The organism is Ferrimicrobium sp. (assembly GCA_022690815.1).
Classification (GTDB): domain Bacteria; phylum Actinomycetota; class Acidimicrobiia; order Acidimicrobiales; family Acidimicrobiaceae; genus Ferrimicrobium.
The window spans coordinates 1-43,190 of sequence record JALCZJ010000023.1; the positions used below are offsets into that span (position 1 = coordinate 1).

General features: G+C 57.6%; 36 protein-coding genes and 1 riboswitch. Of the genes, 6 read left to right on the plus strand and 30 right to left on the minus strand.

The genetic code is table 11. The features are described from left to right. Positions 1–296 precede the first annotated feature (296 nt). The 16 genes from aroE to MP439_07950 all read right to left on the minus strand — a co-directional run bounded on the left by aroE (position 297) and on the right by MP439_07950 (position 17,815). Positions 297–1,145 carry a shikimate dehydrogenase gene (gene aroE, locus MP439_07875; GenBank protein MCI2975979.1) on the minus strand — a complete coding sequence of 283 codons (849 nt, stop codon included), beginning with the start codon at positions 1,143–1,145 and terminating at the stop codon, positions 297–299. Next, the gene (gene mltG / locus MP439_07880; GenBank protein ID MCI2975980.1) at positions 1,142–2,146 is read right to left on the minus strand and encodes an endolytic transglycosylase MltG; all 1,005 of its coding nucleotides are present in this window, start codon (positions 2,144–2,146) and stop codon (positions 1,142–1,144) included. Before mltG ends, aroE begins: the two co-directional genes overlap by 4 nt. Next, the gene (ruvX, locus tag MP439_07885; protein MCI2975981.1) at positions 2,139–2,543 is read right to left on the minus strand and encodes a Holliday junction resolvase RuvX; all 405 of its coding nucleotides are present in this window, start codon (positions 2,541–2,543) and stop codon (positions 2,139–2,141) included. The genes mltG and ruvX overlap by 8 nt, the downstream gene beginning before the upstream one ends. Beyond that, a complete protein-coding gene (gene alaS, locus MP439_07890) occupies positions 2,540–5,107 on the minus strand; it encodes an alanine--tRNA ligase (GenBank protein ID MCI2975982.1) in 2,568 nt (855 codons plus the stop codon). Before alaS ends, ruvX begins: the two co-directional genes overlap by 4 nt. Continuing rightward, a complete protein-coding gene (locus MP439_07895; GenBank protein ID MCI2975983.1) occupies positions 5,094–5,336 on the minus strand; it encodes a hypothetical protein in 243 nt (80 codons plus the stop codon). Before MP439_07895 ends, alaS begins: the two co-directional genes overlap by 14 nt. Further along, a complete protein-coding gene (locus MP439_07900; protein ID MCI2975984.1) occupies positions 5,336–5,566 on the minus strand; it encodes a hypothetical protein in 231 nt (76 codons plus the stop codon). Before MP439_07900 ends, MP439_07895 begins: the two co-directional genes overlap by 1 nt. A gap of 525 nt (positions 5,567–6,091) precedes the next feature. After that, positions 6,092–8,305, minus strand: a complete 2,214-nt coding sequence (locus MP439_07905; protein ID MCI2975985.1) for a bifunctional (p)ppGpp synthetase/guanosine-3',5'-bis(diphosphate) 3'-pyrophosphohydrolase — start codon at positions 8,303–8,305, stop codon at positions 6,092–6,094. 10 nt (positions 8,306–8,315) lie between these two features. After that, a complete protein-coding gene (gene secF / locus MP439_07910) occupies positions 8,316–9,440 on the minus strand; it encodes a protein translocase subunit SecF (GenBank protein ID MCI2975986.1) in 1,125 nt (374 codons plus the stop codon). Positions 9,441–9,445: 5 nt separating this feature from the next. Further along, positions 9,446–10,945 (minus strand): protein translocase subunit SecD, encoded by a 1,500-nt coding sequence (gene secD, locus MP439_07915; GenBank protein ID MCI2975987.1) that lies wholly within the window; start codon positions 10,943–10,945, stop codon positions 9,446–9,448. Between the two features lie 61 nt (positions 10,946–11,006). After that, positions 11,007–12,131: a tRNA guanosine(34) transglycosylase Tgt gene (gene tgt / locus MP439_07920; GenBank protein ID MCI2975988.1), complete on the minus strand. Its 1,125-nt coding sequence runs from the start codon at positions 12,129–12,131 to the stop codon at positions 11,007–11,009. Next, the gene (queA, locus tag MP439_07925) at positions 12,128–13,210 is read right to left on the minus strand and encodes a tRNA preQ1(34) S-adenosylmethionine ribosyltransferase-isomerase QueA (GenBank protein MCI2975989.1); all 1,083 of its coding nucleotides are present in this window, start codon (positions 13,208–13,210) and stop codon (positions 12,128–12,130) included. Before queA ends, tgt begins: the two co-directional genes overlap by 4 nt. A gap of 91 nt (positions 13,211–13,301) precedes the next feature. Next, positions 13,302–13,850 carry a hypothetical protein gene (locus tag MP439_07930; protein MCI2975990.1) on the minus strand — a complete coding sequence of 183 codons (549 nt, stop codon included), beginning with the start codon at positions 13,848–13,850 and terminating at the stop codon, positions 13,302–13,304. A gap of 21 nt (positions 13,851–13,871) precedes the next feature. Beyond that, positions 13,872–14,963, minus strand: a complete 1,092-nt coding sequence (locus MP439_07935; protein MCI2975991.1) for an ABC transporter ATP-binding protein — start codon at positions 14,961–14,963, stop codon at positions 13,872–13,874. Then, positions 14,950–15,783, minus strand: coding sequence for an ABC transporter permease subunit (locus MP439_07940; protein MCI2975992.1), 834 nt, complete (start codon positions 15,781–15,783; stop codon positions 14,950–14,952). The genes MP439_07935 and MP439_07940 overlap by 14 nt, the downstream gene beginning before the upstream one ends. After that, positions 15,771–16,676, minus strand: a complete 906-nt coding sequence (locus MP439_07945) for an ABC transporter permease subunit (protein ID MCI2975993.1) — start codon at positions 16,674–16,676, stop codon at positions 15,771–15,773. Before MP439_07945 ends, MP439_07940 begins: the two co-directional genes overlap by 13 nt. Next, positions 16,676–17,815 (minus strand): ABC transporter substrate-binding protein, encoded by a 1,140-nt coding sequence (locus MP439_07950; GenBank protein MCI2975994.1) that lies wholly within the window; start codon positions 17,813–17,815, stop codon positions 16,676–16,678. Before MP439_07950 ends, MP439_07945 begins: the two co-directional genes overlap by 1 nt. Positions 17,816–17,918: 103 nt before the next feature. Here MP439_07950 and MP439_07955 point away from each other — a divergent pair, with 103 nt between their 5' ends. Both MP439_07955 and MP439_07960 read left to right on the plus strand, forming a co-directional pair. Then, positions 17,919–19,085 (plus strand): FAD-dependent oxidoreductase, encoded by a 1,167-nt coding sequence (locus tag MP439_07955; GenBank protein MCI2975995.1) that lies wholly within the window; start codon positions 17,919–17,921, stop codon positions 19,083–19,085. Beyond that, positions 19,082–19,765 (plus strand): HAD hydrolase-like protein, encoded by a 684-nt coding sequence (locus MP439_07960; GenBank protein MCI2975996.1) that lies wholly within the window; start codon positions 19,082–19,084, stop codon positions 19,763–19,765. The genes MP439_07955 and MP439_07960 overlap by 4 nt, the downstream gene beginning before the upstream one ends. Before the next feature lie 297 nt (positions 19,766–20,062). Here the strand turns inward: MP439_07960 and MP439_07965 are convergent, their stop codons facing one another. Together MP439_07965 and MP439_07970 are read right to left on the minus strand one after the other, a co-directional pair. After that, positions 20,063–21,556, minus strand: coding sequence for a CoA-acylating methylmalonate-semialdehyde dehydrogenase (locus MP439_07965; protein ID MCI2975997.1), 1,494 nt, complete (start codon positions 21,554–21,556; stop codon positions 20,063–20,065). After that, on the minus strand, positions 21,556–22,839 hold the full coding sequence (locus tag MP439_07970) for an aspartate aminotransferase family protein (protein MCI2975998.1): 1,284 nt from the start codon (positions 22,837–22,839) through the stop codon (positions 21,556–21,558). Before MP439_07970 ends, MP439_07965 begins: the two co-directional genes overlap by 1 nt. 112 nt (positions 22,840–22,951) lie before the next feature. Between MP439_07970 and MP439_07975 the strand changes: the two genes are divergently transcribed. Further along, positions 22,952–24,334, plus strand: a complete 1,383-nt coding sequence (locus tag MP439_07975; protein ID MCI2975999.1) for an aminotransferase class I/II-fold pyridoxal phosphate-dependent enzyme — start codon at positions 22,952–22,954, stop codon at positions 24,332–24,334. A 353-nt stretch (positions 24,335–24,687) separates the two neighbouring features. Here MP439_07975 and MP439_07980 read toward each other — a convergent pair whose 3' ends face one another. Next, positions 24,688–24,897: a hypothetical protein gene (locus MP439_07980; GenBank protein MCI2976000.1), complete on the minus strand. Its 210-nt coding sequence runs from the start codon at positions 24,895–24,897 to the stop codon at positions 24,688–24,690. A 160-nt stretch (positions 24,898–25,057) separates the two neighbouring features. After that, the gene (locus tag MP439_07985; GenBank protein ID MCI2976001.1) at positions 25,058–25,537 is read right to left on the minus strand and encodes a DUF805 domain-containing protein; all 480 of its coding nucleotides are present in this window, start codon (positions 25,535–25,537) and stop codon (positions 25,058–25,060) included. Between the two features lie 236 nt (positions 25,538–25,773). Between MP439_07985 and MP439_07990 the strand changes: the two genes are divergently transcribed. After that, positions 25,774–27,906, plus strand: a complete 2,133-nt coding sequence (locus MP439_07990) for an FUSC family protein (protein ID MCI2976002.1) — start codon at positions 25,774–25,776, stop codon at positions 27,904–27,906. 519 nt (positions 27,907–28,425) lie between these two features. Here MP439_07990 and MP439_07995 read toward each other — a convergent pair. The 10 genes from MP439_07995 to MP439_08040 form a co-directional block, all read right to left on the minus strand. Further along, positions 28,426–29,625: a hypothetical protein gene (locus MP439_07995; protein MCI2976003.1), complete on the minus strand. Its 1,200-nt coding sequence runs from the start codon at positions 29,623–29,625 to the stop codon at positions 28,426–28,428. Continuing rightward, entirely contained in the window at positions 29,622–30,155 is a 534-nt protein-coding gene (locus MP439_08000; GenBank protein ID MCI2976004.1) for an RNA polymerase sigma factor, read from the minus strand. The genes MP439_07995 and MP439_08000 overlap by 4 nt, the downstream gene beginning before the upstream one ends. Positions 30,156–30,299: 144 nt before the next feature. Then, positions 30,300–32,210 (minus strand): ABC transporter substrate-binding protein, encoded by a 1,911-nt coding sequence (locus tag MP439_08005; protein MCI2976005.1) that lies wholly within the window; start codon positions 32,208–32,210, stop codon positions 30,300–30,302. Continuing rightward, a riboswitch (TPP riboswitch) is annotated at positions 32,202–32,297 on the minus strand. Its footprint overlaps the gene before it by 9 nt. Before the next feature lie 193 nt (positions 32,298–32,490). Next, positions 32,491–32,796, minus strand: a complete 306-nt coding sequence (locus MP439_08010) for an Lsr2 family protein (protein MCI2976006.1) — start codon at positions 32,794–32,796, stop codon at positions 32,491–32,493. A gap of 24 nt (positions 32,797–32,820) precedes the next feature. Continuing rightward, the gene (locus tag MP439_08015) at positions 32,821–33,483 is read right to left on the minus strand and encodes a hypothetical protein (protein MCI2976007.1); all 663 of its coding nucleotides are present in this window, start codon (positions 33,481–33,483) and stop codon (positions 32,821–32,823) included. A 393-nt stretch (positions 33,484–33,876) separates the two neighbouring features. Beyond that, positions 33,877–34,107 carry a hypothetical protein gene (locus MP439_08020; protein ID MCI2976008.1) on the minus strand — a complete coding sequence of 77 codons (231 nt, stop codon included), beginning with the start codon at positions 34,105–34,107 and terminating at the stop codon, positions 33,877–33,879. Between the two features lie 1,154 nt (positions 34,108–35,261). After that, positions 35,262–35,870: a class I SAM-dependent methyltransferase gene (locus tag MP439_08025; GenBank protein ID MCI2976009.1), complete on the minus strand. Its 609-nt coding sequence runs from the start codon at positions 35,868–35,870 to the stop codon at positions 35,262–35,264. 1,323 nt (positions 35,871–37,193) lie between these two features. Next, positions 37,194–38,117: an NADP-dependent oxidoreductase gene (locus MP439_08030; GenBank protein ID MCI2976010.1), complete on the minus strand. Its 924-nt coding sequence runs from the start codon at positions 38,115–38,117 to the stop codon at positions 37,194–37,196. Positions 38,118–38,573: 456 nt separating this feature from the next. Next, the gene (locus MP439_08035) at positions 38,574–40,535 is read right to left on the minus strand and encodes an acetate--CoA ligase (protein MCI2976011.1); all 1,962 of its coding nucleotides are present in this window, start codon (positions 40,533–40,535) and stop codon (positions 38,574–38,576) included. 142 nt (positions 40,536–40,677) lie between these two features. Continuing rightward, on the minus strand, positions 40,678–41,004 hold the full coding sequence (locus MP439_08040) for a rhodanese-like domain-containing protein (GenBank protein ID MCI2976012.1): 327 nt from the start codon (positions 41,002–41,004) through the stop codon (positions 40,678–40,680). Positions 41,005–41,633: 629 nt separating this feature from the next. Between MP439_08040 and MP439_08045 the strand changes: the two genes are divergently transcribed. Together MP439_08045 and MP439_08050 are read left to right on the plus strand one after the other, a co-directional pair. Further along, positions 41,634–41,945, plus strand: coding sequence for a hypothetical protein (locus MP439_08045; protein ID MCI2976013.1), 312 nt, complete (start codon positions 41,634–41,636; stop codon positions 41,943–41,945). Next, positions 41,926–43,113 carry a transposase gene (locus MP439_08050; GenBank protein MCI2976014.1) on the plus strand — a complete coding sequence of 396 codons (1,188 nt, stop codon included), beginning with the start codon at positions 41,926–41,928 and terminating at the stop codon, positions 43,111–43,113. Before MP439_08045 ends, MP439_08050 begins: the two co-directional genes overlap by 20 nt. Positions 43,114–43,190 lie beyond the last annotated feature (77 nt).

Sequence of the window (43,190 nt, forward strand, 5' to 3'; positions counted from 1 at the left end):
TTGGGACTGAGGCACCGTTGCAATCAAACGGGCCGCGGAAGCTAGAAAACAGAGTGAGCCAGAGGACGGTTGCAGCGTGACCGAGACTAGCTTAGAAAGCCTCCACCTTCAGGTGGGGGTAGTTCACCTTAAAGAGGATGCGTGGGCAATTCGGCTCTTGGTGAACGCTGCCGTCACCTTGCTAGACGAAGAAGGGTTCATCACCCCCGAGTCTCCGCCACCCCAGATCCCAATGAAACCCCACCATTATCATCCTCGGGACCAACGACCCCTCACACAGAAGGGTCAACGTTTGATCAAGGTCGTGGAGCCAGTGCCTCCATCAGCCGATCAAGCCCGGGCATCGCGCCAAAGAAGTATCCAAAGGCCAACCGAGCCTGCGCCACGAGCATTGACAGGCCATTGAACGCGGGCACAGCGAGGCTGTTAGCCACCTTTAACAGGGGTGTGGCTGCCGGATCGTAAACCATGTCATAGACACATCCGATCGAGCCAAGCGCGGTGAGATCGATGGGAACCTCCGCCTCACTGGTGGTACCGCGCATCCCGGCGGTGGTGGCGTTGATCACGAGGTCAACCCGCAAGTTGTCGGCGCTGGGTATCGGAGTCGCATTCTGATTGAACCACGCGCAGAGCGATGTCGCCGACTCCAAGCGACGGCTCATCACCAACACCTCGTTGACCCTCGCTTGGATCATCGCCCAAGTCGCCGCTCTTGCAGCACCGCCAGCACCGAGGATCAGCACCTTGGCTCCGGCCAACTCGAGGCCACAAACGTCTGTTAGTGCCGTAACCAAACCAGCGGCATCGGTGTTGTGTCCGATCCGTTGTCCGTGATCAAAGACGACCGTATTGACCGCACCGATGTGGCGCACATCGTCATCTTCGATATCCAGTAGTGCTCTGGCAGCTACCTTCAGAGGCGCTGTCAGATTAGCACCACGAAAGCCAAGCGAGCTCAGCGAAGTGAACGCGGTTTCGAGCTGGTCCACATTCGTCTCAAAGGACAGATAGTGACCCGACAGACGAAGCGCTCTAAGTCCAGCCTCGTGGATCATTGGCGAACGGCTATGCGCTATCGGGGCACCGAGGACACAAGCCAACGGAACCTGTGGCATGATTTGGGCCTCGGTGTCACGGTTCATTGCTCTCCGTAACGATTGATCGCTGCTTGCTGGGCTGCAAAGGTCTGAAAAAATGACAGATGTTTGTGACCCCGCAGGAGAACAAAGTAGAGCCAGGTACCGGGCGTGGCGTGTAGGACCGCCTGGATACCGGCTGAATCGACTGAGCCAATCGGGCCTGGCGGCAGCCCGAGATGGACGTAGGTGTTGTAGGCAGAGGGGTCCTTGAGCTGGGCTCCGGTGATCGGATTCGTGTAGTTGGAGCTAGCAAATCTGACGGTAGAGTCCATCTGAAGTGGCATGTTAGCAGCGAGTCTATTCAAGATCACCCTGGCTACCTTGGAGTATCCTGCAGGCGTGTTTGCCTCACGCTCGGCGATCGAGGCGGCGATGATGACCTGATAGCTGGTAAGGGAGTGATAGTTTGCACCAGGGACCAGCCCGTCGCGTTCGAAGGCCTGCGTCGACCTATCCAGCATCTGTTGAATCAACTCGGACGCCGTCCCGAGAGGATCAACGAAGTACGTATCCGGATAGAGCAACCCCTCAAGGCTGTCTCCCCCGACGAGATACGGCGAACGGAAGGAGCTGGGGTCGCTCGCTTCAGTGAGAAAGCTCCGCTCTGAAAGGCTTGCGCTTGGCATCGTCTTGAGCTGACGTGCGATCGCGTCGATGGTCATCCCTGGGAGTACCGTCAACTTGACTGACGACGGCCCACCCGTCAACAGACCGAGAGTCTCGGCGTACCCCTCATTGGTGCGCAAGAAATATACACCAGAATCAATGGTACCAACGCCCTTAAACTCGGCATACGCCTTGAAGAGCAGTGGGGCACGCACCACGCTGGCCGAAGCCAACTGGTCGAAGATGGCATTGACGGACTCCCCTGGTGTGACCACTACCGCAACCGAGCGCCCCGTTGGACCAGGCCGTGACTCAAGATCGTAAGCAATGCCACCACCGATTATCACCAAGATCATCAGCGCGACGACCCCAACGATCAGCCAGCGCCACTTAATCATCAACAGCCCGATCGAGGTATCGCTGAAGGATGTCGGCTGCCGCTAGGTCGTCGATCCTTCCTCGTTGCCGACGCATCGATACCCCAGCAGCGCTCAACGACCGCTCCGCCGCGCGGCTCGAAAACCGCTCATCCATCTCGACCACCGGCACCTTGATGGCCGCGGTGACCTCGGCGATGAAGGTGCGCGCCATGGTGGTAGACGCAGTCATCGATCCGCTCAGTGCGAAAGGAACTCCAACGACCATCAACTCGACGCCATAGTGATCTACTGCGGCACGAATCGCCTCGACCCACCCGTCGCTGCGCTCGATAACCGAGAGTGGGAGGGCAGAAGTGCCGACGCTGATGGCCAGTCCAATCCTGCGCTCACCCGGATCGCAGCCGAGAACCCTCATAACGTCGTGATGAGGCCGGCACGTAGTGCGTCAAGGGCACCGTCGAGCTCTGCGATGTCTCGCCCACCAGAGAGCGCCAACTCTCGTTGTGGCCCAACCCGACCACCGACGGCTTTCGCTACCGGTTCGAGGATCTCGTTCGCCCCACGAAGCTCGGGATTGGTGACAGCGGCCGCAAGAGCGACCTTCTGATCGGTGACACTGGCGAGCACCACACCCTCGAGACCCTTGCGTTGGCGCAGCTGAGTGACCACATAGCGAAGGTCTTGCGCGTTGAGGCCATCGACACGCTCAACAATCCAGGGAGTATCATGGCCTTGACCAAGCTCGCGTGCGAGGGTGCGTAACGACTCTTGGCGTAGGCTCGACAGTTGGGCCTCCAGCGACCTGTTCTTCTCAAGAAGGGCCGTGAGCCTTTCAACGAGCAGATCCCGACCACCGGGTAGGACGCGCTCCATGGCGTCAAGCTGGCGCTCTAGACCGTGCACAGCACCAAGGGCCCCGAGTTGGGTCACGGCCTCGATTCTCCTGGTGTTGGCGCCGATTGACCCTTCGGCGACGATTTTAAAGAGCCCAATCTCGCCTAATGAGTGCACATGCGTCCCCCCACACAGTTCGACTGACTGTGGGCCGGCGTGGACGACACGAACGACATCTTGATACTGGTCGCCAAAAAAGGCGATCGCACCCTCCTCAAGGGCGGCGTTCTTGTCCTTTATCTCCGTCACGACGTGCTCGGCGGTAATCACCTGACCCATGACCATCTCCTCGATACGCTCGATCTCGCTCTTCGTGAGTGGCGCCCAGTGGGTGAAGTCAAAGCGCAAGCGATCAGGTGCTACCAGTGAACCCTGTTGGGCAACGTGATCACCAAGGACGCGACGCAACGCCCACTGCAACAGGTGGGTGGCGCTATGGTTGGCACGAAGTTTTGCCCGTCGCTCGGCATCAACTGAGAGCTCAACACTCGCTCCGACCTCAGCCTCGCCCTCTTCAAGCTCGATCCAGTGTCTGATCACCCCTTGAACCGGCTGGTCGGTATCGAGTACTCGTGCTCGGAAACTCTCACCAATGACAACACCGGTGTCGCCAACCTGACCACCACCTTCTGGATAGAATGGCGTTCGATCGACATAGAGCACCATTCGATCACCTTCTTGACCGACAAACTGGATCTCACCCGTGCTTTGGTCGGTATCATAACCGAGGAACTCGGTCTTCCCAAAGGTCTCAAGTACCCACAGTGCCCCATCGGCCTGTTCAATAACACCATCGCCACCCAGACCAGCCTGACGAGAGCGACTGCGCTGCTCAGCCATCGCCTGATGGAAGCCCTCGAGATCGACCCCGACGCCGCGATCGAGGGCGATCTCGGTCGTCAACTCAATGGGGACACCAAAGGTGTCATGGAGGCGGAAGGCGACCTCACCGGTGACCGAACCACCTTCGATGGCCGCATCCAGGACTGGGGCGCCAATGGTCAACGTCTGGTGGAAACGAGCCTCTTCCCGGGTTGCGAGCTCCATAACACGGTCTTGGCGCTCACGTAACTCTGGATAGGCCTCCCCCATCGTCGCAACGACGCCCAAGAGCAGCGGCTCGACTACTCGCGTGTGTGCGCCAAGGAGCTGGGCACGAAGAATCAACCGTCGAATAATCCGTCGCAACACGTACCCGCGCCCCTCGTTGGTTGGAACAACGCCATCGGCCAACAGGAAGGTCATCGCCCTGGCATGGTCGGCCATGATACGCAGTCCGACGTCGTCATGATGATCAGTACCATACCTCTTGCCTGTCAACGACTGTGCCTCCTCAAGAATTGGGAAGACCAGGTCGGTCTCGAAAACCGACGGACGACCTTGCAGGATCGGTACTATGCGCTCCAGACCCGCTCCGGTATCGATGCAGGGTTTAGGCAGTGGAACAAGATCCCCACTGTCTTGCTGATCGAACTGCATAAAAACGAGGTTCCAGATCTCTAGAAATCGCTCATCCGACCCAAAGGCAGGACCGCCATCGTCACCATAGCTAGCGCCCTTGTCGTAATAGATCTCCGAGCACGGACCACACGGACCGGTGTCACCCATCTGCCACCAGTTATCTTCCTCTAGGCGCTGGATCCTCTTCGGCGCGACCCCAACAACATCGCGCCAAATCTCGGCCGCCTGATCGTCGCTGGTATGCACGGTGATCCAGAGTCGGTCGGGCTCAAGACCGAGAACCGAGGTCACGAGCTCCCAAGCATAGGGAATCGCCTGCTCCTTGAAGTAATCACCGAAGGAGAAGTTACCGAGCATCTCAAAGAATGTGAGGTGGCGAAGCGTCTGCCCGATCTGATCGAGATCGTTGTGCTTTCCGCCAGCTCGCATGCACTTCTGGATACTCGTTGCTCGCGCAAAGGGCGCTGGCTCCTCACCGAGGAAATATCGCTTGAATGGAACCATCCCGGCGACCGTGAACAGGACGGTTTTGTCGAAGGGAATGAGACTTGCCGAGGGTACGGAAGTATGGTCACGCTTAACAAAAAACTCGCGGAACGACCGCCTCAACTCATTGGAATCCATTGATCTCCTTCGCATGTCCCTCAACAACCTGTCCTGGGGGTGTGTCGTTTCGATAGGCGGCAACCGCCTCACGGAGCGCGACCTTCACATCACCACGCATCCTCTTCACCGAACGTTTAGCGCTTGCCTCAAGTGGACGCTCCAGTATCGGGCGGAGCGCCATCGCTACCCTCCGCGTACCAACGACTCCTACGCCTATCCCGAGCAAAAACCACCTGCCCCGATGCATCAACTGATACCCTCCCTACGATCATGGAAAACCCTACGACCGCGTCGAACGGCCAAGCGTAGCCTACCCACCGATACGAAAGGGTATCCAACGGTGTTGAGAACAGTCTTAGTCATCCGGTCAATCGCTTGGACATCGGTCGCTCGTTCTTCGAGGAGTTCTCGCGTCTCGCTCGCCGTCGAAGTCGCCTCATGGGCAACGGTCGTCGCATACCGAATCAGTTCAATCATCTCGTGGCGCCACTGACTAGCAAACTCATCCATCTGCGCCCTGAGAGTCCGCACTTGCGCTAGCACAATGAGACTCACGATTAATAGGACGAGTGAAGCGATGGATGCAATCAGGGATACCAACTCGCGACCTCCTGGGCGAACTTTGGGCCCAGTCTATCGACCCAAAAAGGCCAACTGACCCCAGCCATGGCTGCGCAACCAGAACACATCCGCTAAAGCTTAAAGTGATGCAGCGTAAGCATCCGATTCATCAGGACCCACCAGCGTTATCCAATGGAGGCGTTCTCCAAACCACTACCTTGAGCGATGACTCAACCTTGCAGACCGTGGTGTGATGTGGATGGTGTGCTGGTACCAATGGTGTCGAGAACTCAACATGATTTATGATCTTTACGCCAACGGCTCGCCTGCCTCATGTCACCGGTGCCCAGCCACTGAGTTCCGACTCACTGAGTTCCGACTCACTGAGTTCCGGCTGATTGTGTGCAGCGCTCACCGTGCTCGAAATTCCCATGCCCGAAGCTAGCTACGCTCACGGCTCGCCACAGCTCCACCGCCGTCTGCGACCGCCTCATTGTTGTCGCGTCGCGACGCGCCAGGCAACATGCGATAGGCATTGAACACTCCGTCAAGTTGTCGAATGGCGCCGAGCACCGACGATAGGTGCCCTGGGTCGACCAGTTCGAATTCAAACCGCATGCGAGAGACATGGTCACCCCTGGTTCGCGAGGAGCTCATGGTGATATTGACGTGGTGTTCGCTGAGCACCTTGGAGACATCAGCCAGCAACCGAGCGCGGTCAAGAGCCAAGACCTCGATCGCCATCTGGTAGGTCGATCCGCCTTCATGAGCCCACTCAACCTCGACTCGTCGCTCCCCTGCTCGCTTGAGCAGATCGAGCACGTTGGGACAGTCAGCCCGATGAATCCCGACACCACGGCCTTGGGTGATGAACCCTACAATCTCGTCACCCGGGATCGGGTTGCAACAGCGCGAAATCCGTACCAGCACATCCTCCATCCCCTCAACGAAGACCATTGGGCCCTTGGACATGCGGCGTGAGCGCTGGTGTGAGACCGTCGGAGCGTACCCTTCGGTCTCAAGTTCGTTGCGTTGGAGACGTTGGGCGATCGCGCGCGCCGAAACATGCCCCTCACCGACGGCGACCAAGAGGCCTTCGCCGTCATGGAGTCCGTTCATCTTCGCAAGTTTGGCGAGGCCTGCCTGGGAAAGATGGGTGTTGACCGCAAGACCTTCGCGTCGAAGTGCCTTGGTCAACTCATCGCGGCCGATCTCGATCGACTCCTCACGTCGCTCCCGAGAGAACCACTGCCGAATTTTCGCCTTCGCACGGGGCGTCACCACGATCGAGAGCCAATCCCTCGAAGGTGCCGCCGTCGGGGACCGCGACGACACGATCTCTACCGTGTCCCCGGAGCGCAGTACCGACTCGAGCGGTACGAGACGACCATTGACCTTGGCGCCGATACAACGGTGCCCAACCTCGGTGTGAATGGAGTAGGCAAAATCCAACGGTGTAGCACCAACGGGCAGCGTGACGACTTTGCCCTTCGGGGTGAAGACGTAGACCTCGTCCATCTCAAGATCTGACTTGAGATGCTCGAGGAACTCAAGTGGATCTAGAACATCCTCTTGGAGCTCCATAATGCGATCGACCCACGGCACATTGGCTCCGCTGGCACCCTCCTTATAGCCCCAGTGGGCCGCGATCCCGAACTCGGCACGTCGGTGCATCTCCCTGGTGCGTAGCTGCACCTCGAGCGGATTGCCCTTATCTAACAGGACCGTCGTGTGCAGCGACTGATAGAGATTGAACTTTGGGGCGTTGATATAGTCCTTGAACCTACCTGGGATAGGTGCCCACAGCGAGTGCACGACACCGAGGGCTGCCCAGCAATCCCGATCGTTTTCAGTGACGATGCGAACCGCGATGATGTCATAGATTGAGTCGAAGTCTTTGTCCTTGATGATCATCTTCTCATAGATTGACCAAAGATGCTTGGGGCGTCCAGTGACCTCGGCCTCGATGCCCACCTGCGCGAGTCGCCGTTGCAGCTCTGTGATAACCTGATCGAGGTAACGTTCGCGCTCGGGTGCGCGCGTTGCGATCATGTGATCGATCTCGGCATAACGCCTTGGGTGTAAGGTCGCAAAGGCTAAGTCCTCGAGCTGCCATTTCATGTCCTCGATCCCCAGGCGATTGGCCAATGGAGCGTAGATATCCATAGTCTCTTGGGCGATACGACGCTGCTTCTCGACCGGCAAGGCGGCGATTGTGCGCATGTTGTGCAGTCGATCGGCCAACTTGATGACTAAGACCCTTGCATCCTTGGCCATCGCGATCAGCATCTTACGCATGGTCGCGGCCTGTTGCGCCTCTCTGGAGTCGAAGCTAATCCGATCGAGCTTGGTCAGTCCATCAACGACATCGGCTACGGTGGTGGAGAACTCCTCCGCGATTTGCGCAAGTGTCACCGAGGTGTCCTCAACCGTGTCATGAAGCAATGCGGCAACGACGGCGGTCAAGTCACCACCGAGTGCTGCTGTGATAAGCGCTACCCCGATTGGATGCGTAACATAGGCTTCACCTGAGTGTCGACGTTGGGCACGATGGGCGACCCGTGCAAACTCCAGAGCCTTAGCTATGGTCGAGGACGCCTCAGAGAATTCATCAAGATCCATCGCCTCGAGCAGCAATTGAAGATCACAGTCCACCATCATTTCTCTAGGATGCCGTCATTCCTTCAGGCTCAGCGACCACCGCGCGACGTTCAATGCGTGCCCTGATCTGACGATATCGATGTTCGCGCTCCTTGAAACGGGCCAGCAAAGGAGAGGCGATGAACAGCGACGAGTAAGCACCGCTGGTGAGCCCGACCACGAGTGCGAGACCGAAGTTCTTCAGCGTGGTCGCGCCAAGTACATAGGCCCCGATGACCAACACAGACAGAATCGGGATGACGGCCACCAAGGAGGTATTGAGCGAGCGGGCGAGCGTCTGGTTCACCGAGAGATCGACTGCGTCGGAGTAGTTCATCTTCCCTTTATCGACTAAGCCACCGACATTCTCCTTGATCCGGTCAAAGACCACGATAGTGTCGTAGAGCGAGTAGCCAAGGATCGTCAAGACCGCAATCACCGTCGACGGCGTCACCTGGAACCCGCTCAGGGCATAGATTCCAATCGTCACCAAGAGGTCGTGGACCACCGCGATGATCGCGGCGGCCGCCATCTTCCACTCGAATCGAATTGAGATGTACAAGATGATGCCGACGAAGAAGGCGATGAGCGCCTTCACGGCTGCATCAGTAATCTGACCACCCCAGGTTGGACCCACAAACTCTATTGCAACTGCTGATGAAGGGATGTGTGCTTTAGCGGCGAGCAGCGAGGCTACCTGATTCTCCTTGGCGGTTCTGGCCGCGCCCGAGAGCTTGGTCAAGTCCGCCTGCACCTCAAGGGTTCGCGCCGAGTGTGATCCCAGCGTCACCACGGTAGCTTGTGTAACGCCAGCACGCGCCACGATCGTGTTTGCCTGCTTGACGGTCAACGTCGCAGACGGCACCTGCCAACTGACACCACCCTTGAAGCTGATGCCAAAGTTAAGCCCACGACCGGTGAGGGCAGCAAGGCCAGCGACGATGACTAGGAACGAAAGCACAAAGTAATAACGCGAACGATGAACAAACGGATAATGCGTCGCACCTGCACCCAGGCGTCGCCACCAGGACGCCTCGCTCACATCGATGGTCTGGACCCCAAAACCCTCTGACTTCGCTTCCTCCCGAGGCTCAAGCACCGGGGTCTCGTCGTCCGTCTGAGCGTGATGATTGATCGTGTCATCGGACATGGTTGTCAAACCCCTTTCGCAGCTACACGGCTCGGTCGAATCACGCCGGTACCACCCAATGGCTTCTGGGTGACCTGCACGAGGGGCACGCCCAGCCAACGGTAACGCTTAGGAGAGATCGAGTTGCCAATCCAAAGCACGAGCGGCCGCGTGAAAAACCAAGCTGAGGCCACATCCAAAATGGTGGAGAGCCCGAGGAAGAACGCAAAGCCACGGACATCTCCAATACTGAAGTAATACAGTAGCGCGGCACCAATGAAGGAGACCAGGTCAGCTGCGATGATCGTGCGAAACGCCTTGGAAAATCCAGTGTCAACCGATGCTCGAAGGCTCCGGCCATTGCGCGCCTCGTCTTTGAGCCGTTCGAAGAAGACGATGTAGGAGTCGACGATGACTCCGATCGATACGATGATACCCGTCACTCCCGCAAGGTTGAGCGTGAGCTGTGCGGTGTGCCCGAGCAAGGCGATAATCGCCCAGAGGGCCGCAAACGTCGTTGCGAGCCCCCCAACCACCACGAGTCCGAGCAGCCGGTAGTAGAAAATGGTATAGAGCATGACCAGAATCAGACCGGCAACTCCGGCGATGAGCCCAGCTCGGAGCGAGGCAGCTCCAAGCGTCGGCGAGATCGTCTGCACCGTCTGTTGCACCAGCTGCACCGGCAAAGCGCCGTAGTGCAAGATAGTGGCGAGATCCGTCGCCGTCGCTTGGGTATAGTTCCCAGTGATCTGTCCTTGCCCATTGAAGTTGGTGGAGTTGATCTCTGGCGCCGACTGCACGGTGCCATCAAGTACGACCGCAAGCAGTTGATGATAGTACGTCTTGGCAATCTGATTAAAGACTGGTGAAGCCTTAGCGGTCAGCGTGAAGTTGATCGCCCACTTGTTTGTGACTGTCTGTGACTCTGGCGCGGCATAAACGCTTTTAATCGCATTACCCGTCAACAGCGTTGGTCCGACAACATAACGAGCTACGACCGTCTTGGAGTTCCCTGAGTACTCGGGAAGCACCGCTGTCGAGGCCGAAGTGGCCGTCAGTGGACTCGTCGTAGGCACGTACTGAAGCGTCGATGCAGTGTCCGTCGCCGACGTCGGGCACGTCGGCGTCAATTGCTGCTTCGTAAGATGCAGACTTGCTGGTGGCTTGGTGTAGAGCGGCGCTGTGCATAACACGGGGCGGAACTGCAAAATAGCGGTCTGACCGATAAAGCTCAGTGCCTTCTTCGGATCTTTGATACCTGGGAGATCCACGACGATGTCGTTGCCCTGCTGTCCAATCGATGGCTCACCTACCCCAAGGGCATTCACGCGATTCTCAATGATCGAAATCGTCTCGTCAAGTGTCGCCGCTGAGACCTTGCGGGCCGGCTTATAGACAACCGAGGCCCCACCTTGAAGATCCAATCCAAGCACCGGATGGTAATGGGCACTGATCACCGCCACAAAAGCGGCGATCGCTACCACCGTGCTAATGAGAACCGATTGGATCCATCGCCCTTTACGCATTACCCACCTTTAAATCCATGGAACCAAACACCCCATCCTAGCCACCCCTACAACCACAACGCTAATCGTTGCCAAGAGAAGACTCGAAGGTCGGCCGTCGCCAAATCTTATCGACTTGTTGAAGAACTTCTTCAATCCTGTGATCATCAATCGCCTTGCGCAATCGGGTGACCAGGTCGTACTGAAATGCCAGGTTATGGATGGAAAGCAACGCTCCAGCGCTCTCATGGTCGACATGGAGTAAGTGATGCAAGAGGCCCCTCGATACTCGCCGGCACACTCGACAACCACACGCTGGATCGAGTGGCTCGTCAACCCCTCGCTGGCCAACTCCTTTGACACGCAACGGACCCTGCTGGGTAAGCGCAGTTCCATGGCGGGCCAGGCGTGTGGGGGCGACACAGTCGAACATATCAACCCCAAGGGCGACCGCATGGGCCATCAGATAGGGATCGCCAACACCCATGAGATATCGAGGTCGATCCTCCGGTAGCTCAGCGACGCTCGCCCGCAGCGCATCGAGCGTACTCTCGGCCGATTCACCGACCGCTAAGCCCCCGATGGCGTATCCGTCAAATCCGATGCTAGCAATCGCTTGAGCGCTCAGAGAACGCAAGTCAGCGTCAACTCCACCCTGCACGATGCCAAAGAGTCGCTGAGCCTCGTCATGATGGGCCTCTCGACAGCGTTCGGCCCATCGGGATGTAAGTTCAAGATTGTAGGCAAGGACCTTACGGTCTGCTGGCAACTTTGTGCACACGTCGAGCACCATCGCAATGTCAGCACGAAGCGCCTCTTGGGTCGACACGGACGCCTCTGGAGTCAGTGTGACCCAAGAGCCGTCGTAGACGTTGCGAAACCGAGCCCCCCCAGGGGTGATCGTCGCATCCAGCGACATGATCTGGAAACCGCCCGAGTCGGTCAGTGAGGCCCCGGGGAAGCCAGTGAAGGCGTTCAAGCCTCCCATCCTTGCGACAACATCGGCACCGGGTCTAAGCATCAGGTGATAGGTGTTGGAAAGAAGCACCTCATAGCCCAGCTCGGCAACAAGCTCGGTTGGCATGAGGCGTACCATACCCCGGGTGGCGACCGGCATGAACAACGGCGTCTCCACGACGCACGAGCGCAGCTTGAGCCGACCACGTCGGGCCGCACCATCGCGTGCACCCACTACAAAGTGGGTCACTGCCCATCCTGAGAGGTTCGGCGATCGCCAGATACCACAGCGCTGTGAAAACGGGGCCCATCAGCGGAACGGTTGGTAGGGATCAACATAGCGTCGCCGAGGGAGAGAAATCGCAAGTCATTCGCGAGAGCATACTGGTAGAGGTCACGCCAACGCGAGCCAACCGCCGCGGCGACGAGTGCGAGGAGCGTGGAACGTGGAACGTGGAAATTCGTCAACAGGAGATCGACTGCGCGGTATTCGTAACCGGGACGAATGAACAGCGACGAGGACCCACACAACTCCGCTCCTTGTGCGATAGTCTCCAGCGTTCGCACCACGGTGGTCCCAATGGCGACGACACGGCGAGCCTGACCAATGCGCTCGAGGGCCTCGGGCGTCACCGAATAACGCTCGGAATGCATCGTGTGCTTGTCTAGTTCTCGCTCCTTGACCGGAGCGAAGGTGCCAAGACCAACCTCGAGTTCAACACGGACGACATCGATACCTCGTTGCTCAAGATCGCGAAGCAACTTATTATCGAAATGGAGTCCCGCGGTCGGTGCCGCCACCGAACCCGGGCGATTGGCATAGACCGTTTGGTAACGATCGGGGTCGATGCTAACTCCGGCAAGATAAGGAGGGAGTGGGATTTCGCCATAAGAAAATACGGCGTCCCCCAGGACCTCGACCATCCGGGTCTGCAGTCCTGAAGACGCAATACCCCCTCCACAGACACGAAATACAGGTTCATGATCGCGATAGAGCAGCTCATCATCACGGATCCGAGCGTTGGGGCGAATGAGGGCCTCGAACTTCGCGCCGTCGGTCGCCAACAGCAGGACCTCGACGCGCCCACCAGTGGCACGCTCCACGTGAAACCGGGCTGGCACCACCTTGGAGTCGTTGACGACCACCACATCACCCTCACGAAGCAGCGATCCAAGATCAGCAACGGTGACGGTGTAGACCTCGTCGCTCAGACCGACTAACAGCCTTGCCGAGCTGCGCGGCTCTGCCGGGACTCGAGCGATCCTCTCGGGCGGGAGCGCATAATCATAGGCATCGATCAACGACCAATCATCTTTGGGGCTGACCAATCGAATCCTCCATACTTACACCGAAGAACATCAGGGTTGTGCAACAAACGAACGTCTGATAGCACAACCTGGTGCCATCCTAGAGAGGTGTTCACGCCCCCGGTGCAGAGCCCGACCCAAGTGCTGACTCAATGATGGGCGCAAACTCAACAAGCGGGCGGGTGACGCGACCCGGATCCTTTGCCATATCATCGGCGAGTCGTAGACGGATCACATCACCGAAGTATGGGCTCGCCTCAAACCGCGCCACCTCAGTAATCGCAAGTGCGCCGCCCTGCTCTACGAGGGTTGCGCGCGACTCCCTCGACAGCTTGCCCCAGTAGCGCTCGTCGGAACGCACGAGATATCGCTTTGCCGTCACATGGAGAGCAATGAGCTCTACAACCCTTGGCGAGAAGCCAAGCTCGAGAGCGATCATCGCGGAGTCATCCGCATGGTCGGCCTCCGACGAACCTCTGGTCCACGACACATCGTGCAGCAAACCTGCAACAGCCATCTCGGCGTCGCCGCAATCTATCCACAACAGCTCCGCCGTCTGAAGGAGATGTTCAATCAGGGGTAGCTCCTCACCGAAGTTACGCTGCAGGCTCGGCCCGGACAATAACTCGATTACGGACTTGGCGCCATCTGCTGTTGTCATCATCCCCTCGTTCTCGTGGTACTAGTCCAACTCGGCAAACTCGGGCGCCGCCTGCTCTTGGAGACGCGTTGGAGCCGATAACGTCATGAGTGTCGGACCACGCTGGTAGATTTCGACGGGCTCACCGACACGAAAGCCAATCGACTCCTCTGGGGAGACCGCAACCACGGCCTTTGCCCCGTCAGATCCTTGCACGACAGCAGAGAAGCTGGAGCCCAAGAAGGACATCTCGATCAATCGACTGGTACCATCGGCAACACCGCGGATTCCAAGCTGTTCCGGACGAACCAAAACCTCATACTCACCACCGACGACGACTGGCTCGCCGACCGAGTAAGCCCCAAACCCCTTGGTCAGAACGGTCGTTTCATTGGTTGCCACTCCACGGAGGCGATTGACCTTACCGACGAACTCGGCCACGAACTCGGTGGCTGGGGCCGTATAAATCTGAGCTGGGGAGCCAAGCTGTGCAAGGATACCATGATGCATCACTCCGATGCGATCGGCGATTGCGAGCGCCTCCTCCTGGTCGTGGGTGACGAAGATCGTAGCGATGCCGACCTCTCGCTGCACGCGGCGGATCTCGTCGCGCAGGCTGACCCGAACCTTTGCATCTAGGGCAGAGAGTGGTTCATCCAACAACAAGACAGACGGCTCAATAGCTAACGCCCTCGCCAAGGCGACACGCTGTTGCTGGCCACCTGAGAGCTGGTGGGCAAAGCGGCCACCGAGATCGGCGAGGCCAACGAGTTCGAGCAGCTCCCCCGAGCGTCGACGTCGGGTAGCAGCATCGACCTTACGGATCTTCAAGCCAAACTCGATATTCTCACCCGCCGTCATGTGAGGGAAGAGACTATAGTGCTGGAAGACGATCCCCATGTTGCGCTTCGCTGCAGCCTGATTGGTGATATCAGCTCCACCAACGAAGACCTGTCCACCGTCGAGGCGCTCCAACCCTGCAACCGAGCGCAACGCCGTGGTCTTACCACAACCAGATGGCCCTAGCAGCACTACGAGCTCACCGGCCGCGACCTCGAGTGAGAAGCCGTCGAGGGCATGCATCGAACCATAGAACTTCTCCAGCCCCACGAGCCGCAAATCAACCTGTGACACCCACACTCCTTCGCATGTTCTTGCTACGACCACCGCCGAGAATCGTGACCAATGAGAGCGGTATAAAGGCAACCAACAAGGCCACCAGCGAGACCGCCACCGCCTCCGCTGCGGCGGTCAACCCAATTTGGACGATAAAAACCGGGAAGGTGTTAAAGCTGAGCAAGGATGCCACCACGAACTCGCCGAGCGCATACGCGCCAGCCAAAATCAGTGCACCGATCATCCCAGCCCTTAGGTTCGGCAACAGGACACTGATAAGCGTTCGCGTCCAACTGGCTCCAAGCGACTGAGAGGCTTCGACCAACGTGTTGACATCAAGCGATCGTACAGCAGTATCGAAGGTTCGATAACTGTAAGGGAGCGCCAACATGACATAGATCGGCGCCAAGATAAATGGCGACGTGAGGATCAAATTCAAAATGCTGTGATACGCGCCAAGGAGCCCCAGAACCACCACGACGGAGGGCACACCGAGCGGCACGATGCTGAGCGCATCCAACAGACCCCTCAGCTTTGGTATCCGAACAGTAACCCAGATTGAGGTGGGGATAACCAGCAATCCCGTCAGAATCACCGTCAAGATCGCTACTTGCAACGACAGCCAAAGCGACGAGCGAAAGCTTGGATCGGCAAACAGCGATCGATATGCAGATAAGGTCAGATGCCCGTGTAGTCCTAGCACCGAATACCGAGCAGATGCCAGAATCGGGATGAGGAAGAAGGCTCCTACGATGATGAGAACGATGGCCCGGAATACGCGGCCGATGCCGGCCTGGCGTAGATGGAGACCATCACCTCCCGGCGTTATCGTAACCATCGCGATGCCCTCCTCTGGCTCAACACATAGACCGTGGCCGCCAGCGCCACCACGACGATCATGCCAAGCCCCAAGGCGTTGCCAAGGTTGCCCTCGCCTGCCGCCACATTCCCCGAGATCAAGCTTCCGATCTGGATCGGCACCAGCGGCAACGTTCCAGAGGTGAGCGCCTCGGCGGTGGCATAGGCCGCAAAGGCATCAGCGAAGATAACCACCGTTCCAGAGAGGATCGCAGGCGAAAGAATCGGCAGACCCACCGACCACCAAAACCGGAGCTTCGACGCCCCCAGTGATCGTGCCGCCTCTACCCAGGCGGAGCGGATGTTTTGAATTGGGCCAAGCATGACGAGAATCATGACCGGGATCAAGAAGTACTGATAGACGATGATAAGTCCTACGACCGAATACAGCGAGAACCCGTGGGCATACAAGTTGATGCCCATGCTCGAAAGTACTTTGGTAACAATCCCAAAATTGCCGAGCGTTGCGATAAAGGCAAAGGCCAGCGGAACCCCACCGGTGTTGGCCAGCACACTTGAACTGGACTGCACCAAGGCTCGTGGGCGGCCACGCGTCGCAGCTACCGCCAAGGCAGCAACAAAGCCAACGACCACGGCGATGATCGTAGAACCGATCGATAGCTCAAAGGATGCCACGAATGAGTGCAGATAGGGACCGGAGAACGCGAGTCTAAGGTTCGCAAGCGTTGGCTTGCCATCGTTGGATTCAAACGCTCCAATCAGAACAGAGAAGGCAGGAATGAGCAGGAAGATGAGCAGGAATACCAGATATGGAACCACGCCACCATAGCGGCCTAGGGCTCGTCGACGACGAGGTCTGGGAGGAGAGCTGGGGGAACTCTCCTCCCGATTATGGGTAAGAGTTGAAACCATCAGACCTTGGGCCAGTTAGCCAGGATGACGGTCTGTGCAGCGTTGAGTTGCGCCTGGGTCGGGAAGACTGGCGTTCCTGACACAGGAGGCACTGCGGCAAGATAGGTCTTGTTGACCGTACCGTCCTTGATCATCGAGGCGAGTCGAATCGGGTCGGTGTAGCCCTTGAGCCACAGGTTCTGACCGGTATTAGAGTACAGGTACTCTTCCCAGAGTCGAGCTGCCGCTGGATGAGGTGCGTACTTGGCGATGGCCTGGGCATAGTACGAGGCGTAATGGACTCCCTTGGGAATGATTACCTTCCAGTCGATCTTGCCCTTCAAGGCGTTTTCGTAGGCAACGTTGAGATAGTCCCAATCGATGTTGACCTTCACTTCTCCGGAGGAGATCGTTGCAGCCGATGACTGGACTGGGATGAAGTTTCCGATGGACTTGAGGTGCTCAAAGTACTTGATGCCAGGCATGATGTTGTTGTAGGAGCCACCATTACCAAGGGCTGCCGCGATAACGCCCGAGAAGGCTGCACCAGCATCCTCAGGATCACCGTCGAGGGCGACTCCGCCACGGAAGGCAGGGTTGGTGAGGCTGGCAAAGCCGGTGACCGGACTCTTGGTCAGGGCGGCGTTATAGCCGATCGAGATGTAGCCGCCGTAGTCACAGTACCACTGGCCCGATCCTGACTTGCAATCGGAGGGAATCTGATTCCAGTACTTGACCTTATAGTTGGCGAGTAGACCCAGCTTCGATGCCTTGACTGCGAAAGGGATTCCCATATCGAGAACATCCGGTGAACGTGATGAGCCCTTGAGTGTCTTGAGCGAATCGACTTCGTAGGCTGACGAACCCTCAGGGTTCACGTCATCGATCTTGATGCCGTACTTCTTCTCGAACGAAGACATGATCTGCCCGTAGTTGGCCCAATCGTCAGGTAACGTCGTGACGGTCAAGGCACCCTCTGCTTTGGCTGCCTTGACGAGGTTGGCCATCCCGCCACAGGCAGCGAGCGACGAGCAGGTCGCGAAATCGACCGACTTGGCTGAGGTGGTGGTGCTGGTGCTCGCGCTCGATGCGCTACCGCAGGCGCTGAGCAGCACCGCCGTCGCGCCTACCATGGCGAATCCTATTTTTATTGCCTTCACAACTAACCCCTTCGTGTAAATTCGTGTGAACTAGTCGATGATCTAACAGTCCAAACACTAAAGACACGAGGTGAACTCCAGCCAACGACCGTTAGACACGGAGATGAATGTCAAGAAAACTCTCGTCATTTGCTCCCACTTAGCGCAAGCACTCACCTACAGTGACTTCATGAAAATCATCGTTGTCGGTGCCGGGATTCTCGGAACATGGATTGCAATCCACCTACTAGAACAGGGATACTCCGTTCTACACCTCGAGCGCGATAGCGAGCCTCGCGGTGCCAGTATTCGCAACTTGGGCCTCATCTGGATATCCGGGCGTGCGGCAGGATCAGAACTCGACACCGCCTTGTCGGCGAGGGATCGATGGCTCCGCCTCAAAGCTGTCTGGCCAGAGCTTCCCTTCAGGACCGATGGATCCATCACGTTGGCTCAGGTCGAGTCCGAGGTTAGTGTTCTTGAGGCTGCCACCGAGCTCAAAGACGCAGGTGAGCGAGGATTCGCCATGCTCGGACAGAACGAACTTCTCGACCGGTATGGGATCCAAGCCCCAACCTCAGGTGCATTGTTGTGCTCCATGGATGCCGTCACCGAACCACGTTCCATCTTGTCGATTCTGCATCAGAGACTGAGTCTGAGTCCCAACTATCACCTTCGTGCCAACGCGGAGGTAATTTATTGCCATGACGAGGAGCTTGAGCTCATCGATCATACTCGCGTCCCCTTCGACTACGCCTTCTTCGCAACCGGCGTGAGCGACCTGCGAAGCATCGGCTTCACCTCCTCCACCTCCCGGCTAACGTTGACCCAGCTCCAGATGTTGCAAACCGGCCCACACGCCAGACCACTCTCGCCAGCCATCGCAGACATCGACTCATTTCGCTACTACCCGGCCTTTGCCTCGCTGCGATCGCTGCTTGGCCCCCAAGATCCGATCGCAGCGAACCATGGAGCACAACTCCTCCTTTCCCAGCGAAGCGATAGTTCTCTGACCATCGGAGACACCCACGACGATTACGGCTCGCCATTTCTTAGTAGCACCATCGAGGATTACCTTGTACAACGTGCGCGGACACTCTTGGGTCATACACTCGCGCCCACCACCCACCGATGGCAGGGTGTCTATTCAAAGCTCATGCCGGGCGATGGCGCCATCTACTTTTCCGAGAAGCCACGGCCAAACGTCACATGGATAACCGGCCTCGCAGGGCGCGGTATGACCATATCCCCGCAGGCCGCCTTTGAGACTATCCAAAAGGCACTCCGATGAGTGTCACCAACCATTACTTGGACGACGTTGAGTTAGTCTGCTTCGACATGGCCGGCACTACCGTCCTGGACTCCGGGCGAGTACTCGATGCATTTGATCGGGCGATCATCGAAATCACACATCGTCAGCCGACACATGACGAGCGCAACTTCGTTGTCCACACGATGGGCCAGTCCAAGATCGAAGTTTTCACCGCGCTGCTCCACGATGAGTCAATGGCATTGCAAGCGACGGAGGCGTTTGAACGTCACTACGAAGAGGCGGTGCAGACTTCTGGGGTCGACGAGATGCAGGGGGCCGCAAATCTTTTTGCCCAGCTGCGTAAAGCAGACATTCGCGTCTTCCTCACGACCGGTTTTTCCGCTACTACACAGGAGCTATTGATCGATACTCTCGGTTGGCGATCATTGATCGACGGAGCTCTTTGCCCCACTGAATCGCTACGAGGGCGTCCGCATCCCGACATGGTCCTCGCAGCAGCACTGGCTGCACGAGTCACAAGCATGGCAAAAGTCGCTTCTGTTGGAGATACGACCATGGATGCGCTCTCCGGCAAAAACGCAGGCGCAGGCAGCGTCATTGGCGTGCTGACCGGCGGGTTCACAGAGCAAGCACTGCTACGAGCCGGCGCAACCACGGTCGTTGCCAGCATCGCTGATCTCACCCTCACTCAGGAGTAGCGACCACCGGTACCCTCAGGCGCCATGGTGTCCTCAGGCACCCCCGGATACCATCTGGAACCTCACGCTCATCACAACCCGCAACATAGCACAAACTAACGAGCTTGACCTGCCAACTGCGGGCAACATCGCAACCTATCACTCCAGGTTCAGATCTTGAGTTGTCTCCTGGGCCAACCAGGCCTCATTTCGTCGAGACCTCATTCGCCCAGAAGGCTAACCCAACTCTAGAATGACATTCAGTGAAGTGGCCAGAAACCACTCGACCCACGATCATCGACTCCGTCGCAGTACGTTCTATGTGTTAGTAACGAAATGCATACCCGTGGTTAGTGCGGCCTCGCCAGGCCAGCGAATGGTGACTGCCTTCGCACGGGTGTAGAACCGGATCCCTTCCTCGCCATGTACATGAGTATCACCGAACAACGAGTGCTTCGATCCACCGAACGAGTGATAAGCAACCGGCACTGGTATGGGGACATTCACGCCGACCATCCCGGAATCGATGTGGCGGATGAATGTTCTTGCCGCACCACCATCGCTAGTGAAGATCGCCGCACCATTGGCGTAGGGATTGTCGTTGACCAACGCAATGGCAGCTTCAAGGGTTTGTGCCCGTAACACGAGCAGCACCGGGCCGAAGATCTCTTCCCGATAGGCATCCATGTCGACTCGAACGCCGTCGATAAGTGTGGGCCCAAAGTAGAACCCATTCTCCTTGACCAGCGGATGTTCTCGTCCGTCGACTACAAGCGTTGCGCCCTTTGCCTCCGCCTCGCTAACGAGTGAAGCCACCCGGTCCCGATGTGCACCGGTGATGAGGGGACCCATCTCTGACTTGGGATCCAAATAGGAACCAACCGTCAGGTTGCTCATGCGCTCCCGGATCGCCGCCAAGTAGTCCTCACCTTGATCGCCAACCAGGACCATCACCGATATCGCCATGCAGCGTTCGCCAGCACTGCCGTAGGCTGCCGACACAGCTGCTTCTGCAACGGTGTCAACATCGGCATCCGGTAGGACGACCATGTGATTCTTGGCCCCACCGAGAGCCTGTACCCGCTTACCAGCCTTGGCAGCTCGTTCGTAGATGGAGCGCGCAATCGGCGTCGAACCGACAAACGATATCGCCTTGACATCCGGGTGCTCTAGCAGTCGACCAACGGCACGCTGATCGCCATTGACGACATTGAAGAGACCTTGAGGGCCTCCCGCCTCGACAAATAGCTCAGCAAGTCGCAGAGCAGTCGAGGGATCCTTCTCAGAAGGTTTAAGCACGAAACCATTCCCGACAGCCAGGGCAACCGGAAACATCCACATGGGAACCATTGCTGGGAAGTTAAACGGGGTAATACCCGCTACCACGCCCAGTGGGAAGCGCACCGACATCGCATCGACACCACGCGAGACCGAATCGTTGTACTGACCTTTGAGCAGCTGCGGCAGGCCGGTAACGAACTCGACCACCTCGACGCCGCGGCTGAATTCACCGCTAGCGTCACCAAGAACCTTGCCGTGCTCCTCACTGATAAGTGCGACAATCTCCTCGCGATGGGCCAGGAGCAGGCTTCGATAATCGAACATGACTCGCTGACGCCGAGCCAACGACTCCTCGCCCCAGGCGACTTGTGCCTCCTTTGCGGCGGCGACGGCGCGATCGACGATCGCATCATCGGCAAAGAGCACCTCTCTGACCGTGCGACCAATCGCCGGGTTAAAGACTGGTCCCCGATCCTCACCTTCGAAAATCTCTTTGCCGTCGATAAAATGGCCAATCAACTCGCGAGTCATCAGTGACGACCCCCCAGAACTTGTGCGAAGATAGCGATGGCATCAGCCATCTCCTCTTGAGTGACCGATAACGGAGGGGCGATGCGTAATACATTCCCGAAAAGCCCGCCTTTGCCGATCAACAGTCCCGCACTCTTGGCCCGCTCCAGCGCCTCGTTAGCGAGCTTTGGAGCTGGCTCGTTGTGCGCCCCTTCAACGAACTCTACCCCAAGCATGAGGCCCTTTCCTCGGACTTCTCCGATAGACGGGTTAGCTTTGGCAACCTCCTCCAGTCCTTGACGAAGCTCCTTGCCGCGCCGTAGGGCATTCTCTTGGAGATTGTGGTTGACCAAGTAATCGAACGTAGCTACACCTGCACTCGCAGCGACTGGCGATCCGCCGAAGGTCGAGATGGAGCTCGCACCGAGCGAGTCCATGATCTCACCGCGTGCAATGACGCCAGCGAGGGCCATGCCATTACCGACACCCTTGGCGAAGGTAATCATATCTGGTGCTACACCCTGGGCTTCATAGCCCCAGAAGTGCTCACCGGTGCGTCCAAACCCTGTCTGGACCTCATCGGAGATGTAAAGAATGCCCTCACGAGCAAGGATCTTCTGCAGCTCACCGAAGTAGCCATCAGGAGGTAGGCAAAACCCACCAACTCCTTGGATAGGCTCGGCAATCAAAGCGGCAACATCCCCACTAGTTGTCGTCATGAGGACATCCTCAAGATCCGCCTTGCCGCGCGCCAGATACTCGGCATCCGAGAGACCCGCCAGCGGACCGCGCAACCGTGAGCCGCCTTGGAGCCAACTCACCGAAAGCCCGGAGTACGACGTCGGAGACCAGTTCCGATTACCGGTTACAGAGATCTGCGTGAAGGAGCGACCGTGGTAGCTGTTCTTGATGGCGATGATTTGATTAGACCGTCGGTAAGTAGAGGCGAGCAACAGCGCAGCATCGTTGGCCTCAGTGCCGGAGGTCGTGAAGAACACCTTCGCATCTGGGATTCCTGAACGTGTGGCCAATCGTTCCGCGAGCTCTACCATCGGTTCGATGAGGTAGAGAGTCGAGCTGTGAATGACACGCCCTGCCTGATCAGAGATTGCCTCGACGACCTCGGGTACCGCATGTCCGACCATTGTGGTCAAAATACCACCAAAAAAATCAAGGTATCGTCGACCGTCGGCATCGAACACATAGCGACCCTCGCCACGCACGATCTGAATCGGCTCGTCATAGTAGAGCGAAACCCATGCAGGTAACACCGCTCGGTGGCGCTGGAGCAGGTCTTTGGTCATCGTTATCTCCTTTACTCGCGACTGACTCCCCCATATTAGCCAATTATGTATGACCCAATGAGGTTTTAATGTACCAAACATACAAAATCTCCGATTACACTTCCATTCGATGATGGAACGAACCAGCCTTCGTAGCACCGAAGAGATCTGTCAACTCATCGCGACGGCACGGAACCACAACGGCATGCGAGGACTAACCGAAGCCTTTACCCTCCTCACCAAGGATGGACGTCTCAGCCCGGGTGATCGTCTTCCCTCGATCCGTCAACTTGCTGACTATCTCGGTGTCTCGCCGACAACTGTGGCATCGGCCTGGTCTCATCTCGCCCAACTCGGACTCCTAAGTTCCCATGGGCGCAGCGGTAGTTTTGTCTCTGAGACCGCACGTTCGGCTCCAGCTACCCCACGTTGGCACTTCTACGAGGATCAACTCAGCTATCTCTTGGACTTCGCCTCAGGAGTCCCCGATCCACGTTTGCTTCCTAATCCAATGCGCTCCATTAACGATCTCGGTGGATCGGCCATCTCGTCCTATCTTGATCCACCTGTCTATCAGCCACTGGCCGAGACACTTCGTTCGCTCGTACCGAAACGCTTCACCGAGGACGATTTTGCGATTACCGTCGTAGACGGAGCGCTCGACGCCATCGACCGACTGCTGGCCACCATAGCGCCCTATCATCGCGCCATCGTGCTCGAGGAGCCGAACTTCCCCGCCCTCTATGATCTGGTCGAGAGTCACGGGTTTGAGATACGGACGGTCCCGATCGATGAAGAGGGCATAACAATTGAACATCTCGGGGTACAGCTTGCTAAAGGCGGTGTTGGTGCCATCCTCATCCAACCCCGCTCCCAGAATCCGACTGGCTACTCTCTCTCTCCACAGCGCGCTGACCAACTCGCTCACCTGCTCGCCCAATATCCCGAACTCCTCGTCATCGAAGACGACCACTCGGGACTACTCAGTCCTGCCCCACTCCAGACGATGGCTGAGACCCTCGGCACCCGCATCGCCTATATCTTGAGCTTTTCCAAGTCTCACGGTCCTGATCTCCGTCTTGCCGCGATCATTGGGGCAAGCGACCTTGTCACCGAGCTCAATCGCCGACGCACTCTGGGCCCCTCATGGTCATCCAAACTCCTCCAGGCCACCCTTGACCACATGCTCAACGACCACGCGACCAACGACATGATCGCCGAGGCTCGACAAATCTACGCTGAGCGTCGTTTAGCCGTCGCCAAACTCTTCGCGATCGCCCCGGTGGGATCGGGAATTAACGTTTGGATTGATCGACCCGATGCACTGAATGCGCTCCTGCAACTCACGCACCACCATATCCGGGTTGCACCAGGCATGACCTTCTATGCGTCAGCTGATACCCCACCGAACCAGTTCCGCTTTACGCTCAGCGAGCCGACGGTCGACTTTGCCAGCGGACTTGGCCACGTCATCCAAGCACTGGCAGAAATCCCACGTACGAGTTCCTACCGTTAACCAGCTCGTGTCGTCGTCCCTTGGGATGGAGCCAATCGTATGAGATAGTCTCGCGATCCAACATCAGCTGATCACACGCGACTGTTGGTCATCTGGTCTCAGGGAGGCCTTGAACGCACGTCGACCGGAAGCAGGGCCTTCGATGTCGTCATACGACAACGACCATCTGCTCGACACAAGGTTTACACGACTCAGACTCCGACCGCTTGGAACTTGCACCACCGAGCAGACAGAGACTACTGCAGCGAGGCGAACGATTACTGCCAGCCAGGCTTGTGTCCCTAACCCGAAGTTCCCCCCACCATGACAACCAATATCGGGCCCCACCAGGGGGTTTGTAAGTAGAGCCCTGTCTACAGGTAGCCGAGAGTCGGAGAGACTCCAAGAAGCTCAAAGGTACGTTGTTGTAAGGGGGTGGGTTTGGTGATCATGACAAACGAGTCAAGATCGGTGTCGCTGGGTTGGATCCGGTTGGCTGTGACGGTTGCCAGATCCTCCATCAGGGTAGCAAAGCTGTGTACTGGCATGTGATCGGTGCTCGCCTTGGTGCTCGCCTTTGCCATAGCACGCTCGATGGCTTGGATCCTTACTACGGCTTTGAGTTCATGCGTGTGTCGTGACCAACTCGGTCGACAACACGACCAACGATCAGTGGTGCGAACGTGGCGCCAACGATGTGGATCTCGGTTGGCTAGAGTCCAGGTTGGTGAGATAACGTTTTGATTAGGGAAGGGAATGTACTGGCTCTCCGTATCGATTAGGGCCGGGGGTTGATCGCTGGACGAAAAATACCAGGAGGATGATGCTCCCGACAAGGGGAACCAAGCCCACGAAGATCCAACCTCCGCTGTGGTTGGTGTCATGAAGCCGTCGAACGGTGATGGCCAGTGAAGGGATCACGAGAGCGAGTGCGTAGAGGTAGTAGATGATGAAGACGATGAGAAAATGGTGTGTGAACAACAGGAGAATCAAAAAGATGATTCCAACGATAGTGTTGGCTAGATACGCCTTCCAGAACTCGCTACGGGTCGATCGAATCCGGAAGTTGGTATAGAGTCGCCACAGACGCAGGTACGCGTCTACCACCGAGATCGCTGGTGGTTCGTAGCCGAGGTTCGCCTCCGGTGAAGCGTTGTATCTTGGTAGTCCAATCGAGCCATCGTAGGATGGCGGTTGCCCTTGTTCGTCGTCCGAAGTGTTCATTCCCCCCCTTTTGGCATTGGCCAGATTTATTGTAGTGCACTGGTGTCGTGATCAATTGCGATTTTGCTGAACTGGTGGTCGATGCGGGGATGTGGGCTCATCGGCATGGTGTCAAAGGCCCCTCGACCCCGAGGCTGTTGATGCGCCAGAACGGTATTCTGTGTCTATCGAGGCACTGTAGGTGCTTGTAGCGCGATCATTTGGGACAAAACTGCTGTTGGATTCGAAAGTAGCGAATGACGAGCCGTGAGAAAAGTAGGCATGGACCCTGGCGGGCCTTGCTCGATGATATTGCGAGTGTAGAGCGCTCGGGGATGGCGGTATCGGTCGGTCTTCGCTGCGCCCTTGGTATGCTCCCGCCCCTTATCATCGGTGTGACGACTGGCTTCATTGGCGACGGTGTCAGTGCTGCCGTCGGTGCGCTTGTTGTAGGCTTCGTTTCGTTCGAGGGGCGCTATCGAAGTACGTTGCGCAACATGGTCCTCGCAAGCATCGGGGTGACGGTATCGGCGTTTGTAGGTGCACTTGCAGCCGCACACCTGCTCGCGCTGCTAGCGGTTTTGGCGATCTGGGGGTTCCTTGGAGGGCTTGCCGGTGCCTTTGGCTCTGGCATGTCGATGGCGGCGATGCAGGCGGTCGAGGTCCTCGTTGTGTTTAGCGCCCTCGGAATGGGTATTGAGAGTTCCATCATCCAGGCGTTGTGGGTTCTTGGTGGAGCCGTTTTCCAAATCATTCTCTTGGTGTTGACCTGGCCCACTCGCAGACTCGATGGCGAGATGGCTTCGGTAGGGGAGGTCTATCGCCGGCTGGCGGCTTATGCACGTACGGCTTCTGCGACCGCTCCTGCAGCCGACCAGCTGGCTGCTGGGGCTGATTGGCTTGGGGACCCGAATCCACTTGGTGATCCTGAGGCCATCGTCACGTTGAAGGAGTTGTTTCAGCTCGCTCAAGACATTCGGCTCTCGCTCAGCGCGTTGGTCTTTGATGCCAGCAGGCCGACGATGGACGATGCCACTGAGCCAGAGCCGAGCCGATGGGCACGAGATTTTCTCCAACAGAGCGCCGTGATTCTCTCAGCGATCGGTGATCAGCTTTGCCTAGCGACGTCATTGCGAGCCAAAGCCAGAATCTGGAGCCGGCGACACCGGAGAAACTTGGCGAGCTCATTGGATCTTGTCGTTCCAGACACCGATGAGGCGAAGCCGATCCTTGGGTTGGTTGGACGCCAGCTCGATCGTGCACTGACGCTCGCTGGCGATATTTCGGCTTCTGGTTCCCGGGTCGTGTTGCCGGGGCTCAACAGGGGTGAAGGAAACCTGGACGAAACCCTACGTCGTCGCCTTCGGGGTTTTCGTACCATCCTCACCACCGATTCTGAACTGCTGTTTCACGCAGGTCGTCTGGTGCTGGTGCTGGTCGCGGGCACCTATCTAGCGCATGCTTTTGCATTGGGTAACGGTTACTGGGTGCCGATGACCGCGGCGGTCGTCCTGCAGGGTGATTTCAGCGGTACCGTCCAACGAGGACTGGCACGGCTGGCAGGCACCCTGATTGGCGCCGTAGCCGTAACCGAGCTAGCAGCGCTAGTGATCCCCAGCCATGAGCTTCTCATCGTGGTGATCGTGGTGTTCACCTGGGGTACCTATGCGACCTACCGAGCAAACTATTTCCTCTATAGCATCTTCTTAACCTCTGATGTGGTCGCGATGTTCGCGATGATCGGATCACCGGTTGCGGCGACCGCTGAGGAGCGGGCGCTGGCGACGGCGATTGGGGGGGTGATAGCCATCGCTGTGTTCGTGCTGTGGCCGACCTGGCGTCGGCGTCTGTTGCCGAGTGCGCTTGCCTCGATGGTGCGCGCACAAGGGATCTACGCTGCGGCCGTGCTGCGCAGCTTTGATGTGTCTCGGGCCGGCGCAAATGACGATGGAGCAACCGAGGAGATTAGGGTCACTTCGGTGAGCGCACGGTCATCGCGGCAACTCGCTGCGACGCTTCTGGAGGGGATGTCTACAGAGCCTGGGACACAGCAGGCAGCGATCTCCACGGCTGGCGCAATTTTGTCGCAAGTGAACTTCTGCGCCCTTTTGGCCCTGGCGCTCAACGCAGAACTCCTCCATGAACATCAATACTTCACCGGGATGCAAGAGCTTGGCGATGCGCTTGAGGCACTCGCTGGCTTTCAGGCGGATCGGCTAACGGCGATTGGTTCGTCGGCGGTTCCACAGCTCGATTCCGGGCCCCCAGTGATCCCGGCAGATCTTGTTCCTCTCGGTGAGCTGTATCGTCAGATCATCGGGCTCGTCAAGAGTTTCGAGGAGCTTGATGGCTTGATCGAACAGTACGAGGCGCTGTCACTGGCTCGTTGACAGGATGACAACCGAACCAGCTTTACCCATGGATTGGACATCAGTTACTGTTCGGTGGTGCTTGGTCTTCGCTCGCTACAGTATTAATTGTTGGTTATCCCGTTGAAAGCCTGCTGCTTGGTAGCCGGGTAGTGTCAGACGCCCGCTAGCTATGGTTTTTGGTCATAGCCTTGCGGGCGTGTTGCGCGAGACCCTCCGTTGTCGGGTGCCAACGTTCAACTTCGCCATTGAGTCCAGCGGCCCGCTAGCGCAACAATGCGCCAGGGCCCCGCGTACGTGAGCGGCCAATCGCCACGCTCAGATACCGACCTGGACCTCATTAGAGCGGGTTAGCGTCATGGGGCGCCGATAGACGTAACCAGTTGATCGTTGCGCCACTTGATCGATCTATGACGTTATCGGTGTGCCACTTGAGTAAGGCCGCATGACGTTATGATGAGCGAGGTCCCACAGTATTGACCAGTTCGTTACGATGGCGTTCCAAGACTGGTTTCTCGTCGATTATTCAGGTGGTGATAGTCAGGAGTTGGCGAGCGGGACCACTTCGAGGCCGGTGCCATTGCGAATCCAGAGGTTATGGGTACCAAGAGTCATGGAGGTGAAGAGCACGTTCTTAGGTGCGATGACACTACGAATGACCTGGCCGGTGTGCGTGTTCATCAGTACCGCCTCACGGTTGCCAAGCGACCATATTGAGGTGGACGTTGGGGCGACCCCCAGTCCCGAGGCGATGCTTGGAGGGGAAAGGATGTGAGCGACGTTGCCGCTAAGCGTGTTGATCGCCTCAATGTCGAGGTGGGTACCGTAGTTTGTGCCCCAAAGTAGTTCACCGGAGATGGCCTTGAGACTAAATTCGTGGGCTACTGGATACGAGTAGTTAGCGAATACTTTGCTGGTAGTTGTAGAAAAGCCGATGACGTGGGCGTGGGTGTGGGGCCCGCAGGGAGCAGTTTCTAGCCAGAGGTTTGTACCTTGTGTGAGCATGGTTGGGCCGGGGCACCCAGCTTTGATGGGTTGATAGGTAGCGACGACGGCACCCGTGCTGGGTTCGATCTTCTCCAGGATGGCGGTATCTTCTCGAGAGAACCCAGAGAGCCACAGGTACCTACCTTCGATGGCCGGTGCCTGAGGGCTGCCCAGGTGATCGGGATAGGTGGCAAGGATCTGTTGGGTGGCCAGGTTGACACGGAAAAGTCCAACGCTCGATGGGATCAGGGCTATGTGTCCTACGATGACCGGCTGTGCGAGCTGGTTGGTCGATCCTATCGTGGCTCGGCTCACGATAGGGATGGTGGCTGTAACCTTGAGGGGACTACCACTGATCTTGACGAGATCGATTTCCGTTGGGGTCGAGACCAAAGTCCAGGTAGCACCGTCTCCGATGACTGGTGCGCCATCGACGTTGGACAGAGGAATCGAGGAGTCTTCAAGCGCTCGAAATGAGACGAGCTCGAGCCGGCTGGTCGGTGGTTTGGTCGTCCGTCGCGTTGGTGTCTTCTGTGTGGTGCTGTGATGATGTTGGCGACGCCGAACTTGGGGCGTCGGTGTTGGTCGCAAGGCCAACACGAGACCACCTGCGATCAGGATGACGATAGCAACCACAGAGAGCTCCATGATTCGACGCTGTCGTTTGATCTGCCGTCCGCGGCGAAGCGTCTTGTGGTAGAGGCGGGCACGATCGTCTGGGCCTAGAACGTTGACTCGCTGGTTCTCTGTCATTGTGGCACCTCCATATCGGTGACGCCGAACTCGGTTCTTAGAATCTTCATTCCACGAGCCATGTGGGTTTTCACCGTCTCTGGCCCGATCTCCATGAGGTTGGCCACCTCCGATACCTCGAATCCGGCCAGATAGTGTAAGGCGATGGCCTCGCGCTGTCGCTGGGTGAGGCGATCCAGGGCGATGATGAGTTCCACGTGGTCGGTTGCCCGCTCTCCTGTGGTGTCGATGAGCATGGGTGATGTGAGTGCGATTGGGGCAAAGCCTTCATCGATACCGGTATGGGTGCGTCTGCGATGGCGTCTGCGAAGATGATCAATCCCGAGGTTGAGTGTGGTGCGAAAGATCCACGCCTCTTGGTGTTCGCGACCTTTCAATCGAGTCCACGAGGCATAGGCGCGAGCCATAGCCTCGGTCGCGATGTCTTCAGCATCGTCACGGTCTCGGACGATCGTGTAGGCGTAGTTGACCAGCCGGCCCAGATGGCGATCGAAGAAGATGTGAAACTCCTCGAGGTAAGCGCGCTTCATTTCGGTTGGTCCGTGTTCATTGGTCGTCGCCAGGTCTCAACGTGCGCAGGACGCCCGATGTGCCAATAGCTCGATGGCTGGATCCGAAAACTCACAACACTATACACGCCCGAGTCACCCTACTTGGGGGACTTGGGTTCGAGATTAGTTCGTGAGGCTCCAGCGAGAGGGCATGTAATTGGCATAGGGATTGAGTGGGTCCCAACCGGTAAGGTCCTTGCGCACGACGGCAACCTCGTAGTCGCCGACTGGCCACCAGAGCCCAGCCACCTGCTGACTTTGATAGTCCTCCACCCGGTAGAGTGGGGCAAGGCCCGGCTGGTCGTAGGCGTCGTTGAGGAGCCCTTGTTCGGTGGGGTTGTAGTATCCCCCTCCCCAGTAGTTGCCTTTGGCGAACTCCACTCCGGCAGTTGGGACGAGAACGTATTGACCGAAGTCCTCCTGGGCGCCATAGAGAGCGATCCCCCAGTTGCAGGGACCCTGATGTGGGCAGACGCCTGCGATCGAGTACATCGTGTCTTGTGATTGGGGATTAAGCACAATCGAGATTCCAGCCGCTCGTGCGGCACTCGCGAAAGCCTCGGCTTGAGCCTGGAGGGCAGAGCTCGGTGTCGCGTACATCAACGATATAGTCAGCGGTGTACCAGCCTTGATGCCGGCCCCACAGTGGCCAGCACCCGTGCCTGGACTGACGCACGTTGAGGTCCCCTTGGAAAGTCTCCACCCGTGGCTTGTCAAGAGGGCGCGCGCTTGGCTGACCGAATAGGGATACGGGTCGTGATGGAGCACTGGAGAGACGTAGTTCGACTTGGGATAGAGCGGAGCCGAGCCGTAGTCCAACATGCCGTCTCCGTGAAGGGTGGTCGAAAGATAGAGCTTCTCGTTGACTAGGTGCTGGAGCGCCTGGCGTAGGTAAAGCTGATCAACTAGATGTCGATAGGGCCCGGTGTAGCCCAGTTCAGCGATGTTGTCGTAGAAGACCTTCCAAGGTTTGACTACGTATCCGTGGTGCTCGAAGTAACTGGTGAGGCCAAGGTCAGCGGTGGGGAGATAACCAAAGTCGATGACTCCCGATCGCAGGGCGTCGAGTTCGGCAGTCGAGGAAGTGAACGAGTAGATCTGATATCCTGCAAGCTTTGGTTTGCCGGCCCCGGTGTAGCGCTGGTTCCTTTGGAAAACGGCGTGGTAGGTGGTCGGGTCGTAGCCTGTGAGCTCCCATGGCCCATCGACGACTTTCCAGAGGGGGTTGGTTGCGTAGGTGCTCAACTGGGCAGATTCCTTGTAGAGGAAATCAACTACTCGGGTGGCGCCGGTGAGGGTTCCAGCGGCATTGGTGACCTGACACGTAAGGCATGTCTTGTCCCATCGCTGGACTGGTAGAGGATAGATCCAGGTCAGCTGGTTGCCAGTGAACCATACTGGGTTGTAGGCGTGATTGAGGTGGAGGGTAAACTCATAGGGTCCCTCGTAGGTGACGCTGGTGATGTCGTCGGGCATGCGGCCAGGTAGATACGGGGCATAATCCCCGTTTTTGGCACCTGCAGCTTCGAGTTCGAAGAAAAACCGAATATCCTTGGTCGTCACCGGAACACCATCTGACCAGGTGTAATTGTGTTGCAGATCGATCGTGACCGTCGTGTCGTGGTTCGAGTAGACCGGCGGTTTGCCGATAGAGAGCCCATAGTTGATACCGGTGGTCCCGGCCCCTCCGACGTAGTAGAGAGGTCTGAACAGGCCGTTGGCAACGTTAGAGTTGTAGTTTTCGTAGTTTGCCTCGTTCTCAAGTGGCAAGATCCAGCTGAACTGATCCCCTGGCCCGAGTGCATACGAGGCGATGCCGCCAGTGTGTGAAGATGATGTGCCACGGTTGGTTGCCGATTGCGACGAACTTTGCGAGGCGCAACTCGCCAGCAGCAGAGCCGCTACACCGAGGCCGCTCGCCAGCGATGCGACACGTCGCCAAGGACGTTTGTGGTCAAGATGTTGGCGCTTGGAGCCGTGGGTGGTGGATGATTGACGTTGTGAAAACCCTGACGGTTCCATATTCGTAGTCATTGTTGACGTCCCTCCGCTAGTACTAACTAGATCAGGTTCAACAGGTCTTTCTCAGCTCGACGACGTCGAGCACCCTGCGTCACTGGAATTCATTGTAGCGAGATGCGCATGTGATAACGGCTCTGGGGGTCCAAAGATGGCATGGCAATGCGGGATGTTGACCATGTTCCGAGTTGCATGGCTTTGCGCTGGGAGCTGATCGTTGGGATCGATTGACCTGCAAGGGTCGCCAACGGAGAACGATCGCGATCTGGTGATTCTGGTTGAGACAGGGTTTTGGTTAGTGCGTCTGACCGATCCCGTGGGCCTGGTAGTAATGTTGGCGGATGATGCGAGGAATTGGTCCCTTGTCTGGCACGGCGAAGTCGTGTTCGCGAGCCCACTGACGGATCGCAGCTGGTGAGCTCGTTGGGGTGGGCGCTTCTTCGGCGAAGTTTGGTACGTCGGTCGCAAGGTAGTAGGCGGCTGACAGATAGCGGTAGGTCCACTCTTCGGCCAATTTTCTTGTCTCACAGAACACCACCGGCACCTCGGGCCAACGTATGGCATAGTCGGCGATGGCGTCAAGGATGAGTGAGGGGCGCATGTAGGTCGATGTGAAGATGGCAGACTATCGCGCCTCGATGACGATTGCTGCCCGAGGCAAGGCCGCGAGCTGACCTATGGCATAGCGAAGACGATTGTTGTTCAGGCTAGCGATCAGGTCTTCGAACGTCTTGCGCTCTACCGCAGCGACGAGTGCATTATCAACAAAGACCCCATAGTCGCCACAGGTAAGGGCTGCTCGTTCGGTGACGACGGATCGATTCGCGAAGCGATACGGATAGTGCTCCCGAGTGTCAATGGTAATTGGAACATTCGTAAGACTTCGAGCTCTGACTCTGGGGATCGATCCCTTCGGTCGTGCTTGGCGCTGCGTTCGTGAGGACTGCCAGAAGATCATGTCGCGCCCCCGCGCGGTGGTGAAGACCAGTTGTGAGCGCTTATCACGGCTTCGGTCAACCACGATGTCGATTGCAGCGCCCCTTCGTGTGCATGCGAGCAGTGGAAGCTCTTCGACGATGACCGCATCGCTTGGCCACTCAGTGATCGACATCGGGTGACAATAGAGTGCCTTGGTTCTCGGCCAGGTGCCGGAGGTCTTTACGACGATGCCTCCATCGATTGGAATCATCATCAGATAACCAAGCTTTGACGCTGGATCGGGGTTGCGGGCGATTGCTAAATGGAGCGGCTGGGTCATCGACAAGGCCTCGTCGAAATATGCCTCCATGACGTGCACCATAGCTTACTCGCAACGACGCGAGATCCAGATTGAGGTTGCATTGTGCGTTTGAGGTTCACCATACAGAGTCGAACCATCATCTGGGTGTTGGCGCCTTGCACTGGGAAGTCTGTGGAGCGCGCCAGTACCACTTCAGCCATCTTCGCTGAAGCCAGGGCCGCCCGCACCAGGACCCGGGGCCGTATCTGTGTACGTGCGCAGCCCGTGGACATTTGGATCGCGAGCGAGTATGTCCTTTGGCGGCGAGTATGAGAAGCGAAGGGCTCACATGCAGGTCGTTCGCAGCTCGCGCGACTCTGGTACGTTGTCAAGACGCCACAGCGCCTTGCCGCATCGCTAACTGTGCAGCAATACCACGCCATGACGGATGAAGCTGTGAGTTTAGGGTTGAGACTTCAGGCGTTGAACGTAGGCACCAGCGGCAGACCGCAGAAAGACGATTCCGATGCCACAGGCGAAGATGGCTGGAATGTAACGCCAGGATCCATGAACATAGACGCCAATCATTACGCCCCCGACGATCCAGAGAGCGGCGATGATGCCGAGTATGAGCGGGTTACCCTGGGGACCTGGCGGTCGTATGCCTCGTCGCCCCATTGGTTCAGTTGCCATGGGTTTACTTTATCAGAGGCTCAGCCTTTTTGCGAGGGCGCTGGCGGAATCGTTGTTTGCCTGATTCGCGAGAGCCTTCGGTGTGTTGGTTGTGCCACCGGCGCTTCCGATGGATGTTGCAGTCTGTCAAAACTGACGTCGTGAATCTTGGTGGGTCCGAATTGGGCTGGACGGGCTGATCCGGGCAGTGGCAGCCCCTGTGAATCCCATCGGTACTGCTGACCACGATGCTCCTCGGTATTGTGCACCAGCGCATCGTTTGGGGGCAAGGATCGCACTGGGGGTCATGGCGATGAGCCCGGGAGGTAGCCGCTCGTCTCGGATCAGCAGCGTTCATTGCTCCAGCGTTGTTGTCTGTCCGACAGGGTTCGATGGTGTACCTGGCAATACGACCGCCACCAAGGTAAGGATGTTGGCGACTGACTCCCCCCGATCTATCCATCGGCGCAAAGGCGTAGAGGGTATGGCGATTCGAGTTCCATGAGACAAGTGACCTTGGCGAGGCCTACGAGCTTACGAGTTGTACGATCGCTGACTATGGACGGACTTGCTTTGATGTACTACCGCTACGGTGTCGGCGAAGTGAACGAACGGCTGAAGAGTTCCGTCGCTGGTTGAGTGAACGTGGGCTGGGCAGATGCGTGAGTTGGCCGATGCCGGTGCAGCCAGTCGGGTTTCGTATTTGCCTGAGCTTGGTCCAGCGGCTCCCGGTGGTAGCGATTGTTGCTACAGTAGTGCCGTGCGTCATTGGTCTCAAAGCCGAGAGTCTATGGCAGCCCGCGAGGCCGTTGGCCAGTAGCCAAGTCTGGTCCAGTACTGGTCCATCGTCAATGGTGTCGATCGGTGTCGCCCGACGAGAGAGTAGTACCTCTACCGGTGTCGCCTATCGTCGTGCAGGCGAGGACGACGCCAGTGGATCCATGCTCGTTAGCGGTGAACGTTTCGACGCGCAAAGTGCACATTCTCCGATCGTTTGAGGCCGAGATGCTGCAAAGCTGATCGGCAACGCTAGCGCAGTGGACACCGGATAAAGCTGTGTTGGGTTTGGGCTGCGCGGTCAAGGTTGTTCTAGCACCATGACACAAGGGCAAAAATGGCACTGAGATCGTCCGTCACTGACGGATGAACTGCTGGTCGTCTCGTGCGCTCTCAGCCTACGGGGTGCGGACGATGGTGACAACAAATTCGGCCGAATCTGACCAGGGCTGAAGGTCCCAGGTGGCAAATCGGTGTTCGAGTAAGAGTCCGGCCTCGAGTAGGTCGTGATCGAAGCTGGTCAGTGAATAGCCTCGATCAAGGCCAAATCCCACCGCGATTGGACTCTTAGGCTTGAGGTGCTGGGCGACCCTTTGCAGAACTTGTGCGCCGGTTCCGGGTGCAAGGAAGGTCATGACGTTGCCCGCCAAGATGGCAGCGTCAAACAGTTCAGCTTCGCCATTGGTCTTGAGATCCATCGTCGCTAAATCAGCTTCGATCCAGACTGGGCCGGGGTGGTCCTCACGAGCAGCGGCGATCAAGACTGGATCGATGTCGACACCGACGACCCGGTGCCCCCGTGCAAACAACGCCGCCCCCACTCGGCCCGGTCCGCACCCAGCATCGAGAATTCGGGCGTTGCGTGGAACAAGGACATCCAGCAATCTTGCCTCACCCTCGATATCAACTCCTCGCGCGGCGAGCGTTCGAAAACGGCGAACGTACCATTGCGAGTGTCCAGGCTCGTGATCGGTCAGCCAGCGAGGAGGGATTTGTTCTTGATCCACGCAGTTAGGTTAGACGCCGCTGGTGGTGACATGGCTTGCATGGTGTTGAGCCTCAGGCCATGGGCGACCTTGCAGATGACCCCTGCCTAGACCATGATTAAATGCCTCGGTGTTGGCTGGTCACAGGGATGGCCTCGGCGCTGGTGCTTGAGGGTGCGCAAGTTGGTGGTTTCATGATGAGTGGCACATAGTCGGTCACCAACGCAGTGACACACGTTGCTCGCTGCACCGATAGTTGCCCCGACGTGCTTGGCAGGAGTGGTGCGGATGAGGCGCAACTCTCACGATATCTTCAGTGCAGTTGACGTTCAATTTGTGTCGCACGTCACAGCGGGTTATAATCGTCCCTATAGTGAGTCGGCTGAGGTGTTTGGGGGACACCCCGCCGGCTCACGTCAGTCGATGTTGCTCTTGGGTGGAGCCGTCCGTCGTGGCCACGGCCTCGGGAGTCGGTGCTGAGGAGGCTGTCCTTTGGCAATCCTTTCCCAGTAGGGCCGTGGTTAGCTATTGGCTTTCATCCTCGGCATGGTCTGTAGTTCCCGCTGTTGCATTCTCGGTGGCAAGATGTATTGGAGCGATTTGACCGTGGACGGCGCCAATGACGCAGTACTTGGTGCTAAACAGCCAATGTAGAAGCAGATCTCAGATCCATTGCTCGCGACGCTAGGTGGATCAGGCTTGATTGTGAGCTCAGCCGAGCCGTATTGAGCCCACGTGCTGTTGAACGGGGTCTGGGCATCCGCATAAATGTCGACAATTTGCCGCACGCTGCTATAGCCCTACCGTGTAGTAGGGTTCGTGTTTCGATCACCAACCCAAGGAAACCTGGTCGCGGGCTACCTGGATTGACCTCAAGTACCCTCTGAGACGTCCACAGCCAGAAACCAAGGCCTTTCGCCAATACCTCCGTGCTAACTGTGACTAACCGTGTCATCGTTTGATCGAGTCCAAACTCTGACAAGGGTTGGCGACGTTGTCTAAGCATCATGGGGGAGTGACCAATTTTACCTGCTGCCAGGATGGTTGGTATCTGATCGCCCAACTCCCGAGGATCGGTCTTTGCGATTTGTGCGAGATGGGTAAGGGCGCCATGGCCCAGGGGCGCACGGCCCGTTCACAATGACGCTGATTATAACTGGTGCACCGTCCTGGCCAAGTGGAGCCACCGGACGGTCAGGTCCGATGATGTGGCTCCGCCAGCTCTGGAGCCAAGAGCACACACGCCTAAGGGACGCGATGGTAAGCGGGTCGATAGGTTTCGTTCGAGAGACCTCGACGCCACCGTGGAATCGATCACAATGACGGTTATGGCCGTGAAGTTGTCTAGAGGTCGGCAACCTCGATTACGAGTTTGCCCCTCACGTGTCCCCCCATTGACATCGCAAAAGCAGCCCGTGTCCCTTCAAGAGGGAAGCGTGCTTGGATCTCGGGGTGGAGTTGATCGCGTTCCACCAGTTTGCTGAGTGCGTCGAGATCTCCAGAGGAGGGCTGCACGAAGACGTAGTGCCCACCTTGGGCGACGATTGCGGGATCGGCAATGGTGGCGATGCGATCAGCACCCCGGAGGAGTCGAATGCTCTCCTCGAGTGGGGCACCACCGTAGAGGTCCAAGACGGCTGTGAGACCAACCGATGACAGTGCTGTGAGTTGCTCAACCCCGTGATCGATGGGGTGTGCCCCCAAGGAGGCGAGATAGTCATGGTTGGGTTTGGAGCCGGTGGCGTAGACGGTGGCACCAATCGAGCGCGCGATCTGGATCGCGAAGCCCCCAACACCTCCTGCACCACCAATGACCAGTAACTTATCCCCCTCATGAAGACGGAGGCGATGGATGAGTGCTTGATAGGCCGTCAGTCCCGCAAGGGGCACCGCAGCGGCCTCTGCGTTGGTGAGCGATGCGGGCTGGTTAGCGAGCACCCGCTCGGGAACGGCAGCGAACTCGGCAAACGTACCATGATGGATAAAGTCCATGCGTGCGTACGCCCAGACCTTTTCGCCCACCTTGACACGCGTGACTGAGGGTCCAACCTCGTGCACCACGCCAGCAAGGTCCCACCCAGGGACGACCGGGAAGACTGATGGTATTCGAGAACTCAACCCACCAGACATCACCTTCCAGTCGACCGGATTGACGGATGCTGCACCGATGCGCACCAAGACACTATCGGGTCCGAGTTCAGGGGTGTCCAATTCTCCGTACTCGAGCATCTCGGGTGAACCGAACTGCTGGTAGTAGATTGCCTTCATCGGTGGTGACTCCTTTTTGTGCCTTGAGACTTGCTTTTCAATCCCCATCCTATTGTCTTGCCCATGACGTGCCTGGTTCTGTGGCCTTTGGTGTCGATGAGGGCGGCACTCGCCAGCACCTCTCGCATCGTCTGGGGCGCGATCGACGTAGGATTTAGCAATCGTCCACTAAGAATCGGGGGGACTAGGTCATGGGTCAGTGGCAGGCGCCGCTCTACCAGGCGCCGTCCCACCAGGCGCCGTTTCACCAGGTGGCGGTCGCGCGGCCACAGCGTCGCACGCATTCTCAGTCAGGGTGTTACACTAAGGCTCCCTTGGCTACGGTCACCTTTCGTTCCGGCGTTGGCCTTGGCCGAATTAAGTTTTGGTCATCTGAATGCTAGTCACGCTGCGCTCGATCGATGGACAATGAACGATGATGGGTATCAACCCGTATCCGAGGTTCGTCGCCTTGACCTAACGGAGTTCCTCCTCGAGTTTGGTTAGCACATCAGGGTCCTCCAGGCCAGTGACGTCACCGCTCGTGTGGCCGTCGACGACAAGTTCTTTTAAGAGGCGTCGAACGATTTTCCCAGACCGTGTGCGGGGCATGGTTGAGAGGAGGTAGACGCTCTGTGGCCTTGCGATCGCCCCAATCTCGTCGGTGATCTTCTGTTTGAGCAGATCTTCCGTAACGTTGTTGGCCGAGGCCGCTAACGAGACAAAGGCGACGGGAACCTGGCCCTTTGTTTCGTCATCGACACCGACCACCGCTGCCTCAGCCACTCCCGGAACGCTTAGGAGGGCACTCTCCATCTCCATGGTGGAGAGACGGTGCCCGGCAACGTTGATGACGCCATCGACGCGCCCAACTACCCAAATGTGACCGTCGCTATCTACTAAGGCGGCATCCGCGGTATCGTAGCGATTCGGGCCAAAGCGGGTGAAATACTGAGCCCGATATCGCTCAGGGTCGTTCCAGATGGTGCGGAACATCGTCGGAAATGGCTGTGTAATGACCAGGTAGCCAACGCGCCCGACACCAGCGGGTTCCCCGAACTCGTCGACGATAGCCCAAGCGTGTCCTGGAAGAGCAGGACCACAGGAGCCGGGTTTGGAACGCGTTACGCCGACCGCCGAGGAGGTCCAGGCACTCCCGGTCTCCGATTGGCCATAGGTGTTGTTGATCTCGACGGTGCCATCACCCACGTGGTCTCGAACCCACTGCCAAGTCTTCGCATCGAGTGGCTCGCCAACCAGCCCGATCAGCCGGAGGGTCGAGAGATCGTGGGCTTGCGCGAGGGCCTCACCGTTGCGCGCCAGCATTCGTAAGAAGGTTGGGGCAGTGAAGATTTTCGTGATCTTGAGCTTATTGATCAACTCATAGGCGCGGTCGGGGGTGGGGTAGTCAAGTGCTCCTTCGTAGACGACCATGGTGGCACCGTGGGCGAGCCCTCCAACCAATTCGAAGATTGGGAAGGTCAGCCAACCAGTGTCTGCCGTGCACCAGTAGACATCCTCTGGGCCGAGGTCGAGGGACCACAGCACATCGTGGTACGTCCCGATCAAGAATCCTGCCCCGGTGTGCACGAGTCCTTTGGGTTTGGCCGTCGTGCCGCTGGTGTAGATGATAAACGCCGGTTCGTTTGCCTCGAGGGCCACCGGGTCCGCTCGGTTGGGCGTAGCTTCGAGGAGTTCGTCGAAGTAGTGATCTCTCCCTTCGCGCATGGCGATGACGGCACCGGTTCTACGGACGACTACGACATGCTCGATAGTCGGTAGACGGTCGAGGACGGTATCGAGCGTCGCCTTTAGCGCTACCGGGCGGCCCCGGCGCAACGATTCATCGGCAGTGATGACAACCTTTGCTGACGTGTCGACGATCCTGTCGGCGAGGGCGTTAGCAGAAAAGCCAGAGAAGATGATGTTGTAGATCGCTCCGATGCGAAAGCAGGCATGCACTGCGGCGAAGGTCTCCAGCAGGTTGGGCAAGAAGATAGCTACCCGATCACCTTTGGTGACGCCGAGATCGAGCAGAGCTTGTGCGAATCGGGCGGTGTGGTCGAGGAGCTCTTCGTAGGTCCAGGAGCGCTCGGCACCATCCTCGCCGATCCAGTAAAGGGCGGGTTTTTCTGGGTGCGCTCGAGCGTGACGGTCGATGCAGTTGACGCTGACATTCATGGTGGCTCCATCGAAGAAGCGATAGCCACTTGCGAAGTCACCGCCGAGGGGCACTGGTGCTGGCCAACCATCGATCCACTCAAGGGAGCTGGCGACCTGTTGCCAATAGCCCCCCAAATCCTCCAGTGACCATCGATAGAGGTCAAAGTACTCCGACTCAGTACGAACCGGCAGCCGTTGCGATGGTGCCAGTGTGGGTGCTACGAGATGGCTGTCGCGGACCATCGGCGGCAGGTCTGGCAAATTTTCATCCGTCATGATGACTTCCCCCTTTGCGCGGCTCCACGCCGCTAAGAGTTAATTTATCCCGGATTATCACCGGATCCAACTCTGATGAGTGGTCTCAGTTCAAGAGGGGCCGACGCGGAGGGGGAGGTATCAGAGGCATCTCGATTGGAGGCTACGCGGAGCGCTCCTCATCATCCTCGGTTACGACATCGTTGCCACGGTTGATCCAGGCGATAGTCCCGCCAGCCACCGAGACAGACTCATAACCTGCACTTCGCAGTGCCTCGGCTGCTCGGAGGCTGCGGCCGCCGGAGGCGCAGATCACGTAGTGGCGAGTCGTTGGTATCAGGTCGAGGTTGTCGGCAAGTGTCGAGAGAGGAATATTGACCGCGCCTGGAACGTGACCAGCAACATATTCCCAGTCCTCACGAACGTCGATCAACTCAATGGCTTCATTGTGAATCGCTTCGAACTCATGGATTTGAATCTCTAGGTCCAACGGACTCCTCCTCTATCTGTGTACTTGATGTGTTATACCTATTGGGGTATGACCATTTTACCCGTGATACCGATAGGCCCTAGTGACTGTCTGGACCTCGTTTTCTCGGGATGATTGCCTTTGGATTGGTAAACTCCCTGTTCAGAGGCAATGCTGTTATTTGTTGTGTCATCACGTTGCCAAAGGGTTTCACGATAGAAGTCTTTCGATACCTGTTATGGCGACGCATCTATCGCGAAAATCATCTAGGCTGAACTTACCCCACCCAAACCCCCCTTTTGTACCCCCTACCAGGGATTATGGCTGAGTGTGGCATGGGAGTGTAGCCAGTAATATCCTTGACAGGCTGAGCTCTGTGTGTTGGTGGTGGCTCATGGGTAGGGATAACGCATCAATGCATGTCTCGCACATCGTAAGCAGACGAGGCGAGAAGGAGTACCACTCCTGGTTGGTTCGGCCTAGCTACCGCCAAGACGGCAAGGTCAAGCATGAGACCATCGCCAATGTCTCAAAGTTACCCATGGAGGCCATTGAGGCACTGAGTCTCGCACGTTCTCACAAGCCAGTCATTGAGGCTGGCGCTGACCTTGAGATCCTTGGGTCAAAGAGGCTTGTGAGCAGTACGGCTCTTGCATACCCTCGCTCGCAACGCGGGACTCGTTCGTGCCCTTGCTGTCGATTCACGCGATCGAGTTCATCCACGCTTGGCCCTAGCGATGATCATCGCCCAAAGTCTCAAGCGCTCCTCAAAGCTGGCGATGACGAGGTATCTGGCGACCACGACACTCCCTGGGGATCTTGACATCAATGTCTCTGGCGTCGATGACTACTGCGAGACCCTCGACTGGCTTGGGTGCCACCACAAGGCGATTGAGTCCCGTCTCATCCGTGCCCACACCGAGGCGGGAGCTATGCTCCTCTATGATCTATCCTCTAGCTAAGTGGAGGGTACCAAGTGCCCCCCTTGCCAAGTACGGTTACTCACGGGATACGAAGCGTGGCAAACTCCAGGTCGAGTACGGTGCCATCGCAACCCCTGAGGGACTCCCATTGGCGGTCAGGGGCTTTCCTAGTAACATGAGCGATCTCGTCTCCTTTCGTAGCGTCACCGAGGAGCTAACGTCCACCTATCACCTCAGAAAGATCGTCATCGTTGGCGATCGGGGCATGTTCTTAACCAAGAACATCGAACACCTGGCCGAGGTCGACCCGAGCTATCTCTATGTCTTGGCACTGCGCTCAAGTGAGATTCGCCAACTCGTTGGGTGTGGCTACATCCAGCTGGGTCTCTTTGATGAGAACGATCTCTTTGAGATCACTCACCCTGACGATCCTGGCGAGCGCCTGATCGCCTATTACAACGAGGCCCTTGGACACAAACGTCACAAGGAGCGCGACACACTCTTAGCTGTCGCCACCAAACGCCTCGACAAGGTTAAGACCTCGGTTGCGGCGGGGAGGTTACGAGATCCCTTTGCTATTGGGAGACGGGTTGAAAAGGCACTGGCCTCGACCAAGATGGCCAAACATATCATCACCGAGATCGCCGAGGGGACCTTTGACTCTCACCTCAACGATGAGACCATCGCCGCCGAGAGCGCACTCGATGGGATCTATGTGATTCGAACGACGCTCAAGGAGACTCAGGCATCCGCTGTGGAGGTGGGGAGCTACTACAAGAACCTCGCCAACCTAGAGAGGGCCTTTCGCTCCATGAAGAGTATCGATATCAATGTCAGGCCCATTTGCCACTACCTCGAGGATCGAGTTCGCGCTTACGTCTTTGCGTGCATGCTAAGTGCCCACCTTCTCCATCTCGCAAAGGAGCGCTTGAGCGAGTTGACCTTCCGTGATGAGGAGCCACCACAACCAAGCTCACCCGTTGCCAAGAAGGTGGTCTCTACCTCTGCCAAGGCCAAGGCTACAACCAAGGTCAACAAAGACGGTCAAGAGGTGGGGAGCTTTTGTACCCTTTTGAGCGAACTCGACACCCTCGAAGAGCTGACGTGCCGGGTGAAGGGTTTCAATGTGACCTTCACCAAAACGACAACCCCTACCCCCTTGCAGCGACGAGCCTTTGACCTGATTGGGGCCAAGTTGAGCGTGTGACAGTAAAACTGACCCCAGGATAGACCAAAACCCCAGCTAGCGGTAGGGGTGAGTTGGGATGGTGGGGGTGAGTTCAG

What these genes read in the sequence shown, in the direction of transcription:
- MP439_08015 (MCI2976007.1), bottom strand. Translation starts at nt 33,483, where the DNA reads ATGGAGGCATATTTCGACGAGGCCTTGTCGATGACCCAGCCGCTCCAT.
- MP439_07965 (MCI2975997.1), bottom strand. Translation starts at nt 21,556, where the DNA reads ATGACTCGCGAGTTGATTGGCCATTTTATCGACGGCAAAGAGATTTTC.
- MP439_07930 (MCI2975990.1), bottom strand. Translation starts at nt 13,850, where the DNA reads ATGACAACAGCAGATGGCGCCAAGTCCGTAATCGAGTTATTGTCCGGG.
- MP439_08010 (MCI2976006.1), bottom strand. Translation starts at nt 32,796, where the DNA reads ATGCGCCCCTCACTCATCCTTGACGCCATCGCCGACTATGCCATACGT.
- MP439_07990 (MCI2976002.1), top strand. Translation starts at nt 25,774, where the DNA reads ATGACGAGCCGTGAGAAAAGTAGGCATGGACCCTGGCGGGCCTTGCTC.
- secD (MCI2975987.1), bottom strand. Translation starts at nt 10,945, where the DNA reads ATGCGTAAAGGGCGATGGATCCAATCGGTTCTCATTAGCACGGTGGTA.
- MP439_07900 (MCI2975984.1), bottom strand. Translation starts at nt 5,566, where the DNA reads ATGATTGAACTGATTCGGTATGCGACGACCGTTGCCCATGAGGCGACT.
- MP439_07955 (MCI2975995.1), top strand. Translation starts at nt 17,919, where the DNA reads ATGAATGTCAAGAAAACTCTCGTCATTTGCTCCCACTTAGCGCAAGCA.
- MP439_07895 (MCI2975983.1), bottom strand. Translation starts at nt 5,336, where the DNA reads ATGCATCGGGGCAGGTGGTTTTTGCTCGGGATAGGCGTAGGAGTCGTT.
- secF (MCI2975986.1), bottom strand. Translation starts at nt 9,440, where the DNA reads ATGTCCGATGACACGATCAATCATCACGCTCAGACGGACGACGAGACC.
- MP439_08030 (MCI2976010.1), bottom strand. Translation starts at nt 38,117, where the DNA reads ATGAAGGCAATCTACTACCAGCAGTTCGGTTCACCCGAGATGCTCGAG.
- MP439_07985 (MCI2976001.1), bottom strand. Translation starts at nt 25,537, where the DNA reads ATGAACACTTCGGACGACGAACAAGGGCAACCGCCATCCTACGATGGC.
- MP439_08005 (MCI2976005.1), bottom strand. Translation starts at nt 32,210, where the DNA reads ATGACTACGAATATGGAACCGTCAGGGTTTTCACAACGTCAATCATCC.
- MP439_07960 (MCI2975996.1), top strand. Translation starts at nt 19,082, where the DNA reads ATGAGTGTCACCAACCATTACTTGGACGACGTTGAGTTAGTCTGCTTC.
- MP439_07980 (MCI2976000.1), bottom strand. Translation starts at nt 24,897, where the DNA reads ATGGCAAAGGCGAGCACCAAGGCGAGCACCGATCACATGCCAGTACAC.
- MP439_08050 (MCI2976014.1), top strand. Translation starts at nt 41,926, where the DNA reads ATGATCTATCCTCTAGCTAAGTGGAGGGTACCAAGTGCCCCCCTTGCC.
- alaS (MCI2975982.1), bottom strand. Translation starts at nt 5,107, where the DNA reads ATGGATTCCAATGAGTTGAGGCGGTCGTTCCGCGAGTTTTTTGTTAAG.
- ruvX (MCI2975981.1), bottom strand. Translation starts at nt 2,543, where the DNA reads ATGAGGGTTCTCGGCTGCGATCCGGGTGAGCGCAGGATTGGACTGGCC.
- MP439_07995 (MCI2976003.1), bottom strand. Translation starts at nt 29,625, where the DNA reads ATGACAGAGAACCAGCGAGTCAACGTTCTAGGCCCAGACGATCGTGCC.
- mltG (MCI2975980.1), bottom strand. Translation starts at nt 2,146, where the DNA reads ATGATTAAGTGGCGCTGGCTGATCGTTGGGGTCGTCGCGCTGATGATC.
- MP439_08020 (MCI2976008.1), bottom strand. Translation starts at nt 34,107, where the DNA reads ATGGCAACTGAACCAATGGGGCGACGAGGCATACGACCGCCAGGTCCC.
- MP439_07970 (MCI2975998.1), bottom strand. Translation starts at nt 22,839, where the DNA reads ATGACCAAAGACCTGCTCCAGCGCCACCGAGCGGTGTTACCTGCATGG.
- MP439_07945 (MCI2975993.1), bottom strand. Translation starts at nt 16,676, where the DNA reads ATGGTTTCAACTCTTACCCATAATCGGGAGGAGAGTTCCCCCAGCTCT.
- MP439_08000 (MCI2976004.1), bottom strand. Translation starts at nt 30,155, where the DNA reads ATGAAGCGCGCTTACCTCGAGGAGTTTCACATCTTCTTCGATCGCCAT.
- MP439_08035 (MCI2976011.1), bottom strand. Translation starts at nt 40,535, where the DNA reads ATGACGGATGAAAATTTGCCAGACCTGCCGCCGATGGTCCGCGACAGC.
- MP439_07940 (MCI2975992.1), bottom strand. Translation starts at nt 15,783, where the DNA reads ATGGTTACGATAACGCCGGGAGGTGATGGTCTCCATCTACGCCAGGCC.
- aroE (MCI2975979.1), bottom strand. Translation starts at nt 1,145, where the DNA reads ATGAACCGTGACACCGAGGCCCAAATCATGCCACAGGTTCCGTTGGCT.
- MP439_07975 (MCI2975999.1), top strand. Translation starts at nt 22,952, where the DNA reads ATGGAACGAACCAGCCTTCGTAGCACCGAAGAGATCTGTCAACTCATC.